This window comes from Streptomyces sp. NPDC006261, from assembly GCF_040613515.1.
In the GTDB taxonomy this organism is placed as follows: Bacteria; Actinomycetota; Actinomycetes; order Streptomycetales; family Streptomycetaceae; genus Streptomyces.
Genome location: NZ_JBEXSI010000055.1, coordinates 1 through 44,217, shown reverse-complemented (window position 1 = coordinate 44,217; position 44,217 = coordinate 1). Strand labels below are relative to the sequence as shown.

Annotated in this window: 41 protein-coding genes and 5 pseudogenes; 30 read left to right on the top strand and 16 right to left on the bottom strand. The window is 73.4% G+C overall.

Annotated elements, in window-relative coordinates:
- Window positions 1-181, top strand: a 181-nt coding sequence (locus ABZ154_RS28385; RefSeq protein ID WP_356837214.1) for a hypothetical protein, incomplete at its 5' end; no start/stop codon positions are given.
- A 47-nt stretch (window positions 182-228) separates the two neighbouring features.
- Here the strand turns inward: ABZ154_RS28385 and ABZ154_RS28380 are convergent.
- Complete coding sequence (locus tag ABZ154_RS28380; protein ID WP_356837212.1) at window positions 229-1,404, bottom strand: cation:proton antiporter; 1,176 nt, start codon at window positions 1,402-1,404, stop codon at window positions 229-231.
- Between the two features lie 4 nt (window positions 1,405-1,408).
- Window positions 1,409-1,888 (bottom strand): cation:proton antiporter regulatory subunit, encoded by a 480-nt coding sequence (locus ABZ154_RS28375; protein WP_356837210.1) that lies wholly within the window; start codon window positions 1,886-1,888, stop codon window positions 1,409-1,411.
- A gap of 359 nt (window positions 1,889-2,247) precedes the next feature.
- Between ABZ154_RS28375 and ABZ154_RS28370 the strand changes: the two genes are divergently transcribed.
- Both ABZ154_RS28370 and ABZ154_RS28365 read left to right on the top strand, forming a co-directional pair.
- Window positions 2,248-3,165 carry a universal stress protein gene (locus ABZ154_RS28370; protein ID WP_356837220.1) on the top strand — a complete coding sequence of 306 codons (918 nt, stop codon included), beginning with the start codon at window positions 2,248-2,250 and terminating at the stop codon, window positions 3,163-3,165.
- Window positions 3,166-3,419: 254 nt separating this feature from the next.
- Window positions 3,420-4,313 carry a universal stress protein gene (locus ABZ154_RS28365; protein ID WP_356837208.1) on the top strand — a complete coding sequence of 298 codons (894 nt, stop codon included), beginning with the start codon at window positions 3,420-3,422 and terminating at the stop codon, window positions 4,311-4,313.
- A 283-nt stretch (window positions 4,314-4,596) separates the two neighbouring features.
- Here the strand turns inward: ABZ154_RS28365 and ABZ154_RS28360 are convergent, their stop codons facing one another.
- Complete coding sequence (locus tag ABZ154_RS28360) at window positions 4,597-5,523, bottom strand: SDR family oxidoreductase (protein WP_356837206.1); 927 nt, start codon at window positions 5,521-5,523, stop codon at window positions 4,597-4,599.
- A gap of 229 nt (window positions 5,524-5,752) precedes the next feature.
- Between ABZ154_RS28360 and ABZ154_RS28355 the strand changes: the two genes are divergently transcribed.
- Window positions 5,753-7,141, top strand: coding sequence for a GAF domain-containing SpoIIE family protein phosphatase (locus tag ABZ154_RS28355; RefSeq protein ID WP_356837204.1), 1,389 nt, complete (start codon window positions 5,753-5,755; stop codon window positions 7,139-7,141).
- Window positions 7,142-7,390: 249 nt separating this feature from the next.
- On the opposite strand, the gene ddaH is transcribed toward ABZ154_RS28355, so the two are convergent.
- Window positions 7,391-8,203 (bottom strand): dimethylargininase, encoded by an 813-nt coding sequence (gene ddaH, locus ABZ154_RS28350; RefSeq protein ID WP_356837202.1) that lies wholly within the window; start codon window positions 8,201-8,203, stop codon window positions 7,391-7,393.
- Window positions 8,204-8,221: 18 nt separating this feature from the next.
- A complete protein-coding gene (locus tag ABZ154_RS28345; protein ID WP_356837200.1) occupies window positions 8,222-9,166 on the bottom strand; it encodes a methionyl-tRNA formyltransferase in 945 nt (314 codons plus the stop codon).
- 211 nt (window positions 9,167-9,377) lie between these two features.
- Between ABZ154_RS28345 and ABZ154_RS28340 the strand changes: the two are divergent.
- Together ABZ154_RS28340 and ABZ154_RS28335 are read left to right on the top strand one after the other, a co-directional pair.
- Window positions 9,378-10,612: pseudogene (locus ABZ154_RS28340) on the top strand (amidohydrolase family protein).
- Between the two features lie 242 nt (window positions 10,613-10,854).
- Window positions 10,855-12,021, top strand: coding sequence for an MraY family glycosyltransferase (locus ABZ154_RS28335; RefSeq protein ID WP_356837198.1), 1,167 nt, complete (start codon window positions 10,855-10,857; stop codon window positions 12,019-12,021).
- A gap of 24 nt (window positions 12,022-12,045) precedes the next feature.
- On the opposite strand, the gene ABZ154_RS28330 is transcribed toward ABZ154_RS28335, so the two are convergent.
- Window positions 12,046-12,933 (bottom strand): glycosyltransferase family 2 protein, encoded by an 888-nt coding sequence (locus ABZ154_RS28330; RefSeq protein ID WP_356837196.1) that lies wholly within the window; start codon window positions 12,931-12,933, stop codon window positions 12,046-12,048.
- A 118-nt stretch (window positions 12,934-13,051) separates the two neighbouring features.
- Between ABZ154_RS28330 and ABZ154_RS28325 the strand changes: the two genes are divergently transcribed.
- The 3 genes from ABZ154_RS28325 (at window position 13,052) to ABZ154_RS28315 (ending at window position 17,033) form a co-directional block, all read left to right on the top strand.
- On the top strand, window positions 13,052-15,220 hold the full coding sequence (locus ABZ154_RS28325) for a PI-PLC domain-containing protein (RefSeq protein ID WP_356837218.1): 2,169 nt from the start codon (window positions 13,052-13,054) through the stop codon (window positions 15,218-15,220).
- 152 nt (window positions 15,221-15,372) lie between these two features.
- A complete protein-coding gene (locus ABZ154_RS28320) occupies window positions 15,373-16,335 on the top strand; it encodes a metallophosphoesterase (RefSeq protein ID WP_356837194.1) in 963 nt (320 codons plus the stop codon).
- Window positions 16,332-17,033 (top strand): 4'-phosphopantetheinyl transferase superfamily protein, encoded by a 702-nt coding sequence (locus ABZ154_RS28315; protein WP_356837192.1) that lies wholly within the window; start codon window positions 16,332-16,334, stop codon window positions 17,031-17,033. Before ABZ154_RS28320 ends, ABZ154_RS28315 begins: the two co-directional genes overlap by 4 nt.
- Before the next feature lie 10 nt (window positions 17,034-17,043).
- Here the strand turns inward: ABZ154_RS28315 and ABZ154_RS28310 are convergent, their stop codons facing one another.
- Window positions 17,044-17,649, bottom strand: a complete 606-nt coding sequence (locus ABZ154_RS28310) for a histidine phosphatase family protein (protein ID WP_356837190.1) — start codon at window positions 17,647-17,649, stop codon at window positions 17,044-17,046.
- A 265-nt stretch (window positions 17,650-17,914) separates the two neighbouring features.
- On the opposite strand from ABZ154_RS28310, the gene ABZ154_RS28305 reads away from it, so the two are divergent.
- Window positions 17,915-18,130: a CbtB-domain containing protein gene (locus ABZ154_RS28305; protein ID WP_030565757.1), complete on the top strand. Its 216-nt coding sequence runs from the start codon at window positions 17,915-17,917 to the stop codon at window positions 18,128-18,130.
- A gap of 53 nt (window positions 18,131-18,183) precedes the next feature.
- Window positions 18,184-18,948 (top strand): CbtA family protein, encoded by a 765-nt coding sequence (locus ABZ154_RS28300; RefSeq protein ID WP_356837188.1) that lies wholly within the window; start codon window positions 18,184-18,186, stop codon window positions 18,946-18,948.
- Between the two features lie 130 nt (window positions 18,949-19,078).
- Here the strand turns inward: ABZ154_RS28300 and ABZ154_RS28295 are convergent, their stop codons facing one another.
- Together ABZ154_RS28295 and ABZ154_RS28290 are read right to left on the bottom strand one after the other, a co-directional pair.
- Window positions 19,079-19,747: a hypothetical protein gene (locus tag ABZ154_RS28295; RefSeq protein ID WP_356837186.1), complete on the bottom strand. Its 669-nt coding sequence runs from the start codon at window positions 19,745-19,747 to the stop codon at window positions 19,079-19,081.
- 121 nt (window positions 19,748-19,868) lie between these two features.
- Window positions 19,869-20,222 (bottom strand): tetratricopeptide repeat protein, encoded by a 354-nt coding sequence (locus tag ABZ154_RS28290; RefSeq protein ID WP_356837184.1) that lies wholly within the window; start codon window positions 20,220-20,222, stop codon window positions 19,869-19,871.
- A gap of 167 nt (window positions 20,223-20,389) precedes the next feature.
- On the opposite strand from ABZ154_RS28290, the gene ABZ154_RS28285 reads away from it, so the two are divergent.
- Both ABZ154_RS28285 and ABZ154_RS28280 read left to right on the top strand, forming a co-directional pair.
- Complete coding sequence (locus ABZ154_RS28285) at window positions 20,390-21,355, top strand: pirin family protein (protein ID WP_356837182.1); 966 nt, start codon at window positions 20,390-20,392, stop codon at window positions 21,353-21,355.
- Window positions 21,356-21,881: 526 nt separating this feature from the next.
- Window positions 21,882-23,497, top strand: a pseudogene (locus ABZ154_RS28280) (alpha/beta hydrolase).
- 126 nt (window positions 23,498-23,623) lie between these two features.
- On the opposite strand, the pseudogene ABZ154_RS28275 reads toward ABZ154_RS28280, so the two are convergent.
- Window positions 23,624-24,155, bottom strand: a pseudogene (locus ABZ154_RS28275) (helix-turn-helix domain-containing protein).
- Between the two features lie 58 nt (window positions 24,156-24,213).
- Between ABZ154_RS28275 and ABZ154_RS28270 the strand changes: the two are divergent.
- The 4 genes and pseudogenes from ABZ154_RS28270 to ABZ154_RS28255 form a co-directional block, all read left to right on the top strand.
- Window positions 24,214-24,399, top strand: a pseudogene (locus tag ABZ154_RS28270) (MFS transporter); the annotation flags it as partial.
- A gap of 368 nt (window positions 24,400-24,767) precedes the next feature.
- On the top strand, window positions 24,768-25,202 hold the full coding sequence (locus ABZ154_RS28265; RefSeq protein ID WP_356837180.1) for a nuclear transport factor 2 family protein: 435 nt from the start codon (window positions 24,768-24,770) through the stop codon (window positions 25,200-25,202).
- The gene (locus ABZ154_RS28260; RefSeq protein ID WP_356837178.1) at window positions 25,199-26,392 is read left to right on the top strand and encodes an MFS transporter; all 1,194 of its coding nucleotides are present in this window, start codon (window positions 25,199-25,201) and stop codon (window positions 26,390-26,392) included. Before ABZ154_RS28265 ends, ABZ154_RS28260 begins: the two co-directional genes overlap by 4 nt.
- 649 nt (window positions 26,393-27,041) lie before the next feature.
- Window positions 27,042-27,485, top strand: coding sequence for a subtilase-type protease inhibitor (locus ABZ154_RS28255; RefSeq protein ID WP_356837176.1), 444 nt, complete (start codon window positions 27,042-27,044; stop codon window positions 27,483-27,485).
- A gap of 139 nt (window positions 27,486-27,624) precedes the next feature.
- Here ABZ154_RS28255 and ABZ154_RS28250 read toward each other — a convergent pair.
- From ABZ154_RS28250 to rpmG, 5 genes and pseudogenes are all read right to left on the bottom strand, one after another.
- Window positions 27,625-27,813, bottom strand: a pseudogene (locus ABZ154_RS28250) (MFS transporter); the annotation flags it as partial.
- A 79-nt stretch (window positions 27,814-27,892) separates the two neighbouring features.
- The gene (rpsR, locus tag ABZ154_RS28245; protein ID WP_093692393.1) at window positions 27,893-28,135 is read right to left on the bottom strand and encodes a 30S ribosomal protein S18; all 243 of its coding nucleotides are present in this window, start codon (window positions 28,133-28,135) and stop codon (window positions 27,893-27,895) included.
- A gap of 46 nt (window positions 28,136-28,181) precedes the next feature.
- Window positions 28,182-29,339 carry a GTP-binding protein gene (locus ABZ154_RS28240; protein ID WP_356837174.1) on the bottom strand — a complete coding sequence of 386 codons (1,158 nt, stop codon included), beginning with the start codon at window positions 29,337-29,339 and terminating at the stop codon, window positions 28,182-28,184.
- Window positions 29,336-29,590, bottom strand: a complete 255-nt coding sequence (locus ABZ154_RS28235; protein ID WP_356837172.1) for a type B 50S ribosomal protein L31 — start codon at window positions 29,588-29,590, stop codon at window positions 29,336-29,338. The genes ABZ154_RS28240 and ABZ154_RS28235 overlap by 4 nt, the downstream gene beginning before the upstream one ends.
- Before the next feature lie 53 nt (window positions 29,591-29,643).
- Window positions 29,644-29,808: a 50S ribosomal protein L33 gene (rpmG, locus tag ABZ154_RS28230; protein ID WP_003964410.1), complete on the bottom strand. Its 165-nt coding sequence runs from the start codon at window positions 29,806-29,808 to the stop codon at window positions 29,644-29,646.
- Window positions 29,809-29,877: 69 nt separating this feature from the next.
- On the opposite strand from rpmG, the gene rpmB reads away from it, so the two are divergent.
- Together rpmB and rpsN are read left to right on the top strand one after the other, a co-directional pair.
- The gene (gene rpmB / locus ABZ154_RS28225) at window positions 29,878-30,114 is read left to right on the top strand and encodes a 50S ribosomal protein L28 (RefSeq protein ID WP_019762862.1); all 237 of its coding nucleotides are present in this window, start codon (window positions 29,878-29,880) and stop codon (window positions 30,112-30,114) included.
- Window positions 30,114-30,419 carry a 30S ribosomal protein S14 gene (gene rpsN, locus ABZ154_RS28220; protein ID WP_356837170.1) on the top strand — a complete coding sequence of 102 codons (306 nt, stop codon included), beginning with the start codon at window positions 30,114-30,116 and terminating at the stop codon, window positions 30,417-30,419. Before rpmB ends, rpsN begins: the two co-directional genes overlap by 1 nt.
- 189 nt (window positions 30,420-30,608) lie before the next feature.
- On the opposite strand, the gene ABZ154_RS28215 is transcribed toward rpsN, so the two are convergent.
- Window positions 30,609-31,874, bottom strand: coding sequence for a hypothetical protein (locus ABZ154_RS28215; RefSeq protein ID WP_356837168.1), 1,266 nt, complete (start codon window positions 31,872-31,874; stop codon window positions 30,609-30,611).
- 175 nt (window positions 31,875-32,049) lie between these two features.
- Between ABZ154_RS28215 and ABZ154_RS28210 the strand changes: the two genes are divergently transcribed.
- The 11 genes from ABZ154_RS28210 to ABZ154_RS28160 all read left to right on the top strand — a co-directional run.
- Window positions 32,050-33,030 carry an ABC transporter substrate-binding protein gene (locus ABZ154_RS28210; protein ID WP_356837166.1) on the top strand — a complete coding sequence of 327 codons (981 nt, stop codon included), beginning with the start codon at window positions 32,050-32,052 and terminating at the stop codon, window positions 33,028-33,030.
- A 23-nt stretch (window positions 33,031-33,053) separates the two neighbouring features.
- On the top strand, window positions 33,054-34,169 hold the full coding sequence (locus ABZ154_RS28205) for an iron ABC transporter permease (RefSeq protein WP_356837164.1): 1,116 nt from the start codon (window positions 33,054-33,056) through the stop codon (window positions 34,167-34,169).
- Window positions 34,166-35,224 carry an iron ABC transporter permease gene (locus tag ABZ154_RS28200; protein ID WP_356837162.1) on the top strand — a complete coding sequence of 353 codons (1,059 nt, stop codon included), beginning with the start codon at window positions 34,166-34,168 and terminating at the stop codon, window positions 35,222-35,224. The genes ABZ154_RS28205 and ABZ154_RS28200 overlap by 4 nt, the downstream gene beginning before the upstream one ends.
- A gap of 59 nt (window positions 35,225-35,283) precedes the next feature.
- The gene (locus tag ABZ154_RS28195; protein ID WP_356837216.1) at window positions 35,284-36,147 is read left to right on the top strand and encodes an ABC transporter ATP-binding protein; all 864 of its coding nucleotides are present in this window, start codon (window positions 35,284-35,286) and stop codon (window positions 36,145-36,147) included.
- Window positions 36,148-36,216: 69 nt separating this feature from the next.
- Window positions 36,217-36,351, top strand: coding sequence for a streptamidine family RiPP (amiA, locus tag ABZ154_RS28190; protein ID WP_015613003.1), 135 nt, complete (start codon window positions 36,217-36,219; stop codon window positions 36,349-36,351).
- A 126-nt stretch (window positions 36,352-36,477) separates the two neighbouring features.
- Window positions 36,478-37,317 carry a hypothetical protein gene (locus tag ABZ154_RS28185; protein ID WP_356837160.1) on the top strand — a complete coding sequence of 280 codons (840 nt, stop codon included), beginning with the start codon at window positions 36,478-36,480 and terminating at the stop codon, window positions 37,315-37,317.
- Window positions 37,314-38,867 carry a CocE/NonD family hydrolase gene (locus tag ABZ154_RS28180; RefSeq protein ID WP_356837158.1) on the top strand — a complete coding sequence of 518 codons (1,554 nt, stop codon included), beginning with the start codon at window positions 37,314-37,316 and terminating at the stop codon, window positions 38,865-38,867. Before ABZ154_RS28185 ends, ABZ154_RS28180 begins: the two co-directional genes overlap by 4 nt.
- Window positions 38,864-40,231, top strand: a complete 1,368-nt coding sequence (locus tag ABZ154_RS28175; protein WP_356837156.1) for a YcaO-like family protein — start codon at window positions 38,864-38,866, stop codon at window positions 40,229-40,231. The genes ABZ154_RS28180 and ABZ154_RS28175 overlap by 4 nt, the downstream gene beginning before the upstream one ends.
- Before the next feature lie 14 nt (window positions 40,232-40,245).
- The gene (locus tag ABZ154_RS28170; protein WP_356837154.1) at window positions 40,246-41,610 is read left to right on the top strand and encodes a nitroreductase; all 1,365 of its coding nucleotides are present in this window, start codon (window positions 40,246-40,248) and stop codon (window positions 41,608-41,610) included.
- Complete coding sequence (locus tag ABZ154_RS28165) at window positions 41,607-43,349, top strand: ATP-binding cassette domain-containing protein (protein ID WP_356837152.1); 1,743 nt, start codon at window positions 41,607-41,609, stop codon at window positions 43,347-43,349. The genes ABZ154_RS28170 and ABZ154_RS28165 overlap by 4 nt, the downstream gene beginning before the upstream one ends.
- A partial coding sequence (locus tag ABZ154_RS28160; RefSeq protein ID WP_356837150.1) for an ABC transporter transmembrane domain-containing protein occupies window positions 43,346-44,217 on the top strand: 872 nt, incomplete at its 3' end. The genes ABZ154_RS28165 and ABZ154_RS28160, both read left to right, overlap by 4 nt.

Sequence of the window (44,217 nt, the reverse complement as noted above, 5' to 3'; positions counted from 1 at the left end):
GGCGCGGGCCCGCTCCACGTTGGCGGTGATGCCGTCCACCGTGCGGTCGGCCAGCAGCCGGGATCAGCTGACGCATGGAGCGCGACACGGCCGACAGCGTGCGAAGGGCGTGCCCACGGCCGAATCCGCCGCGGCCCTGGCCCGCTCCGTCGCGGGCTCGTACGGTGTCCTCCTGGGCTGAACGCCGTCCCCGCGCGGGGGGCGTGGTGCCGTTTGGCCTCTGGCGGATCAGGACACGGGCGTGCTGCGGCGCGGTGAGCGCCTCGCACCGGACGGGCGCGGTCCGGCGAAGCGGGTGATGACGGGGCCGGCCACGGCGAGCAGGAGGACATAGGCGGCGACGAGGGCGCCGAGCCGGTCATGACCGGTGCCCATGAGGCCGATGATGACGATGGAGAACTCGCCCCGGGCGATGAGCGCGGTACCCGCCCGCAGCCGTCCTCGGCGTCCCACTCCTTCGCGGCGCGCCGCGTACCACCCGGATGCCACCTTCGTCGCGGCGGTGACCACGGCCAGGAGCAGGGCGGCCGGAAGCACCGGCAGCAGCGAGTCCGGTGGGATCGACAGGCCGATGGCGAGGAAGAACACCGCGGCGAACAGGTCTCGCAGCGGGCTCAGTACCTTCCGTGCCCGGTCGGCCGCTGAGCCCGTGAGGGAGAGCCCGATCAGGAAGGCGCCGACCGCCGCCGAGACGTGGACGGCCTCCGCGAGGGCCGCCACGACCAGCGTCACGCCGAGGACGCGCAACAGCAGCTGCTCCGCGTCGGGGTGCGACAGCAGTCGCCCCAGGTGATGCCCCCACCAGTAGGACATGGCGAGCGCCACCGCGACGGCGCCCAGGGCGAGCAGCACTCCCAGCAGGGCCTGCTGCCACGTCCCTCCGGCAGTCACCACGGCGAGCAGCGGGAGGTACGCGGCCATCGCGAAATCCTCCAGCACCAGCACGGACAGCACTGCGGGGGTCTCCCGGTTGCTCATCCTCCGCAGGTCACCCAGAAGCCGGGCGATGATTCCCGAGGAGGAGATGTAGGTCACCCCGGCGAGCGCCAGGATCCCTCCGGCGTCCAGCCCGAACAGCCATCCCGCCACCGCACCGGGGGTCGCGTTCAGTACGAGATCGACCCATGCCGAGGGCAGGTGGCGGCGCAGACTGACCGTGAACTCCGGCACGGTGAACTCGAGGCCGAGTACCAGCAGCAGAAGGACGACGCCGATGCCCGCGCCGGTCTCCACGAAGGCACCGGCTGCCGGGACCGGGGCGATTCCTCCCTCGCCCAGAGCCAGCCCGGCCAGGAGATACAGCGGGACCGGAGACAGCGCGAAGCGCCGCGCCAGCGTGCCGAGCACGCTCAGGCAGGTGAGGATGATGCCCAGCTCCAGCAGCAGGGCGACCGAGATGTGCATCCGCTCAGCCTCGGACGAGCTGGTCCACGGCGGCGATTCCCTCGCGGGTCCCGATCACCACCAGCACGTCCCCCGCTCTGAGGACCTCCTCCGGACCGGGGGACGGGATGACCTTCTCACCACGGACGATCGCGACGATCGACGCGCCGGTCCGTGTCCGTGCCCTGGATTCTCCCAGCGGGCGGCCGACGAGAGGGGTACCGGCGACCACCTCGACCTGCCCGGCGCTGAGCCCGGGCACTTCTCTGGTCAGATCCGCGAACCGCTCGGCGATACGCGGCGCGCCCAGGATCTCGGCGAGGACGTCGGCCTCCTCGCCGGTGAGCCGGAACACGGCCCGTGCCTGATCCGGGTCCTCTTCTCCGTAGACCGCCAGTTCGAAATCGCCCGAGCGCCGTGCGATCACACCGACCCTGTCGCCCTCCAGATTGACGAACTCGTAGAGCAGTCCCACACCCGGCAGTAACACTTCGTTGACGTCCACCTGCACTCATCCCGTCCGTCGTGCAATCGCTGTCGTACGGCTCGGTGCCCCGACCGCCGTGCCCTGGGTATTCGGCATCCGGGGGCGGCGGCTCAAGCTCCGGCCTCGGCCGCGGAGGCCCATGGCAACTCTCGCTCGTGTTGCGCTCGGGTCGGCAGGGCCAGGAGGGCCCGGCGTGAAGGGCCGGACGGCCTCCGCACGACCACTGGCTCTCGCCCGGGCGGCCGGCAGCGGCTGTGTCGAAGGCGGGTGTCAGGCCGGTCGGCCCTGGAAGTGGCCCATAGGCCCCATGGCAGGAGGAGCATGTGCGGGGTGGGCTTGGGACACGAGAGTCAGGCAGTCCGGACGTAGGAGGCATGATGAGTGGTCTGGTGGTCGTGGGTGTGGACGGGTCGGAGTCGAGTTACGCCGCAGTGGAGGCGGCGGCTCGGGAGGCGCGGGCGCGGGGGGCCAGGCTGCGGGTGGTGCACGCGCTGGTCTGGCCGGTCACGTACGTCCTTCCTCGCCCTTCCCCGGGGGGCACGTCGCCGTTGGGGCCGCCGCCGATGGACCCGTCCGAGGACGGGCTTCGGAAGATGGCCGGGGGGCTGGTGGCCGAGGCGGTCGGACGTGCGCGGACGGCGGCGCCGGATGTCGAGGTCAGCCAGGCCGTGGTGACCGGCGAGCCCTTGCCCGTTCTGGAGGCGGAGTCCCGTGCTGCCGAGCTGGTCGTGGTGGGGTCCCGGGGGCTGGGCGGGTTCGTCGGCCTGCTGACCGGGTCGACGGCGGTGCACCTGGTGGCACACGGGCGGTGCCCGGTGCTGGTGGTGCGCGAACAGCCCCTCGCGGACGGTCCGGTCGTGCTGGGTGTCGACGGCTCGGCCGCGGGCGAGCCGGCGGTCGACTTCGCCTTCGCCACGGCGGAGCGGCGGAAGGCCCCGCTGGTGGCGCTGCACGCCTGGACGACGTGGAACGCGCCACTGCCCGCTCCGCAGGACGCTTCCGCGCCGTACGCCAACCCGCCGGGCGCTCTCGCCGAGGAGGAGGACACGCTGCTGTCCGAGGCGCTCGCGGGCTGCCGGGCACGGTATCCGGACGTGGTGGTGGAGCGCCGGGTGGTGCACGGCCGAACGCGCGAGGCGCTGATCGACGCGAGCCGCTCCGCACAGCTGATGGTGGTCGGCGCTCGAGGGCGCGGAGGGTTCGCCGGGCTGCTGCTCGGCTCGGTCAGCCAGGCCCTGCTGCACCACGCACACTGCCCGGTCGCGGTGGTGCGGGTGGCGGGCACGCGGCACTGACCCCATCCCAGCGCGGGCTCGCCGGCGTGTGCCGGGTGCTGACGCGGACTGCCGAAGGGACGCGGTGGCGCCGCAGGGCGTGCACGGCACATGGCCGGCACGCAGCCCCGTTCAGTCGCGACGGCTTCAGGGCCACTCGGCCCCGCCGAGCGGCCCTGAAGCCGGCCCGTTGGTCCCTGGGCGCAACGGAGCGGCTGCGCCGAGGATGAGGGCAGGGAGCGGCGCATCGGCGGCGCGCAGGACGGGAGAGTGCAATGACTGATCCGGTGATCGTAGGGGTGGACGGGTCCGCCTCGAGTCTTGAGGCGGTCGACGCGGCGGCTCGTGAGGCGCGCCTGCGTGAGGCCCCGCTGCGGATCGTGCATGCTTTCGGCCACGCGCCCGGCCACACGCCCGGCCACCGGCCGGCCGGCGGGCCGCCGTGGAGCCCGGCCGCCCGCGGTCTTGAGCCGATGGTCGAGGGGGCGCTCGCCGTCGCCGAGGAACGGGCGCACGCGGCGGCACCGGGCGTGGCCGTCACTCGGTCGGTGGTGGCCGGGGAGGCGCTGGAGGTGATGGAGATCGAATCGCGGTCGGCGTCCTTGGCCGTCGTCGGCAGCCGGGGGCTGAGCGGGTTCTCGGGACTGCTGCTGGGCTCGACCGCGGTGCACCTGGCCGCGCACGGCCGGTGCCCGCTGATGGTGGTGCGAGGCCGACCCGATCCGGCCGGTGCGGTGCTGCTGGCCGTGGACGGCTCCGAGGCCGGTGGGGCTGCGGTGGAGTTCGCGTTCGCCGAGGCCGCTCTGCGCGGGGCGCCGCTGGTGGCCCTGCACGTCTGGAACACCTGGAGCGAGCGCGCCTACGAGGGCCCCGGCGACCCCATCAACGCCATGGTGGTGGATATCGAACGGCTTCGTGAGGCCGAGCAGCGCCTGCTGGACGAGACGGTGGCCGCCTGCGGGAAGAACTTTCCTCAGGTCAGGGTGGAGCGGCGACTGGAGCGCTCCCGGATCCGCCCGGCCCTGATCGAGGCCAGCCGCGACGCCCAGCTGTTGGTCGTCGGCGCACGGGGACACGGTGGCTTCACCGGCTTGCTGCTCGGGTCGGTCAGCCAGGCCCTGCTGCACCACGCCCACTGCCCCGTCGCCGTCGTCCGCGGCCAGGCATGACCGCGCCTCGCTGCGCACATGGGTCATGGACGCGGTGGTCCCGCAGCCCTCGCCCTGCTCGATCCCCCTGATCGGCCGCGCGGTTCGTACGGTTGCCCACTCGTGAAAGCACGACTTCCCCGGGTGGGTCGCGGTGCCGTCCCGGCAGGCCCGGTGGAAGCGGCTCCGCGCACTCGGTGCGACAGGCACCGCGTACGGCCGCCGTGACCGGAGCGGCGGGGCGGGGCGGACCGGCGCCACGCCTGCGGCCCGCTCCGCACCGGTTCAGCCGTCCATGGGCTGCCTAGCGGTCGTGTGGAGAGGTCCGGTGGGAGTCCCAGTCAGCGCGCCCTCCGGCGCCGAGGACTTCGACGGGGGAGGAGAGTTCGTCGCTGGGCCGCTCCCGCAGCTCGCGGCGGGTGATCCGGGCGACGAGCGCGGGGAACAGGGGACGCAACGGCTGGCACCAGCGGAGCCACGGTGGGCAGTAGATGTTCGGCGCACGGCGGGTGATGCCCCGGGTGAGCCATCGGGCGACCTCGTCGGTGGAGTGCACGCGGCGAGCGGGACGGGGCTGGTTGCGCCGCAGAGTCTCCAGGACGGGGTGGTCGTCGATGCCGGTGAGCATGTCCGTACCGGTCCAGTGCAGGTAGGCGATGCCGACCTGGACTCCGCCCGGTTCCAGCTCCCCGCGGAGGGCGAGGGCGAAGGACTCCGCCCCTGCTTTGGAGGCGCAGTAGGCGCTCATCATGGGCGCGGCCCCGAACGCGGCGGTGGAGGCGATCTGGAGGAAGTAGCCGCGGCTCGCGGTGAGCTGGGGCAGGAACGCGCGGGCGGTGCCGGCGGAACCGATGAGGTTGACGTCGATGACCCGTTGCCACAGCTCGGGAGCTGTGCGGTCGAACGGGCCGCTCACGGCGATGCCCGCGTTGGCGACGACCACGGAGGCGGCACCGAGTTCGGCTTCCACCCGACGGGCGGCGTCCGCGAGCGCCCTGCGGTCGGTGATGTCTGCCTCCACGCAGATGCTCCGGCCGGGCAGCGAGCCGGCGACCGCCATCAGCGTCTCCTCCTCCCGTCCGATCAGGGCGACGTGCATGCCGGCCTCGGAGAGGTGCCTGGAGAGCGCCTCGCCGATGCCGCGCGCTGCCCCGGTGACTACCGCGACCCGCCCGCGCAGGGGAGGGCCGGGGGCACGCCGGTTCAGGGGCCCGCCAGAGATGTCAGGCATCGTCTCTCCTCGCTTCGGGTCCGAACGTTCGCTCACGGTCCGGCTCCCCGATGTGCACGGGTGAGCCGGGTTCCCGGTACGTGCCTCGTGAAACATGCGGAGATGACCGCCTGCCGAAGCGCCGCCGGCCGCCGTCGCCCACGTGCCCGGCGCAGCGGCGTGCTGGAGACTGAAGGTGCCCGGCGGCCCAGGTCTCCGGTGGTCACGTGGGAGAGAGGCAGGACCCGGTATGTGCCCGACGCAGGATGACGCGGCCGGCCCGCCTCACCAGGGCTCCGGTCCGGAGCGGGGCACGGACGGCGCGGACCCCTTCGAGGTCGACGAGGAGGTCCAGCACGCCCTGGACCGGCTCACCCTGCTCATCAATGCGGCAGAGGCCCTTTCCAGCACGCTCGAGGTGGACCAGGGGCTCCGTCGGCTCTGCCGCACGCTCATTCCGGGCCTTGCCGACTGGTGCGCGGTCGACCTGCTCGACGAGCGGGGGCGGCTGCGCAGGCTCGTCGTCGAGCACCGGGACGCCGACGTGACCCCGCCGGGCCTGGACGAGGGGCTGCTGCCCCCGGCCGAGGGCTCCGCGGCCTCGGTCGCCCGCGCGCTGCTGGGTGTGGGGCCCGTCCTGCTCACCGACTTTCCCCCGCCGAAGGACGCGGACGACCCCCTGTGCTCCCGGGAGAAGGAACTCTTCGAGCGTCTGGCGGCCGATACGGCTGTCGTCGCCCCGCTGAGAGCCCGGCGTCAGGTGCTCGGTGTGCTGACCCTAGCCCGTACCCGCAGGGAGGCCCGGCTGACCGAGGACGCCCTCCCCCTCGTCGAGGATCTCGCCCACCGGGTGGCGCTGGCCGTCGACAACGCGCACCTGCACGCGGAGGCACAGCACACGGCAGAGCGGCTGCAGCGCTCCCTGCTGCCCGACCTGCCCACGGACGGGCCGCTCGACGTGGCGGCCCGCTACCAGCCGGCGAGTGCCACCGCCCGGGTGGGCGGCGACTGGTATGACGCCTTCGTGCTGCCGGACGGTGCCATGACACTGATCATCGGCGATATGGCGGGACATGATCTGCGGGCCGCGGTCATGATGAGCCAGACGCGCAACATGCTCCGAGGCATCGCCTGCGACCGCAAGGAACCGCCCGGCAAGATCCTCGCCCGGCTGGACGCGGCGCATCACATCCTCTACCCCCACCAGACGCTGACCTGCATCTACGCGCTGGTCGAACGGCTGGGCGCGGACGAGCCGTGGCTGTTGCACTACGCGGTCGCGGGCCACCCGGCGCCCCTGCTCGTGACGCACGACGGCGAGACCCGCTTCTTCACGGGCGGCCGCAGCCTCATGCTCGGGGTCGATGCCGAGGTCCATCGCCCCGACGCGACCGACATCCTGCCGCCCAGCTCGACCGTGCTGCTCTACACCGACGGCCTCGTCGAGCGCCGCGAGGAAGACCTGGACCGAGGCTTGGCGCGTCTGCGGCAGCACGCGGCGGCCCTGGCCCGTGAGCCGCTCACGACGTTCTGCGACGAGATCCTGGAAGGCATGGCCGCGGGCGGTTCGGACGACGTCGCTCTGATCGCGGTCCGAATGGCGCCCCCGCACGCCAGGAACGTCGTGGCCACCACTTGACAGAGGTTCCGATCACGCCTGTACCGCTCCTCCACGACGCCGACGCCCCGCGCCGGCGCAGCAGGACCAGGGAACCAGTCGATCGGCACGCACGCGAAAACCCTGGGGGAGTACACCACCCGAGCGGTCGTTACGCGCTGCGAGGCTCAAGGCGTTGAGTTTAGCACGTTCCGGAAGAGGTTCATGCGGGGGAACCGCCCGCCCCCGCCCAGGCCGTCGACCCGGACGGGGGAGTCAGGGAGCCGCCGGTCAGCGCGCCGGCCGGAGCTCCAGCGTGCAGCACTTCACGCTGCCGCCCGCCTTGAGGAGTTCGGACAGATCCACACCGACCGGGCGGAAGCCGCGGTCGCGGAGCTGATCGGCGAGAGCGGTGGCGTTCTGCGGCAGGACCACGTTCAGCCCGTCCGACGTGGCGTTGAGCCCGAACACCGCCGCGTCCTCCGCCGAGGCGAGCACGGCGTCCGGGAACAGGCGTTGCAGCACGGCCAGGCTGCCGGGGGAGAAGGCCCCCGGGTAGTAGGCGATCGTCTTCTCGTCGAGCACCGTGAGGGCGGTGTCCAGGTGGTAGTAGTCGGGGTCGACGAGCATCAGCCCGATCACCGGGCGGCCGAAGAACTCCTGGGCCTCGTCGTGGGAACGGGGATCGCTGCGGAACCCCGTACCGGCGAGCAGGAGCTCGCCCACGAGCAGGTAGTCGCCCTCCCCTTCGTTGACGACGCTCGCCGTGCGCAGGTCGGGGAAGCCGTTGTCGCGCAGCCAGCCGTGGTACGCCGGACCCTCGGCCATCCGCTCGGCGTCACGGAAGCGTGCCACGAGGGCGCGTCCGTCGACGACCGTGGCGCCGTTGGCGGCGAAGACCATGTCGGGGAGCCCGTGGACGGGTTCGATGGTGTCGACGGTGTGCCCGAGGCTCAGGTAGACCTCGCGCAGTCGCTCCCACTGGGCGATGGCCAGCGGAGTGTCGACAGGCTTCTTCGGGTCCATCCACGGGTTGATGGAGTAGACCACGTCGAAGTAGGTGGGCCGGCACATGAGGTAGTGCCGGGCACGTGCGGTACGCATGGGTGAGGGTCCCGATCGTCAGGGGCGGCCGGTGAGATAGCCGCCCATCGAGGTGAAGTACCCGGCCGCGGGTAGTTCGCGGCCGTCCCCGGTGCGTACGCGGGTGATGGCCAGACCGTGGTTGCGGCCGGTTCGGGCATCGGCTCCGGCGACGATCACGACGCCGTCGCCCTCGCGGTAGAAGATCCGGCCCGGGGTTCCGCCGTAACGGCCCTCGGACACGACAGCGGACACGACTTCGAGCCGCTGCCCCTTGTGGAAGGTGAAGGCGCTCGGGTACGGAGCGGACTGGGCGCGGATCAGGCGCTCCAGGTCCTGTGCCGGCCAGCTCCAGTCGATACGGATGTCCTCCTCGGCCCGCTTGTGGAAGAAGCTGGCCTTCGAGCGGTCCTGCCGGGTGAACTCGGTCTGCCCTGAGGCGATCAGGCCCAGCGCCTCGGTGGTGACCGGGGCTATGAGGTCGACCGTACGGTGGAAGAGGTCGGTGGCCGTGTCCGCCGGTCCGACGGCGACCGACCTCTGGACGACGATGTCGCCCGCGTCGAGCTCCTCGTCCATCAGGTGGGCCGTGACGCCGACTTCCCGCTCGCCGTTGATGAGCGCCCAGATCAGCGGCGAGAAGCCCGCGTAGGCGGGCAGCAGGGAGTCGTGGATGTTCAGCGTGCCGTGGACCGGCAGGTCGTAGATCTCCGGCGGCATCCACGTCCGCCAGTTGTTGGCCACGATGATGTCCGGGGCCACCTCCTTGAGGCGGTCCACCAGTTCGTCGTCCGGCCGGTTGCGGATGATCACGGGGATCCCGTGCTTCTCCGCCAGATCGGCCACGGAGTCGCTCCAGATCTTCTCGTAGGCGTGCTCGCTTCTCGGGTGCGTCACGACCGTCACCACGTCGTGCTCGGAGTCCAGCAGTGCTTGCAGGGTGCGGTGCCCCCAGGTCTGGTAACCGAACATGACGACCCGCATGGAGGTGCCTCCTTGGAAGAGCGATGACCGGCGCCCAGTAAAGCAAGGCTTACCTAAGAGCACAACGGCCCAAGATTCACAGCAGGGTTGAGGGCTCAGGTAGGCCGGAATCGCACCATGCCGTCGACAGGCGGGGGCCTGCGGGGTAGCTTGGCCCGGCCCGCTCTCCGGCCGTGCGCCGTGGGTCCGACCGCGACGGGGAGGGACCTCCATGCTCTGTACGAGGCTGACGAACGCCCGCATCCTCACGATGGACCCCCACCACCCCGTCGCCCGCGATCTGGGTATCTGGCGGGGCCGGATCGTCGGCGTGGACGAGGCGGTGACCGCCCTCCCGGTCCGCGAGGTGGTCGATCTCCATGGCGCCACCGTGCTGCCCGGCTTCATCGACAGCCATGTCCACCTGGCCTGGGCCGGGTTGAAGTCCCGTACGCCGAGCATCGCCCCGTGCACGCGGATCGAGGACATCCTCGCCGTCGTGGACGAGGCCGCCCGGCGCCCCGCGCCTCCCGGAGCCTGGCTGGATATCGCCCGTTACGACCAGCGGGCGCTGGGCCGCCACCTGTCCGCCGCCGAACTGGACCGGGTCAGCCACGGCCGCAGGATCCTCCTGATGCACGACTCCGGACACGCCTGCGTCGTCAACACCGCCGTGCTGGACCTGCTGCCGGCCGACGTGGAGCACGAGGAGGGCTTCCTCGCCGAGAGTGCCATGACCGCCGCCCGCCGGCTGCGGCTGCCGTACTCCCAGGAGGAGCTCGCCGACGCGATCGAGCACTCCAGGACGACCCCGGCCGGCTCACCCGCCTCATCGTCGACGGACACCTCGCCGGCTGGCAGCTCGCCGTCCACGCCATCGGGGACCGCGCCGCCGACCTCGCCCTGGACGCCCTGGAACGCGCCCAGAAGCTGAAGCCCCGGCCCGAGGCGCGCCACCGCATCGAACACGCCGGCCTCATCCGCCCCGACCAGCTGCCCCGCTTCGCCGAGCTCGGCGTGAGCGCGGTGGTCCAGCCCAACTTCCTGCGGTACTTCGGCGACGACCACGCGACGGTGATGGGGGAGCGGCGGGCCGGCTGGATGTACCGCGGCCGGGGGTTCCTGGACCACGGCGTCACCCTCGTCGGCTCCTCCGACCGGCCCGTCACCGACGGCTCCCCGCTGCGGGCGATCCAGTTCATGGTCGAACGGGCCTCCGCGTCGGGCCGGATCATCGGTGGCGACGAGGCGATCGATGTCGCGGAGGCCGTACGCGCGTACACGGTCGCCGGCGCCCACGTCTGCCGCTGGGACGACACGGCGGGCACCCTCTCCCCGGGCAGGCGCGCCGACTTGGTGGTCCTCGGCGACGACCCGCACCGCGTCGACCCCATGCGGATCGGTGACATCGAGATCGTGACGACGTACGTGGACGGCCGGGACACACGGGAGGTCCTGCGCGCCTGAGGCGCGGGGGTGAGGGTTTCGGCCCTCCGTGCTCCCGGTCACCAGATCAGGGAATCACCTCCTTTTTCGTGTTATTCAGGGCGAATAGGGACATCGGCCCCGTAGGTTGGGGGGAACCGCCACTCGACTGGCGTCCTACGTCACCCCGGCACCGAAGCCGGACGCGCGCCGGGTCGCCGTGGTCCACCGGTCGCCCGGCGCCCCCGCGCGCCGCTGTTCACGAACGAGGAAAGGCAGGGCAGGTGAACGTGCTTGGGATCATCGCCTCCGGTGTGGCCGCGCTGTTCATCACGGTCGTACTCGCCAAGGGCGTCCGCCGTACGGCGCTCCGCTCCGGCATCGGCCGTGAGCCGGGCGGGCGCCCCTCGCGTGCCGGGGTGGTGCGCAGAATGGGCGGCGCGACGGTCGTCATCGGCGTCGGTTCGGCTGCCGCCGCCGGCTCGGCACTCGGCGCGGCGGGCGGCGGGACACGGGCCGTCACCGGACTGCTGGCCGGGGCCGGGATCGTGGCCGCCCTGGGGCTCGTCCACGATGTGCGGCCGCTCGGCGTCCCCCTGCGGGCGGCGGTCCAGACGGCCGCCGCCACACTCGCCGTGTGCCTGGCCGGGCTGTCGCCGGTGGCGGGCGTCCTGGCCGTGATCTGGATCCTCCTCGTCACGCAGGCCTTCGCCCTGCTCGACACCTCCGACGGAGCCCTGGCGACCGTCGGCGCCGTCACCGCCGCCGGGCTGCTCGCCTGCGCGGCCGTCGACGGCCGGTCCGGGCTCGCCCTGCTGCCCGCCGCCCTGCTCGCCGGGCTCATCGGCTTCCTGCTGCACAACTGGCACCCCGCGCGCGTCCGCCCCGGCGCGTCCGCCTCCCTCTTCACCGGCTTCGTCCTCGCCTCCTCCGGCGCGCTGATCCACGCGGCGGCCCCGCCGGAACGCGCCGCCTGGGCCGCGCTGCCCGTCCTCGCGACCGTCGCCCTCGCCGACACCGCCCTCGTCCTGACCTCCCGCCGCCGCGCCTCGCGCCCCCTGCTCCAGGACAGCGGCGACCACATCACCCACCGCCTGCGCCGGATCCGCGTCACCGTGCCCGGGACGGCCGTCGTCCTCGGCGTGTGGGCGGCTGCGGCGGTGGCGACGGGCACGCTGGTGTACGCGGGGACGCTGCACGCCGCCTTCGCCCTCGTACCGCCGGCGGGCAGCGCCCTGGTCGTCCTCGCCCTGCTGAGGATCCCGGCGTACGTAGCTCCGCCCCGGACCGCCGCCCGCCGTCCGGCCACCGGCACGGCTGCGCCGACCGCACCGCCCACGCCCCCCGCACCGGCAGCCGCCGGGCCGGCGAGGACCCCCGCCGGCCGCCCCACCGTGCCCCCGCCGCCCACCGGCCGTTCCGCCGTCGGCCTCACCGCCGACAGGAGCTGACGCGAAGGCCCCAGCCGGCGCTCATCACGCCCGCCATCGCCCGAGCGTGGCCCGGGCCACCGTCCGCGCGTACGGGGACACCATCAGGAACGGCGCCCAGGGCCAGGTGTGGCGCAGGCAGTACACCCACCACTGGCGCGGCGGCAGCTCCCGTACGGAGGTCACCCGGCGCAGCGCCTCGCGCACCCCGATCCCCGGCTCCCTGGAGCCGGGGACGTCCGGCCCCTGCGCGCACACGCCGACGGGCCACGGGGCGACGAACGCGGGCACCCCGGCCCGCCGGGCGCGGAACCCGTGGTCGTAGTCGCCCATCCGGTGGCGGAAGACCTTGTCGAGGTCCCCGACCAGGTCGTACGCGGCCCGCGAGAGCAGCACCACCCGGCCGTCGTACGTGTCGCACGGCTCGGGGTGCTCCCCGCCGGGCTCCACGAGCGCGAGGAACCTGCCGCGCCGCCCGGAGTACACCGTGGCCCCGTCCGCTCCACGGACCGCCCCGACGACGACCGCCCCGGCCCCGACGGCGTCCGCGGCGCCCATGAGCCGCGCGAGGGCGTCCGGGTACAGGTCGACCCCGTCGTCGAGCCACAGCTGGTGCGTCCACCGGTGGCTCGGGCCGCCCGGTCTGCCGCGGTGCGAGCCGCCGCCTCCCCCGCCGCTGCGGCTGTTGCGGCTGGCGATGCGCATCGCCTGGTTACGGGGGACGTCCGCGCCCACCGACATGACCTCGACGGACGGATGGAGGAGGCGGACGGCCTCCGGAGTACCGTCGGTGGAGCCCGCGTCCACCAGGTGCACGCCCAGCGTGGCGTGGGCCGGCAGGCCCTGCTGGCTCTGCAGGGCGCTCAGCGCCGACAGGGTCCTCGCGCGCCGGTTGTGACTCGTCATCAGCACGGCCAGATGGAGGGAGTGCACGGCGGAGCTCCTCACTGAACGAATCTCATCATTCATGCATAAAAGCTGACAATCCGCATAGGCTGAGTGAGTGATCGCCGCACCGATGGAGTACCCGTTTCCCCCGGAGCCCGGCCCCATGTCCCCGGGCCGGGCCCGCCGGGCGGTGCGCGTGGTGGCGTTCGTGCTGGCGGCGGTCAGCGTGCTGACGGTGGCGATCACCTCGACGGTCCGCGCCACCGTCCTGTCGCCGGGCTACTACCGATCGGTCCTGGACGAGGAGTCGGCGTACGACCGCCTCTACAGCGAGGTGCTCGTCGACCCGTCGATCGCCCCGGTCACCCGTGACCTCCTCGCCCATCTGCCCGTGCCCGAGGCGCTCGTGACCTCCAACATCAAGGTCGTCCTGCCCCCTGCGACGGTCCGCTCCTTGACCGACCAGCAGATCCACGCACTCACCGACTACCTGCGTGGCGACACCGACGAACTCCGGCTGGACGTGGACATCGACCCGGTGCTGCGGAACCTGGCCGACCTCGCCCGTATCTACTTCGGTGACCTGGTGGCCAGCCTCCAGGATCAGGAGGAACCGGACTTCGCCCGGTTCACCGACGACCTCACCGCGGCGCTCGAAGCCCTCAAGGAGGGCCGCGCGCCCACCCTGCCCGCCCTGCCGCTCACCGACGACCAGGCGGCCCGCGCCACCGACGCCCTGCTGAGGCTGGTGCCCGAGCGGGACCGGACGGAGCTGCGCCCCGATGTGGAGGTGGCGCTGGGCAGGGGTGACGTCTCGACCGCGCTGGCGACCACGGCGGCCGCCGCGCTCGCCGACGGTTCAGGGACCGCCGCCGCCGATCTGCGCACCACGCTCCAGGGAGGTACGTGGGATCTCACCGCGACCCTGACGGCGGCGGGCAACGACCTCGGCGCCCTGGAACAGGCGCGCGAGCGCGTCCAGCGGCTGACCCAGCTCCAGGTCCTCGCGACCGTCCTGGCCCTGACCTCCCTCGCCGTGCTCTGGGCCACCGGGCCCGGGGCCTCCGCCCGGCGGCTGATGGTGCTGGGGCAGGCGGTCGCCTGCGGCGGGATCCTCGCGGCGGCGGCCGTCCTGCTGACCCGGCCGGTCACCGGTGGCCGGTTCCTCACCATCCCGGCCTCCTGGCCGCCGAGCGTCACCGCCCTCGTCGAGGACCTCCAGCGCAACGCCCTGGATCAGGCGGTGGACACCGGACTGACCGCCGCCCTCACGGCCCTCGTCGGCGGAGCCCTCCTCACGGCCACCGGCTGGGCCTTCCTGGTGCGCCCGCGCACACCGCCCACCCCCACCGCCGTACGGACAGTGGCCGCAGGCGTGACCTGCGCCGCGCTGGCGGGCGCCCTGCTCGTCCCGCCCGTACTCGCCCCGTCCGCGCCCCGCCGCTGCCAGGGCAGTACCGAACTCTGCGGGCTGCGGTACGACGAGGTCGCCCACCTCACGGCCCACAACGCCATGTCCACCACCGCCGACCGGTTCATCGGCCCCCTCCAGGACCCCGACATCACCACCCAGCTCAACACCGGTGTCCGGGCCCTGATGCTGGACACGTACCACTGGGAGAGCCCGCAGGACATCGCCGCACGACTCGGCAACCCGGAGTTCACCCCCGAGCAGCGCCGGCTCATCTCCGCCGCGATCGACAAGGCCAACCCGCCGCGCGAGGGCCTCTGGCTCTGCCACAGCGTCTGCCGGGCCGGCGCGATCGAACTGCGCCCGGCCCTGGAGGACATCGGCTCCTGGCTGCGCGCCCACCCCGCCGAGATCGTGACGCTGATCGTCCAGGACGACATCGGCGCCGAGGAGACCGCCGAGGCGTTCCGCCGGGCGGGGCTCGGTGGACTGCTCCACACTCCGTCCGAGGACCCCGACGAGCCGTGGCCCACGCTGGAGGAGATGATCGACGGCGGCCGGCGGCTGGTGGTGTTCGCCGAGAAGGCGGACGGCCCGGCGCCCTGGTACCGCAACTTCTACCGGTACGGGATGGAGACCCCGTTCGCCTTCCGCGACCCCGACCAGATGAGCTGCCGACCGAACCGCGGCGGCACCGGCAAGCGTCTCTTCCTGCTCAACCACTTCGTCACGAACGGGGGCGGCAGCCGCCTGGACGCGGGCCGGATCAACTCCCGTGACTGGCTGCTGGAGCGGGCCCGGGCCTGCGAGGCCGAGCGTGGCAGCCCGGTGAACTTCGTCGCGGTCGACTACACGACCGTCGGCGACGCGCCAGGGGCAGTGGAGGAACTGAACAACCGCCGCGCACAGAAGCGTCGCTGACGCCGCGACAGCCCCGGGCGAACGGGCCCGCGGGCTCACGGGCGAACCCCGGGGCGGGTGCCGGAGGCCCATGAGAGGCTACGTTCCCAGCGGCTTCGCCACCCCTGCGGACGGAGCCGCACGACGGCCGACAGAACGGGGAACCAGCGCACATGACAGCTCCGAGCGATCCCGCACCGCCCAGTGCCCCTTCAGCCGTTCCGTCGCCCGACGGCGCTCCCGCGCCGCGCGGGGCCGGACGCCTGCTGGCCGTGAGCGACCTCCATGCGGCGGTCACCGACAACCGGCCCATCGTGGAGTCCCTCCACCCCAGCTCCGACGCGGACTGGCTCATCGTCGCGGGCGACGTGGCGGAGCGCCCCGACGACATCCGGTGGGCGCTCGGTCTCCTCGTGGAACGTTTCGCCCAGGTGATATGGACACCCGGCAACCACGAACTGTGGACCCTGGACAAGGACCCGGTCCGACTGCGCGGCCAGGCCCGGTACGAACACCTCGTCGAGCTCTGCCGCGAGCTCGGCGTCATCACCCCCGAGGACCCGTTCCCGCTGTGGCAGGGTCCCGAAGGACCGGTGGCGATCGCGCCGCTGTTCCTCCTGTACGACTACACCTTCCGCGCCCCGGGGACGCACACGAAGGAGGAGTCGCTGGCCGTCGCCCACGAGTCCGGCATCGTCTGCAACGACGAGTACCTGCTCCATCCCGACCCGTACCCGACTCGCGACGACTGGTGCCGGGCCCGGGTCGCGGAGACGGAGCGCAGGCTCGCCGCGCACGACCCGGAGATCCCGTTGGTCCTCGCCGGGCACTGGCCGTTGGTCCGCGAGCCCACGTCGGTGATGTGGTACCCGGAGTTCGCCCAGTGGTGCGGCACCGAACTGACCGCCGACTGGCACCGCCGCTTCAACGTCACGGCCGTCGTCTACGGGCACCTCCACATCCCCCGTACGACCTGGTACGACGACGTGCGCTTCGAGGAGGTCTCGATCGGCTACCCGAGGGAGTGGCGCGAACGGGGTCACCCGCGCGGCCTCCTGCGCCAGATCCTCCCGTACGAGCCGGAGTCCGCACCCCCCACCCGTACCGGAACCGCCACCTCCGGAGGCTCCCGGTGATCGAGAGTCTGCTGCCCGCATACGTCTCCTGCGCCGCGACGCGCGAGGAGAGCGTGCCGGACGGAACCCTGTTCCCCGAGGAGGAGGCGGTGATCGCCCGGAGCGTGCCCAAACGCCGGAACGACTTCGCGACCGCGCGGGCCTGCGCGCGGCGGGCCATGGGCCGGCTCGGCCTCGAACCCGTCGCCGTACTCCACGGCAAGCGCGGAATGCCCCTGTGGCCCGACGGGATCGTCGGCAGCCTCACGCACTGCGACGGGTACCGGGCCGCGGCGCTGGCGCGCGAAGCGGACGTGCTCTCGCTCGGTGTCGACGCCGAACCGCACGCCCCGCTGCCGGAAGGCGTGGGGGAGCTGGTGGTGCGCCCCTCGGAGCGCGAACGGTTCGCCGGGCCGCGAGCCGGGACGGCGGGCGGGATCCACTGGGACCGGCTGCTGTTCAGTGCCAAGGAGAGCGTCTTCAAGACCTGGTACCCGCTCACCCTGACCGAACTGGACTTCGACGAGGCGGACCTGACCTTCCACCGGGAGGACGACGACCGTGCGGCGAGCGGCACCTTCACCGCCCGGCTGCTGCGCGCCGACCCGGCCCTGCCGCCGGTGCTGGACGGGAAGTGGCGCGTGGAGGACGGCATCGTCGCCACGGCCGTGCTGCTGCGGCCCGACTGGCGGGCGGCGGGCGGCTCCCAGTCCTCCTGAGGGGCGCCTCTCAGGAGGACTGAGGGACGGCGTGCGATTGCGGAGGGGCGGTGAGCGGCCGCCCCAGCCGCACGTTCCACCGGCCCGACCGGCCGCTGAGCTCCGTGAGTACCAGGGGCGCGACGTCCAGTCGCCAGAACGCCTCCAGCGGCAGTGCCAGAGCGTGCACGACGGCGGCCCGGACGACCGCGGGCTCGGCGACCGCGAGGACGCTTTCCCCCTCGCCGCCTGTGGTCCCCTCCAGCCAGCCGCCCACCCGCTCCACCAGCGCCCGCAGCGACTCGCCCCCGTGCGGAGCCGCCGACGGGTCGCCGATCCAGCCGGCCACCGCGGCGGGTTCGGCGGCGCTCACCTCGTCGAGGCGGCGGCCGCTCCAGCGTCCGAGGTCCCAGCCGGTGAGCGCCGGTTCGGCGCGGGCGGCGAGACCGAGGGCGGCGGCGGTCCCGAGGCACCGCTCGGAAGGGCCGCTCAGCACCGCGCCGGACCTCGGCACGGAGGCGGCCGCCGCCCGCGCGCTCCGCTCCCCGGAACGGTCCAGCGGGGCATCGCCGTCGAACCGGGCCTCCCGGAGCGCCGCGTTCACCGCCGGTGAGACCAACATCACCCGTGCTGTCATGTTCCTGCCTCAAATCGTTCCGTGAAGGCCCCAACGCCCCTGACCGGCAGGCGGTTCGCGGCCCGAAGCTCCGCAGATTGCACCATGGCGGTGCCTGCGTGCAGGCGGTATGGTCACGTCGACCATGACGACGGTGTGACGGAAGCCCGGTGAGAATCCGGCACGGTCGCGCCACTGTGTACCCGCACCTGTGCGGGAAGTCAGACCCAGCACCTTCGTCGGATGTACCACGACAGGGACGCGTGTTCCCTCAGGAGGTTCCGCCATGGCGCAGTCCGCCGCTCCCGCAACGGGGGCGCCCGCCATCACCCCGATCTCGGCCAAGGCCCTTGCCCCCTGGGCGGTCTTCGTCGGCATCCTGGCGCTCGTACTGCTGTACTTCGTCGGCGCCGAACAGGGCGCCACCGCGCTCATCTCGGGCGAAGGCGTCCACGAATGGGTCCACGACGGCCGTCACCTGCTCGGCTTCCCCTGCCACTGAGCCACCTGCGGTATCCGGGCAAGCAAGGGAACAAGGGAAACAGGGAAATTCTCGTGAACTCCATATCTGTCAGAGCTCTGCTCGTGCGCGGCATGATCGCGGGCGTGATCGCGGGTGCGCTGGCCCTCGCCGTGGCGTACTTCCTCGGCGAGTCCCAGGTGGACGCCGCCATCGCGCTCGAAGAGGCGCACAGCCATGCCGCCCACGGCGGCGGCGAGGAAGAGGAACTCGTCAGCCGCACCATGCAGGCCACCGGCGGTCTCGCCACCGCACTCCTGGTCTTCGGCGTCGCGGTCGGCGGGATCGCCGCCCTCGTGTTCGCGTACGCGCTGGGCCGTATCGGCGACTTCGGCCCGCGGGCCACGGCCGCACTGATCGCGGGAGCGGCCCTGCTCACCGTCTATGTGGTGCCGTTCCTGAAGTACCCGGCGAACCCGCCGGCCGTCGGTGACCCCGACACCATCGGGAAGCGCACCACCCTGTTCTTCCTGATGGTCGCGCTCAGCCTGCTGCTTGCTGTCGTCGCCGTGGTCATCGGCAAGCGGCTCGCACCGGGTCTGGGCAACTGGAACGCGACCATCGTGGCAGCCGCAGGCTTCGTGCTGGCGATCGGCCTCGCCTACGCGTTGCTGCCCTCGTTCGACGAGGTCGGCGCGGACTTCCCGGCCGGCCTGCTGTGGAGGTTCCGGCTGTCCACGCTCGCCGTCCAGACCACGTTCTGGGCCGGGTTCGGCCTGATCTTCGGCTACCTCACCGAGCGGCTGCCGGCCTCCGGGAACGGTGCCGACGCGCGCCGCGTGGCGACGCCGGTGGGCTGACCGCCAGCGCTCCCTACAGAACCCGCCGGGGTGTGTCCGCTGGCCGAGCTCGACCTCGACGTGGCGCTGATGAAGGAGTGGCTCGACCGGGTGGTGAGCACCGGCCAGGAGGACGGAGTTCGCACGGCCCTCAGGATGCCGTGGGGGAGGGGGCGTCGCTCTCGCGCAGCCGGTCCTCCATGAGGCGGGCGGTGTTCTCGACGATGCTCCCGAGGGCGTCGCGCACTTCGTGTTCCTTGCTCCCGTACGGGCCGTACGCGGTCACCGAGAGGAGGAGGTCGCCGTTCCACAGGAGGAGCGTGCGGCCGGGACGGCCCTGGTCGTCGGCCGGTTTCGCGTACGCGGCGTCGTGCACCCGTCGTGCCCCGCGTCCGTGAGCCCGGTCGAGGTCTTCTCCGACGCGGTACGCGCGATGGGCGGGCTCGACGTCCTCGTACACGGCGGCGGTCGTGCTGAGCTTCCACAACGCCCCGTCCGGGCCCGTGAGACCGGCCAGGCAGCCCGTCTGCCGGTAGCGGGGCCGGGCGCCGTTCTCGCCGATGTCCTCCCTGGCGCCGGGGTCTGCGGTATCGGTGGTCGAGCCGACGGTGAACCCCTTGGCGAGCGGCGCGCCCGCGAGCAGCTCGCACGGGCCGCTGGTCCAGCTGTGCACCCCCGGCGCGCGGGCGGCGGGCTTCCCCGAGGCCCCGGCTCCCTCCTCCTGACCTCCCCCGGAGCAGCCGGACACGGCCACCACCGCCGATGCGACGAGCGCGGCCACCCGCGCCCGGCCTAACTCCGCACCCCTGGATCTGCGCATCCCCCGCCCCTTCGTCCCGGAAAGCTCATTATCGGGTGCTCGTACCGGCTGGTAAAGGAGGACAGGGCTGCACCGGTCCGGGGCGGCCCCGTCCTCCGTGCGGGTCGACGGCGGGCCGGAGTCAGCTCTCCCGCGGCCCGAAGTCGCCTTCGAGCGCGGCGGCCATCCGCAGTTGCGTCGCCGCCTCGGCCTGCCGCCCCTGGCGCTCCAGTGTCCGGCCCAGCATGAGGCGCGCGTAGCTCTCCACCGGGTCGAGCTCCAGGACCGCCCGCAGCTCCTCCTGGGCCCGGCCGAGCCGGGCGGAGTGGTAGAAGGAGCGAGCCAGCAGCAGCCGCGGCGCGACCTGCTCCGGCGCCTCCTCGACGAGCCCGCCCAGGATCCGGGCGGCCGTGACGTACTCCTTGGCCTCGAAGAACATCTGCGCCCGGTCCCACCGGTCGGCGGCCGTGCCGAACTCGTAGTAGGTCTCGTTCACGCGTCCTCCTCGTCATCGTGTCGGGCCACCCGCTCCGCGCCCCCGCGCCGAGCGCACGTCCCGCCGTGCGTCCAGCCATGACAACACCGCATAATGATTGAACATTCCACTAAATCTTTGGCGTGGATGCCGACGCTCCATGCCCCGACGGGAATAGGTTGAGCGCCATGAGCAATCTCGATCGCCAGGCCACTCCCTCCGTCTGCGGAGGGCGCGGCTTCGTCGTCGCCGAGCCGGTCCGTGAACTCCTCAGCCCCCGCCGCGTACCGCTCGGTGAGTCCACCGAGGTGCGCCGCCTGCTGCCCAACCTGGGCCGCCGCATGGTCGGCGCTTGGGCGTTCGTCGACCACTACGGGCCGGACGACATCGCGGACGAGCCCGGTATGCAGGTGCCGCCCCACCCGCACATGGGCCTCCAGACCGTCAGCTGGCTCCACGACGGCGAGGTCCTGCACCGCGACAGCCTGGGCAGTGTGCAGACCGTACGCCCCCGCGAACTGGGCCTCATGACGTCGGGCCGGGCCATCAGCCACTCGGAGGAGAGCCCCAAGCCGCACGCCAGGCTTCTGCACGGCGCGCAGCTCTGGGTGGCCCTCCCCGACGCCCACCGCAACGTGGAGCCGCACTTCCAGCACCACACGGACCTCCCTGCCGTGACCGCCCCCGGCCTCACCGCCACCGTGATCCTCGGCGAACTGGACGGCGCGGCCTCTCCCGGCACCGCCTACACCCCGATCGTCGGCGCCGACCTCACCCTGGCCGAGGGCGCCGAGGTCCGCCTCCCGCTGGAGCCGGACTTCGAGTACGCGGTCCTGTCGATGTCGGGAGAAACCGAGGTCGACGGCGTACCCGTGCTGCCCGGCTCCATGCTCTACCTCGGCTGCGGCCGCACGGAACTGCCTCTGCGCGCCCTCTCCGACGCCGGGCTGATGCTCCTGGGCGGCGAGCCGTTCGAGGAGGAGATCGTGATGTTCTGGAACTGGATCGGACGGTCCCAGGAGGACATCGCGCAGGCCCGCGACGACTGGATGAACGGCACCCGTTTCGGTGAGGTGAAGGGCTACGACGGCCCTCCGATTCCGGCCCCGGAGCTGCCTTCGGTGCCGCTGAAGGCGCGGGGAAGAGTGCGCTGAGCGGGGGTTATTGCCCGAACTGGCCTCTGGGTTGCTGGCTTCGGGCGGGTTCCATCTCTGGGCGGCTCGCAGTTGCTGGCTTTGCTGACGACCAGTCAGCCACCTGGTGATGGTCCGCGCCGTGCCGTCGCGCCCGGAGTGAGTCGGCAGTCGACAGAGAGGGCCTTTTCAGCTCCGAGTTCGCGATGGGGCTACGTATGGGTGCAGGACCGTGGCGCGAGTCGGAGCGCAGTGCAGGGCGGAGTAGGCGGCCCAGGTCGCGATCCGCTTTGATGATGTGCGGCGGAGGCGGGGTGCCCGGGCGGCCGGATGCCCCGTGCGGCCCCGCTCGACCCGTGCACGCGCGAGCGGCGGGATCACGGCCTACAACTCGGGTACCACGCATAGCCGTTGCGTCATACGCAGGGTGGAGACAAGTGCGTCCCGCGGAGGGATCCGCCGACGAGGCCTGTTCCTGAAGGGTCTTTCCTGTCCGACACACGCGACCGGAAGGATCGATATCGTGCGCAGACGACGTCTCGTGCCACTGCTGGCCGTGAGTCTCACGGCCACGCCGGCTCCCGCGCTCGCCACCTCCACGGCCAACGCCGCCCCATCGGTCGCCTCCTCGTCCGCCGCCCCTTCGTCCGTCGCCGAGGGCGGCGCGCTGGACCGGTACACGAAGCAGAAGCCGCGGTGGAAGCGGTGCGGATCCGCCACTCGGGCGGAGTTCCAGTGCGCCACGATCAAGGTCCCGCTGGACTACCGGGTCCCCGGCGGCAAGCGGATCGACCTGGCGATATCCCGGATCAGGAGTACCGCGCCCGGCAAGCGCCACGGTGTCCTGCTCTCCAACCCCGGCGGCCCCGGGGGCCAGGGCGTCTACATGCCGCTGGCGTTGCAGGAGGAGTTGCCGAAGTCAGCGCGGCAGAAGTACGACCTCGTCGGCTTCGACCCGCGCGGGGTGGGGCTGAGCAGCCCGGTCACCTGCAACCTGACGCCGGACGAGGAGGACTGGCTGCGGCCGTACAAGAAGGAGACGTTCGCCAAGGACGTCGCCTGGGCGCGCAAGGTCGCGGACAAGTGCCGGGCGAAGGCGGGCGCCATGCTCCCGCACATCACCACGCGCAACACCGCCCGCGACCTGGACCTGCTCCGGGCGGTCCTCGGCGAGCGGAGGATCTCGTACCTCGGGTACTCGTACGGCACCTATCTGGGCGCCGTCTACACCCAGCTCTTTCCGGGCCGCGCCGACCGGTTCGTGCTGGACAGCGCGGTCGACCCGGCGCGCGCCTGGCGGGGCATGGTCCAGTGGTGGGCGGAGGGCGCCGAGCCCGCGTTCGACCGGTGGACCGGGTGGGCCGCCGCACGCTCGGAGACGTACGGCCTCGGCGACACGCCGAAGAAGGTCGACCGGACCTTCTGGGAACTGGTCGCACGGGCCGACGAGAAGCCCATCGACTGGGACGGGCTGCAGGTCACCGGCGACGACATCCGCAATGGTATGCGGGGAGCGGTCTTCAGCCCGCTGACCGCGACCGAGGCGTTCGTGGAGCTGAAGAAGGCCGCGGCCGGCCGGCCGCCGCACAGAAGCTCACGGCGTTGCTCGGGAACGCCGGGGCCGGAGCGGCGCGCAAGGCCGCCGAGGTGCCGGCGGACAACATGACGGCGAGCTTCTGGGCCGTCGTGTGCGGCGACAACTCGGCCGCCTGGCCGCGAAACCCCGAGCGCTACCGGCAGGACGCAATCGCCGACAAGGGCCGCTACCCGCTCTTCGGCGACTTCGCGTCCAGCATCAAGCCCTGTGCGTTCTGGAACACCTCCGTGGAACCGGCGACCGAGGTGAACAACAAGGCCGGCTCCCTGATCGTCCAGAACGAGTGGGACTCGCAGACCCCGCTGCCCAGCGCCCAAGCCCTGCACGAGGACCTGAAGCGCTCCAGGATGGTCACCGTCCTCGGCGGCGAGGGCCACGGCGTCTACCCGAGCGGCAACGCGTGCACGGACGGTACGGTCACGGGCTACCTGCTCACCGGAAAGCTGCCGGCGAAGGACGTGACCTGCCGGGCGACCGCCGAATCGAACGCGGAAGCGCGGCAGAACCGGGAGCGGGAGGAGCTCCCCGGGTCTCCGCTCCCGGAGCGCGCCCCGGACCGTTTCTGAGTCCGGTCCTGCGGCTCGGAGCCGTATGACGCGTTGGAGGAGGGGCGGGACCTCCGAGCGGGGGTCCCGCCCCGTCGTGTGCCATCGGGCCGGGCCCGGCCAGGTGCGCCGCGGACACGACGCCCGTCAACGCCCCCGAGGCAGGTGCCGGCCCGGGGTGTGGCCGTAGGCCCGGCGGAAGACGTCGATGCACGCACTGGCGGACGCCCAGCCGCACCGGTGGGCCACCGTGGTCACCGGAGTGTCCTCGGCCAGCAGGACCAGGGCCTGGTAGAGAGTACGGCCCGCAGCCGGCGGCGCTCCGGGCTGTCAGCATCGCCGGGGGCACCGGTGTGGGCGAGGATCAGCTCCCGCAGCAGAGGCTCCCCGGTCAGTACGGCCGGGGCGTTCAGCCCGAGAGGGTTCTCCGTCGCGGGCAGACCGGCCAGGCACAGGTCGAGCGCCCCATGGCGCGGTGGGCGTGCACGGTGCCCGCCGGCACCCAGACGGCCCGGTTCGCCGGCGCGATCCACGTACCGGCTCCGGTGGTGACGGCCAGGACACCGCGTGCGGCGTAGACGATCTGGTGGTCGTCGTGGCGGTGTGCGTCGATGTCCGATCCGGGCGCCAGCCACTGCGTGCGGGTCGGGGCGACCGGCTGATGGCGGATCTCAGTCATGGGTCGTCGTTATATCGGAAGTCCGACAGCCGTTGCGTGGCGACGATGGCGAAGTGGCGACTCCTACGCGCTGACCTTGCTGTTCGTGGGCATCGGCGGGGTCGGCGTGGCCGCGTGCCACCCGGAGTCCGCCCGTGCGGCACGCGTCGCCAGTGGGGGCAGCCACACGGCGATGGGCTGGTTCTCCCTGGGCGGCAACCTCGGCTTCGCCCTCGCACCCGTCCTCGTGGCCGTGGCCGTGGCCGTGGTCGTCGGCGCCGGCGCGGACGGCTCACCGTCCCAAGTCGCTGGTCCCGGCCGGGATCGGCGCCCCCGCGTACGCGTTCCTGGACGGTGACGGCCTGTGCGCCACCGGGACCACCCGCGACGGCTGTCGCCCGGTGGGCGCCCGTGCCGGATCCCGGCCGGGAATCGTCCCGCCCGCCCCGGGTTGTGCAAGCCACCTGGACGCCAACCCGAAGGCCGCGACCCAGTGGCGTCAGGAAGCGGCGTTCGCCGGATTCGAAGGACGGTACGGCGGATCGCGCTGACGCGGCGCCGCCGCTGAGGTCCGGAGGCGCGGGGCGCAGGTCATGGACTGCGCCCCGCGCCCCCCACGGCTACGCTCGGAAAATGGCAGACAGCGGAGACCGGCCCGAGCCGCCCCCGGGCACCCCCGAAGACGTGACGCACGCGCTGCTCGCCTCCGCCGTGGACGAATGGGCCGCCGCGATCGTCGCGAACGACGCCGAGCGGATCGCCGCCTTCATGGCCGACGAATGGGTCATCGTCTCCGAGTCCGGCATCACGGACCGCGAGACCTTCCTGGCCTTCGTCGCGTCCGGCGACCTGACCCACTCGGCGATGCAGGCCATCACCCCGCCGAGGATCCGCGTCCACGGGGGCACCGCCGTGGTCACCGTACGGATCACGAACACCGCCCACTACGGCGGCGACCGCTTCGACGCCGACGAATGGACCACGGACGTCTTCGTACGGCGCGACGGCCACTGGCGGTGCGTGCTGAGCCACATCACCCCTGCCGCCGCCCCTCCCTCGGATTCATGAGCCCCTCGCCACGGCACGGGAGCCGCCTGGGCTACCCGGCGGCCGCCGCCGTCTTCGCCGTCGGCATGGCGGGCACCACCCTGCCCACTCCGCTCTACGGGCTCTACCGGGAGGAGCTCGGCTTCTCCGAGCTGATGGTGACGGTCGTCTTCGCCGTCTACGCCCTCGGCGTCATCGCCGCCCTGCTCCTCGCAGGGAACGTCTCCGACGAGACGGGACGGCGGCCCGTCCTCCTGGCCGCCCTGGGCTTCTCGGCGGCCAGCGCGCTCAGCTTCCTCTTCGAAGGCGGACTCCCCGCCCTCTTCGCGGGCCGCCTGCTGTCGGGGTTCGCCGCCGGACTGCTGAGCGGCGCCGCGACCGTCACGGTGATGGAACTGGCGCCACCGGGGCGAGAGGCCGGAGCGGGCCTCGCCGCGACCGCCGCCAACATGGGCGGCCTCGGGTGCGGCCCGCTCCTGGCAGGACTGCTCGCCGAGTACGCCCCCTCGCCCCTGAAGCTCCCCTTCGTGGTGCACCTGGCGCTGCTCGCCGTGGCCGCCGTGCTGACGTGGCTCCTGCCCGAGACCGTCACCTCCCGCGTACGGCGTCTGCGGCTGCACCCGCGCGGGCTCGCGGTCCCGCCCCAGGTACGAGGCGTGTTCGCCCCGTCCGCGCTGGCCGCCTTCGCCGGGTTCTCCCTGCTGGGCCTCTTCACGGCGGTCGCCCCGGCGTTCGTGGCCGAGACGCTCGACGTGCACAACCTCGCCCTCGCAGGACTCGTCGTCTTCTCCGTCTTCCTCGCCTCGACGGCCGGGCAGGCGCTCATGGGACGCGTGGGGGAGCAGCGGGCCCTGCCGGGCGGGTGCTTCGTCCTGGTCGCCGGACTCGTGCTGGTGGCCGCCTCGTTGCTGCTCGCCTCGCTGCCCCTGCTCGTCGCCGGGGCGCTCTGCGGCGGCCTGGGGCAGGGGCTCGCGTTCAGGGGCGCGGTGACGGCGATCGGCGGAGCGGCACCACCCGAGCACCGGGCCGCGACGGTGTCCGCGTTCTTCGTCGTGGCCTACCTGGGCATCTCGCTGCCGGTGGTGGGCGTGGGCGCCCTGACCCTCTGGATCGGGCTCAGGAACGCGGGGCTGGCCTTCGCCGGGTGCGTGCTCGTCCTGGCCCTGGGCGTCGGCCTGTATCTGGCCCGGAGGCCTTCCGCCCGCACCTGACGGGCGCGGAAGCCGACACCGTAGCGCCTCCTCCACCGCGCGGCCCGCGACGAGCGCCTCGGCTGGACCGGCGCATGGCGGGCCGGTCCGGGGTGTCCGAGGACGGTCCCGCGGGCCGGCGGCCCGAAGACGATGCCCGGCCCGTCACCGCTGCGCCGGTTGAGCGGTACGAGCTTCGCCGCGGGGTCACCGGCGGAGGTACCGTCCGTCGTCCGCTCGTCGAGTGCCTTCGCCAGGCTGCGGACGTCCGGGGAGAGGAACACCTGCGCGGGACCGACCCGTACGCCTTCGCCGTGGAGCACCGAGACCAGCTTGATGATCAGCGGCGAGTCGCCCTCCGATGGTTGCCTCCGGGTGGGGCCGCTGGGGCGCGGATAGGCCCGCATGGCGTTGCTTTCCAGTCGAAGCGGCTCGTGGAGGTTTCCGGCCGCTCCGGAATCACCGCAGGTCAGACGGTCGTTTTCCATTGAACCGTCGCAGGATGTCCATATGCTGGACGGCCTCCGCGACCCGTTTGAGCTGCCCGAACGACCATCCGGTCGGTTCGAACGAACGTCTGCGGCCAGAAGCGGGCTGTCGGTGTGCGCCTACGTTCCGCATGCGTAAGACTCCTGACCGCAATCAACGCCCGACCGAGGAGTTTTCACTCATGCGACCCAACCGTCACGCAATCTTCGCAACCATCGCCGCGAGCACCCTGGTCTTCGGCGGCCTCGCCGCCACCTCCGCCCACGCGGTACCGGCAAAGGCGGAGAGCCTCTACGCGCCCTCCGCCCTCGTCCTCACCGTGGCCCAGGGCGAGGACCCGCTCACCGCGACGGTCCAGCGGGCGGTCACGCTCACCTGTGCCCCGAGCGCCGAGGGCACCCACCCCGACCCCGTAGCCGCCTGCAACGAACTCGAGGCCGTCGGCGGCCAGTTCACCCAGCTGGCCCGGACCTCGCCCGACCGCATGTGTACCCGGCAGTGGAACCCGGTGGTGATCACCGCCCACGGCGTCTGGCACGGCAAGCGCGTCACGTTCTCGACCACGTACGGCAACGCCTGCGAGCTGGCCGGCAGCATGAACGACAGCGCCGTCTACTCCTTCTGAGCCTGTTCACAACCCTCGGGGTCATCCTGCGTCACCCGGGTCCCGGGTGACGCAGCGCGAACGGGAAGGCCGATGGCCAGGGCGATCGCCGTCCCGTGGAACACCCACTGGTTGTCCTGGGCGAAGTCCATCCGGATCGCCCCAGTTGGTGGATGATGTCCGGTGCGGCGATGGCGACGATCGTCTGGTCGATGAACGTCATCGACACGGCGAGCAGCATGGCGGCGAGAGCGAGGCTCCGGTTCGGGGATCCGGCCCGGCGGCCGGTGGTCGCCGGGCCCGACGACGCCGGCTCCGGGCCGTCCCCTCCGGAGGTGTCTGTGCCCATACGCCCACGGCTGCTCGGCCTGCCCCGGTGCTGCACCCCGAGCAGCCCCCGCTCTTGTCCCGACAGGGGCGACGGCGGGCTACTTGCCGGAACCGGAGTACGGCAGCAGCGCCATCTCGCGGGCGTTCTTGATGGCCGCGGCGAGCTGCCGCTGCTGCTGGGCGCTCACCCGGCTCACCCTGCGGCTGCGGATCTTGCCGCGGTCGGAGATGAACTTGCGCAGCAGATCGGTGTCCTTGTAGTCGATGTACGTGATCCTCGCCGCGTCCAGCGGGTTCGGGCGGTCCTTGACCGGCTTACGGGGGTCCTGCTTGCGAGCCATCGGCGTTCCTTGTGCGGGTGGTTGGGATACGGGGTGGCGTGCCGGTTCACACCGGGTCGAGAAGTGCGTCGAACGCGGCGGGCAGGCTCTTCCACGCCTCCCGGCCCGCCCGGTACTCCTCGTCGGTGAGCAGGCACGAATCGAGCAGCCCGGTCAGCCCGTCGCGGTCGAGGCCGGGGGAGACGAAGACCAGGTGCTGGCAGCGGTCGCCGTGCTCGGGGTGCCAGTCCAGCGCGGCGGCGGCCCGCCGGTAGGGCGGAACCAGCGCCCAGGCGGCGTCCGGGAGGGAGGCGAGATAAGGGCCCGAGTTCTCCACGCAGAGGGCGCCGCCCGCCGCATCCCAGGAGAGCAGGGTGTCCGGCCGGTCCGCGAGCCAGAACCGGCCCCGGCTGCGGGCCGCCGCGCAGCACAGGTCCTCCAGCGCGTGGTAGAGGCGCTCGGGGTGAAAGGGGCGGTGGCGCCGCCAGACGAGCGTGGAGACCCCGGCCTCGTCCGCCTCCTGGGGCAGCAGCGCACAGGCCGGATGCTGGCCCGCGGCGGCCGCTTCCACGTCGAATCCGGCAACCGCGATCCGCGCCAACTCAGGCGAGCCCGCAGCGATCTGATGTGCCGTCGGATTCAACTGGAAGATCAGCGCTCGGTCCTCGTCGTCAGCCGCGGGGCTTTCGGCCACGGCCAGGACGGCGGCGTACTCCAGCTGCCGGGCCCAGGTGTCCCCGACGGTCCGCTGGTCGGCGGGTGCCGCCGCTAGACCGGCCTCCGCCAGGTCGTCGCCGTTGGTGAGGCACGGCAGGACGAGGGTCGGATCGATCGCGGTGATCACATTGGTCACCTCGAAGCTGTCGGCCCCGTGCACCGCGATGACCTCGGCCATGGACTTCGGCTCGACGGAGTCCCAGAGCTCCAGGACGGCCAGTCGGGTGAGTCCGCTGTCCGCGAGCCGTTGCAGCTCGGGGACCAGGTCCTCCCGCAGCGCGCAACACGCGCAGTCGTTGACCAGCGGCGTCTTGCCGGCGGACAGCTCACCGGTGGCGTCCCGCAGGGTGCGGCGTACGGTCCCGGCGGTCGCCGTGGACAGGTCGTGGTGGAGCGCGACGCTGAGCGGGACCTGGGAGAGCAGCGCCTCCACCACCTCGCGCCGGGCCTCCGCGTGCAGCCCGCAGACGATGACGACGGGCAGCTTCCCCGGCTGTTCCTCCGTCACCGGGCCTCACCGCGCCCGTACCGGCGCTCGAAGCGCTCGACGCGGCCCGCGGTGTCCAGGACGCGGGCGGTGCCGGTGTAGAAGGGGTGGCTCGCGGAGGAGATCTCCACATCGACGACCGGGTAGGTGCGGCCGTCCTCCCACTCGACGGTCTTGTCGCTGGTGCGGGTGGAGCGGGTGAGGAAGGCGAAGTCGGCGGCCTTGTCGCGGAAGACGACGGGGCCGTAGGCGGGGTGAATTCCGGGCTTCATGAAGGGGTCCTAGCGGTCGGGGGTTGCTGCGGGGCGGGGCGGGCCGGAGGGCCTCAGCGCTCCTCGCGGAAGTCCACATGGCGGCGGGCGACCGGGTCGTACTTGCGCAGCACCATGCGGTCCGGGTCGTTCCGGCGGTTCTTGCGGGTGACGTAGGTGTAGCCGGTCCCCGCGGTGGAGCGGAGCTTGATGACCGGGCGTACTTCGTTGCGAGCCATGGGCGCTACTATATGGCAATGGTTTCCATTTTCAATAATGGATGCATCGATGAGAGGCAGGTAACGTCCGTGTCCGCCCACTGCCAACTGACCGGCTCGCAGCCGGGATTCGGCAACTCCATCTCCCACTCGCACCGCCGTACGTCACGCCGGTTCGACCCGAATGTCCAGCGCAAGCGGTACTGGCTCCCCAGTGAGGGGCGTCATGTGCGGCTGACCCTCAGCGCCCGCGCGATCAAGACCATCGACGTGATCGGTATCGAAGCCGCGGTCGCGCGCATCCGCGCGCGGGGAGGGAAGGTCTGATGGCGAAGAAGAGCAAGATCGCGCAGAACGAGAAGCGCAAGGCGATCGTCGAGCGGTATGCGGCCCGGCGGGCCGAACTGAAGGAGATCGTCCGTCGCCCCGGCACCCCGGCAGCCGAACGTGCCGCAGCCCTGGCGGAGCTGAGGCGTCAGCCGCGCGACGCCAGCGCGACGCGGGTGCGCAACCGGGACAGTGTCGACGGCAGGCCCCGGGGGTATCTGCGTACCTTCGGCCTCTCCCGGGTCCGGATGCGCGAACAGGCGCACGCCGGATTCCTGCCCGGGGTGACCAAGTCCTCCTGGTGATGCCGGCCTGAGCGTACGAGGGGCGGGTGGAGACGCGGCGGTCATGCCGTGTCGCCACCCGCCCCTGCGCCGTGCGGGGTTCAGCCCTCCGGCCGGATCAGGCCGCGCTCGTACGCGCGGGTGGGGTCATGGTGCCGACCGCACAGGGGAGGGTAAGTCGTTTCCACGTCGTGATCCGTGCGGTGGCGGTCACCGCCCCACGAGGTCCGCGTGCGCTCCGTCGCCGGGGGTGACCAGGGCGAGGTGGCCGCCGTCGTCGAGAGGTGTGGGGAGGGTGAGGGTGGTGACCGGCTCCGCCCGGTCGGCGTCGAAGACGTGCACCTCGCCGTGGCCGCCCCGGCTGACCGCGACCATGCCGGCGCCGGGGGAGGCGGCGATCGCCCGCCGCTGCACACCGTCCCACGGGGTGCCGCCACGCCGGGGCGCACCGGACATCGCGGGCAGCGGGAGGCGGGCTGCGATGTACGGCCGGGCCCCGGGGCTGGCGGGTGCGGCCAGCAGGATCAGCTCGTCGCCGTCCGGGTGGACGCGGGAGTACGCGATGTGGCGGGCGGTCACCGCGAGTCTGAAGACCAGTCCGGGGCCCAGCGGCAGCCTCCCCGTGGTGCCGGTGTCGAGCTGGTGCCACCAGGCGTCGTTGCTCCACTCCGGCCACTGCCCCGGCGCGGTGGGCCCGCCGCGTACGCAGGACCACAGGGTCCGCCGTACGGGGTCGAGCCGCAGGTAGAAGCCCCGGCCTCCCGTATGTCCGTCGGCGGCCCACGGGAGGGGCGGCTCCTGCGTGAGCCCCCCGCCGTCGTGCCGGACCCGGTGTACGCCCGAGCCTGCCGCGGCGAACACCCGCCCGGTGACCGGGTCGTAGGCGTCTCCGTGCCCGTCGGCGTCCGGCAGTCCGATGCGCTGGACGGGCTCCACCGGCGGGCACGAAGGTGGTGCGGCCATCAGGTCGCGGTGCCGGTGGACCAGGAGTTCGCCGGGCTCCCGGTGGCGCAGCACCACGAGCGGTGACGGCCCGCCGAGGACCGTGACCCCCGGCTCACCGATCCGCCCCCGTACGCGTACGGCGACGGCGCCGTCCGGTGCGTCGAGGCCGACAGCCGTCAGGAGCCCGGTCCAGGCCTCCTCGTTACGCCCGAGGCCGGTGGTCACCGCGAGGTGCCGGCCGCCCGGCGCGGCCGCCAGGTGTTCGGCGGGCACGGCCACCGGTACCCGGCGCCGGACCAGGGGCCGACCCGTGTCGGGGCCGTACGGATCGAGGACCAGCAGCTCACCCGCCCGGTCGTCCACGCAGGCGACCAGGTCGTCCGGCAGGGCGAGGAACCCGGCGTGCTCGGCGAGATGGCGGTGGTTCAGCGCCGCCCGCTCGTCGCCACCCGGGAGGTCCAACAGGCTGATGCGCCCGGCGACTTGGTCGGCGACCAGGAGACGGGGCGGCAGATGGGGAGGGTGGGGCATGGGGAGCTCCTGGAGGCGGTCGATGGGATCCGACGGTGCTGCGGGAGGTCTTGGCCCGCTCTAGTGGAAATGATAATCATGTGTAAGGTTCCGCTCTGTGGTGGGGATGGCTCCCGGGGCCCCGCCGTCGCACCTGCCTCCTCCCCGGGGCCGTACAGAATCTGAGAGACAGCCGATGCCACGCACCGCACTGAGAGTCCGCCGCTGGGCCGCGATCGCCGTACTGGGAGGGCTGCTGGTCGGCTGCGGCACCACCGGCGACGCGTCCGGCACCGCCGAACCCGCGGCCGGGGCCGGGCCCCGTACGAGCACCGAGGTGCAGCCCATCAAGGCGGCCACCGAGATCACCGACGCCAAGGGCGTCACGGTCTCCCTGGACAAGGCGCCGCAGAAGATCGTCTGCCTGGTCGCCCTCTGCGACGACATCCTCGTCGAGCTGGGCATGACCCCCACCGCCACCAACTCCGCGCTGCTCGCACACCCCGGATTCCTGGGCAAGGAGAAGGCGGCGAAGGTCCCCGTCGTGCCCGGTGGATTCCTCAGCCCCGAGGTCGAGGCGATCCTCTCCCACCGGCCCGACCTGGTGATCGGCCTGGAGGACACCCACGGCAAGCTCGCCCCCGCACTGAAGGGCGCCACCACCTTCTGGCCGGTACAGCCCGGCTCCTGGAAGGACAGCGTCGGCTACCTGCGGGACCTGGCCGCGCTCACCGGCCGCACGGAGGAGGGGGAGAAGGCCGAGAAGGCGTTCCGCGCCCGCCTGGCGAAGGCCGAGGAGTCCAGGAGTGACAAGACGGCGCTGATCATCTTCGGCAGTGACGAGAACTTCGGCGTGGCCACCCCGGAGACCGACGTGGCCGCCGGACTCTTCCCGAAGATCTCCCACTACCCCTGGAAGAGCCGGGGGGTCGACGGCTCCTACAGCCTCGAGGAGATTCTCGCCCGGGACGTCGACGTCCTGTTCGTGGAGACGCTCTCCTTCGGCGCCCCGGACGGCAAGCTCTCCGACAAGCTCGCCAAGAACCCGCTCTGGTCGCGGATCCCGGCGGTGAAGAACGGCAAGGTCATCGAGGTCGACTCCGAGGTCTGGGCCAAGGGGCGCGGCACCCGGTCCCTGGGCGTCGTCCTCGACGAGGCGACGGCCGCACTGCGGTGAGGGGCGGCGCGGAGAAGGGCGTCATGGGCGGCCGCCGCACCACGCCCGGCCGGCTGCCCGTGGCCCCGGTCTGTCTGACGGTGGCGGCGGTGGCGGGCGCGGTGTGCGCCCTCAGCCTCGGCACGCCGTACGTCCCGCCCGGCCGGCTCCTCGCCACCCTGGGGTCCGACGGCCTCGCGGGCCTCGTCGTCACCGAACTCCGGCTGCCCCGCATGGTGTTGGCACTGGTCGCCGGTGCCTGCCTCGGCGCCGCGGGTCTCGTCCTCCAGGAGGCGCTACGTAATCCGCTCGCCGTCCCGGAGATGCTCGGCGTCTCCTCCGGAGCCGCGCTCGGGGTGGCGGCACCGCTGGTGCTCGCCCTCTCCGTACCGCTCGGGCTCCAGCCCTTCCTGGCTCTGGCCGGTGCCGCGTTCGGCGGGCTGCTCACCCTGGTCGCCGCCGGGTTCGGGCGCAGCCCGTCGTCCGTCCTGCTGACCGGGGCCGCCGTCGCGGCAGCGCTCCAGGCCGGACTGCTGGTGCTCATGGTGATGGCCGACCAGCTCGACCTCCAGCTCATCTACCGCTATCTGCTGGGCAGTCTGTCCGCCCGCACCTGGGACGACGTCACCGGCCTGCTGCCCTGGCTGGCCGTCGCCGTACCGGCGCTCGTGCTCTGTGTGCCGGTGCTCGGCGTGCTGCGGCTCGGCGACGACGACGCCCGCGCGCTCGGCGTACGCGTCGAGCGCGCGCGGGTCGCCGCGCTGGGCATCGCCGTCGTCCTGATCGCCCCCGTCGTGGCGGTCTGCGGGCCGGTCGCCTGGGTCGGCTTCCTCGCGCCCCACCTCGCCCGACGGCTGCGGCCGGACGGCGGGGCCGCGGGCTGGCTCGTCCGGTCCGCGCTGTGCGGGGCGGTCGTGGTGCTCTGCGCCGACCAGCCCGCACGGCTGGCGCTCGCACCGGTCGAGACGCCGGTCGGGGCGTGGACGGCCCTGGTCGGCGTGCCGGTCGGGGTGGTGCTGCTGAAGCGGGGGCGGCGGGCGGCGAAGAGCCGGGGACCGATCAGGCCCGACCTGCCGGGGCAAGGAGGCCCCGTCGACGGGCCTCTCGGAGGCCGCCCGGTCGACGGCCCCGTACCTCTCCTGCGGAAGGCGGAACGATGAGCGTCCTGGAAGCGGCGCCCGCACCACCCCGGCCGGCGTGGCGCTCAGCCCGCGTCCGGATGGGCGCCCTCGCCGTGCTTGTCTGCGCCGTCGCCTGCGCGGACCTGTTCGCGGGGCGGGGAGTCACGGGCGAGGGGGTGCGGGCCGTCCTCCTCGGAGGGAGCAGCGATCCGATGGCCGAGCACATCGTCCTCCAACTCCGGGTGCCCCGGCTGCTGGTGGCGCTCGTCGCGGGCGCGAGCCTGGGAGTCGCCGGTCTCGTCCTGCAGTCTGCCCTGCGCAATCCGCTGGCCGGGCCCGAGGTCACCGGCGTGACCCCCGGAGCGGTCCTCGGCGCGGTCACCGCCACGGGCCTCGGCCTGGCCGGCTGGGAGTCCCCGACGGCGGTCGTCGTGGCGGCCTGCCTGGGAGGGTTCGCGGGCGCGGGACTGCTCTGGCTGCTCGCGGGACGGGAGAAGGGCGACCCCGAACAGACCGCCGTCTACGGGGTGCTCGTGTCGGCGGTCCTCGCCGGACTCACCGCCGTCGTCCTCCTGGTGGCCCCCGGCGAACTCGGCAGCGTCGTCCAGTGGTTGATCGGCTCCACCGAGGGCCGGGTCTGGCAGCACTGGCACCTGCTGTGGCCGTGGGCCGCGGTGTGGGGAGCTGCCGCGTGGCTGCTCTCCGCGCCGCTGACCCTGCTGCGCTGCGGCGATGAACAGGCCTCGGCGGCCGGGCTGGACGCCGGGCGGGGCCGCGCCGCCGCGCTCGTGTGTGCGGTGGCCCTGACGGCCGGCGCCGTCTCGGCGGTGGGGGCGCTCGGATTCGTGGGTCTGCTGGTGCCGCATCTGGCGCTGGCCGTCTTCGGAGCCGACCTGCGCATCACCCTGCCCGGCGCCGCGCTGCTCGGTGCGGTGGTGGTGTGCGGGGCGGATGCGGCGGCCCAACTGCTCTCCCGGCTGCTGGTGGTGGCGCTCGACGCGGACCGGCTGACCCTGCCGGTCGGTGCGCTGACCACCTTCGTCGGGGCGGGGCTGCTCCTGGTCGTGGCGCGGCGACGGACGGATGAACGGTGACGGAGAGAAGGCCGGACATGGCACGTACGAGAGATGTCACGACGGACGGGAAGCAACACATGGCGAAGGCGCCGGTCGGGAGGGCCCGCGTCGCGGGGGCACCGGACGTGGTCCGGGCAGAGCGGCTCAGCTTCGGCTATCCGGGGCGCGAGGTGCTGCGGGGGATCGACCTGAGCATCGAAGCGGGGGAACTCGTCGCCCTCATCGGCCTGAACGGCTGCGGCAAGAGCACCTTCCTCAAGCTCGCCGCCGGACTGCTCACCCCCAGAGCCGGCCGCGTCCTGCTGGAGGGGGATGATGCGGCACGCCTGCCCAGACGTGCCGCCGCACGCCGCGTGGCCCTGCTCCACCAGTCGGCCCCCGCCGTACCGGCCCTGACCGTACGGCAATTGGTCCGCCAGGGCCGTTACGCGGCCCGGGGGCCGCTGGGAATGCTGCGGGACGGCGACGACGAGGTGACGAGCCGGGCCCTCGCGGACGTCGGCGTCACCGGCTGGGCGGACCGGCCGGTGGACGCGCTGTCCGGCGGTGAGCGGCAACGGGTCCGGCTGGCCATGGCGCTGGCGCAGGACGCCCCGGTCCTCTTCCTGGACGAGCCCACCACCTATCTCGACCTGCGGCACCAACTGGAGGTGCTCCAGACGGTCGTACGGCTGCGCGCCGAGCGACGGCTGACGGTCGTGATGGTGCTGCACGACCTCAACCACGCGGCGCGGTTCGCCGACCGGATCGTCGCGCTGCGCGAGGGCCGCATCGCCGCCGACGGCCCGCCCGGAGAGGTGGTCACGGAGCGGCTGCTGGCCGAAGTCCTGGGCGTCCAGGGGCGGGTGGGGGCCGATTCCGAGGGCGGCTGGCCCGTCTGTTACCCAGATCACCCTCTCGATCCGCTCCAGCTATTGCGCAATGAAAATCATATTCATTAGTGTCTGTGGTGCGGCACCGAACGACGTCGCAACCACCACCCGACCGATCCTGAATGGAGGCTTCAACTCATGGAGCACAACAAGGTGTTCAGTCCGATCGCCGACCAGGGCCAGCTCGCCCACCTCTCCGCCACCCACTCGAACGCCCTCGTCGAGAACCCCTTCGACGACGCCGTCGAGGCCGACACCGCGGACGAGAAGTAGGCGGCACCTGCCGCTGAGGCAGGCTCCCGCTCCTCGCGTGGCGGGCCCGTCCGGGCTGACCCCCGGACGGGCCCGTCCCGTTCGCACCACCTGATCACTCCCGTACCGCGCCCCTCGGAGGCTTCCGTGAACCGCAGTCGACTCGCTCCCGGAGCCGGGATCGTCACCGCCCCCGGTGGCCGGCCCGTACTCCGCACCTCCGAAGGGGAGTTCCTGCGCATCGATACCGGCCACGTCGACACGGGAGAGCTGATCGACCGGTTGACGGACGGGGAGGGGCGGGCGCCCTCGGGTGAACTCAGCCTTCTGATCACGGCGTTCGAGGAGGCCGGGCACGCGGTGACCGAACCCCGCCGCCCACCGCTCACCGGGCGGACCGTCCACATCCTGGGAGACCCCGTACTCACCGGCCCGCTCGCCCGGTTCGCCGCGGCCAAAGGGGCCGAGGTCCACCCCGCCACCGCCGGCGACGTGGCCGGACTCGCGGGGGAGCGGGACACTGCCGTGGTCTGGTGTCTCGACTCACCCGTCCCCGAAGGGCTCTGGGACGAAGCGGACCGGCTGCCCGCCCGGCACACCGCCTGGCTGCGCTGCCACCGCGAAGGCGCTCACACCTGGACCGAACCCCTCGCCTCGGCGCCGGGCGACGTCACCGCCGCCCATGTCCGCCTGCGCAGGCTCGCGGCCACCGCCGCCCACCGCGAACTTGCCGCCTACTGGGCCGGCCACCGCACCCCCGACACCGGACCGCACCCCACCGAGCCGGCCGCCGCCCTGATCGCCGCACTGCTCACCGCCGACCTGATCGCCTGGGCGAGCGGCGAGCCGCACCGGGGAGCCGGCCTCCCCGCCCGCCGCAGGCTGCGCCGGATCGACGTGCGCGACCTGACCGTCACCGAACACCCCGTGCTCCCCGTACCGGAGGTCGCCCCGCTGCCCGCCCCCACCGCGCGGACGGCCCCGTGAACACCACGGCGAACACCGCGACCGTGTACGTCCCCGCCCTCGACGGCACCCCGCTCGCCACCGACCTCTGCCTGCCGGACACACCGGGCCCCCACCCCGCCGTCGTCATCCGCACCCCTTACGGCCGCACCGCCCACCGCGCCGAGCTGTGCGGCTGGGCGGCCCACGGGTTCGCCGCGCTCGCGCAGGACGTCCGCGGCCGGCACTGCTCGCCGGGGCCGTGGCACCCCTACCGGGACCACGAGGCGAGCGACGGCGCCGCGACCGTGGCCTGGGTGCGCGGCCAGGCGTGGAGCGGCGGCGGCCCGGTCGTCGCCGTCGGCTCCTCCTACGCCGCCCACTGCGCCCTCGTCACCGCGCTCGGCCCGCCCGGCGACGGCCGGCCTGACGCCGTCATCGCCGCCGTCCCCGCCCTCGGCCTCGCCGACACCGCTCGCGAGCCCGCGGGCCCCGAACGGCTCTGGGCGCGCGCCGGCTGGTGGGCCGCGCACGGCGACCGCCCCGACTCCGCCCCCGATGCGCTGGCCCGGGCCCTCGCGGAGGACCCCCGACTCCTGGAACACCTCCCCCTCACCCGGCTGGCCGACCGCCTGGGCCGCGCCCTGCCCTCCTGGCCCGAGCTCTGGGACGCCTGTCCGCGCGGCCGGATCGTCCGGCGCGGCTCCGCCTCCCGACTTCCGCTCCTCGCCGTAGGCGGCACCCGCGATCCCTTCGCCGAGGACACCGTGGCGCTGTGGCGCGGCTGGGGCGGCCCCGCACGTCTGCTGCTCGGCCCGTGGGGCCACCGACTCACCGCGGACCGGCCCGCGATCGCGGCCGACCGCGTCAACCTCGGTGCGCTGTACGTACGGTGGGCCCGCTCCGCCCTCGCCGGACAGCTGAAGCCCGAGCGGCGCGGGGTCATCACCCTTGACGGCAGCGGTCGTTGGCACGGCGTACGGCCAGGCGACGCCACGCATGGGCCGGCGGATTCCTCGACACGCACCACCACCTGGCCTTTCGGCGCTCCCACCGGTCTGCAGCTGCTGCACGGAGCCGATTTCACCGCTGACCCCGCCCACCCCGTCCGCTCCGACGACCTCGCCGTCCCGGCCGACGGCGCCCCCGCCGACCGATGCCTCCTCCTCTCCCCGCCCCTGCCCCGCCCGCTCGACCTGGCCGGACCCGCCACCGCCCGGCTCCACGCCGCCGCCGACACCCCCGCCGCCGACTGGGCCGTACGCGTCACCGCCCTCGACCCGGCCGGCCGCGCGGAGCCGCTGGCGTTCGGCATCGTCCGGCGCACCGACCCGCCCGGGGAGGCCGTGGAGATCACCGTGCCGCTCGGCACACTGGGCCGCCGGCTGCCCGCCGGGACGAGGCTCCGCGCGGAGATCGCCGGACACCACTTCCCCGCCCACGCCCGCAACCCGCACACCGGCGAGAACCCGGTGACCGCCACCCGCCTCGCCCCGTCCCGCAGGGCCGTGTCGGCCCGGGGCAGTGCCCTGCACCTGACCGTCGTCGCCCGGCGTCGTTACGTCGAGCCCGTACCGGAGATATGCCGTTGACCAGCACCTTGCCCATAGAAGCCCTGGTCGACCCCGTCTGCGGGCTGATCCGCGGTGTCGAGCCGGTCGAGCACCCGGAAGGGGCGCCGCCCCGCTACACCGCGATGACCGCCGAGGTCGCCGACGCCCGACGCCTCGGCGCCTGGCCCGCCGACCGGGTCTCGCTCGGCACCACCTTCGGGGACCCCGAGGGGGCCAGGATCGCCGCCGTCGCCGAGGCCGTGGAACGCTACTGCGGCAACCGCGTCCCGCCGCCCGGCCACCCCGGCGCACCCCGCAAAGCCACGGCCGCCGAGCTGGAGGCGGAGGGGCTGCGGCTGTACGGGCCCGGGGCGGTGCCCTCCTACGCCTCCTGGCAGCACGAGCGCCCACGCTTCCCCTACGCCGCACTCACTCCCGATACCCCGGCGCTGTGGACCCTGGGCGCCGAGGACGGGCAGCCCTGCTGGGCTCCCGTAGCCCTCACCCACCTCAACTGGCGCCAGGGCGAGCTGCGTTCACTGCCCCGCACGCACCATCTCAACTACGCGGGCATAGCCACCGGCCAGGGCTTCGACGACGCCGTCGAGCGAGGGCTGCTCGAAGTCGTCGAACGCGACGCCCTGGAGCTGTGGTGGCACCTGGACGGGCCCACCCGGGGTATCGACCCGGCGAGCGTTCCCGGCCTCACCGAGGATCTGGCAGGCGCCGAACTGGACGTCCACATCGTGGAGATGCCCTCCGAGTTCGCCCCCTGCATGGCCGCCCTCGTGCACGACCCCCGGCGGGGCATCCACGCCGCCGGGTTCGCCTGCCGGTACGCCCCGGCGGAGGCGGCCCGCAAGGCAGTCCTGGAGGCCGTGCACACCTGGGTGTTCACCCAGGGCGCTGTGGACGCCGACGGCTGGGTCCACCGCTCCGTGGAGGCCGGTCTCTTCGCGCGGGGCCTCTATCTGGACCACCGGGCCGACCGGCGCTATCTCGACGACTGCGGGCCGCAGTTCGCCGCCGTTCGGGACCTCGGCGCCCACGTACAGGTCTGGCTCGACGACCGGATGACCCCGCTGGCCCGACGCTTCACGAAACCCGCCGGGGGCGTCGTCCCCGTCACCGAGGTCGCCCCCGGTAGCCGCTCCGCACTGGACGCGGCGCTCGGCGCAGGCGGCCACCGCGTGATCACCGTGGATCTCACGACCGAAGACATCGCCGAGACCTCCCTGCGCGTCGCCCGCGTACTGGTCTCCGGTCTGATCCCCAACGCCCCCGCCGCATTCGGCTACTTCGGCTGCCCACGTTTCGCCGAGGCCGCTCTCGGCCGGGGCTGGCGCGCCGAACCCCCCGCCGGACCCGCGGACTTCACCCTCGCACCGCCGCCGCACATGTGAAGGAGCACGTCCCCATGACCCAGGCTCCCGCGGCCGCTTCCGAGCTCCTGAGCCGCGCCCTGGCCGACGCCAGGTCCTCCCGGGTGCCGCGCACCGTCCCGTATGTGCCGGAGCGCGCCTTCCCGTGGGGCGGCCCGGGGCTCTCCCCGGCCGGTACCGGTGGAGCGGTGAACCTGGACCGCGGCCTGCGGCTGTCGCTCGCCGCCCCGCACAGGGCGGGCCGGCTGCGGCCCGTCGCCTCGGCGGGCGCTCTCCATCCCGTACAGGCTCACCTGCTCGTCGGCCCCGGCTGTTCCCTGCCGCCCGGGCGGTACGCCTACGACCCGCGCACCCACCGTGCCCACCCGCGTGGCCGGGCACCCGCCGACGCGCCCTCGGGAGCCTTCGTCATCCTCACCGTCACGGCCGCCCGTACGGTCGCGCACTACGGACACCGCGCCTGGCCCCTGCTCCTGCTGGACGCGGGTCACGCGGCGGCTGCCCTGGCGCTCGCCGCTGCCCCGGAGGGCGTACTGGTCTGCCTCGACGCGGACGGCGCCGGGCTTTCTGCGGCTGCCGGGCTGCCCCGAGCGGCCGAGCGGCAGGCCCGGTGGCCTGGCGTCGACCCCGAACTCCCCCTTGTGGCAATCTGGTTGCCGTCCGCGCGCGGGTCCGTACACCCCACCGCCTCGCTGACCGCCTGGGCCGCCCTGCCCTGTGCCCTCACCTCGGCATCGCGTCCGGATACCGAGAACGCCCTGCCCCCTGAACTCGCCGCTGCCCGCCAGCTGTTGGCGAACGTAGCCGCAGGATCGGACTCCACCTGGCACCCGGCCCCCCGCCCCGCACCGGTGACGGACGAGACGCTCCGTAGGCGAAGGAGTGCGGCCCCCTCCGACCTGTCACACCCGCCGGCCCCGGATCTGGTCGCCCGGGTCCTGGCCACCGCCGAGGGTGCCCGGCCGGACGGCCCCGCCTGGGCCGCGGCGGTCGGCGGCGACGCTCCGGGGCTCCTCACGACCGACGGCCCCCTCGCCTCCGGTGATGCCCGCCCCACCCTCGCCCGCTGGGCGGCGGGCCAGCAATGGATCGGCACAGCAGGCGCGGTGCTGGTCGCCCACGGCTGCCCCGCCGACGCCCCGCCGGCCCTGATCCGCAGCAGCCACCTCGCCGCCGGTTACGCCGCCGGCGTCGCCCAGGCCCACGCCACCGCACTCGGGCTCCGCTCGCGCCCCATCGGTTCCTGGCAGCAGGCCGACCTCGGCGCCGCACTGGGCGACGACCCCGGACACGACTGGATCGTCCACGGCCTCGCCCTCGCCGGAACCCCGAAACCCCGGCACCAGGACGAGCCACTCCCAGCCCCACCGCCCCCGTCGGGCAAGGAAGAACGCCCATGATGCTCCACCCCGAACTCCTGCGCGCCGCCCGCGCCGCCCGCCGTCCCCTCGGCGGCGCGACCGCGCTGCTCGCCGCGGTCACCCTCACCCACCTCGCCCAGGCCGTCCTGCTCGCCGTCGTCCTCTCCCGGATCGCCCACGGCGACACATCCGGCCTGGCGCCGCTCCTCCTGTCGGTCCTCGCCGTCGTCCTCGTCCGCGCCGCGCTCGGCCGGGCCCAGCGGCTGACCGCCGTGACGGCGGGAGCCGCCGTCCGGATCCGGCTCCGCGACACCCTGATGGCCCGCCTCGGTGAACTCGGGCCCACCGCGATCACCGGTGCGCGGGCCGGAGCCGTACGCGCCACGCTCGTGGACGGCGTCGAAGGCGTGGACGCGTACGTCTCCCGCTACCTCCCCCAGGCGCTCATCACCTCCACCGTCCCGCCCCTCCTGCTCATCGCCGTCGCGCTCATCGAGCCGTACGCCGCCCTCGCCCTGGGCCTGGCCCTGCTGCTCGCACTCTTCGGTCCGCGCTGGTGGGACCGGCTGCTCGCCCGGCGGGGCAAGGAGCACTGGGACTCCTACGAAGCCCTCGCCGCCGACTACCTGGAGGCCCTGCAGGGCATGGCCACCCTGCGCGCGGCCGGTGCGGTGGGCCGCATACGGGACCGGCTGGAGAAGCGGTCGGCGGCGCTCCACCGTGCGACCGTCGCCAAACTGCGGGTGTCGCTGGTCGACACCGGCCTCACCGACCTCGCCGTCCAGGGCGGCACCGCGGCCGCCGTCCTCGTGGCGTGCTCCTCGGCGGCCACCGGACGCACCGCCACCACCGGGACCTACCTCCTGCTCATGCTCGCCTCCGAGTGCTTCCGCCCCATCCGGGACCTCTCCCGCGAGTGGCACGCCGGCTACCTGGGGGTCTCCGCCGCCGACGGGATCGCCGCCCTGCGCACCGCCGAACCCGCCGTCGCGGACCGGGGAACGGCGGAGGCCCGTTGGGACACCGCCCCCGAGATCCGATTCGCGGACGTCCACTTCACCCACCCGTCGAGCGAGCGCCCCGCCCTGGACGGCGTCACCTTCACCGCACCCGCCGGGCGTACGACGGCGATCGTCGGGCCCTCCGGTGCCGGGAAGTCGACCCTGCTGAGCCTGCTGCTGCGCCAGCGCGACCCCGACGGCGGCCGGGTCACGATCGCCGGGACCGAGACCGCCGCGTACACCCTCGCCTCGCTGCGCCGGCGGATCGCCGTCGTCTCCCAGGAGACCTATCTCTTCCACGCCACGATCGCCGAGAACCTGCGCATCGCCCGTCCCGCCGCCACCGACGCACACCTGCGCGCCGCCGCCCGCGCGGCGGGCATCCACCAGGAGATCACCGCCTTCCCCCAGGGGTACGACACCCTCGTCGGCGAACGCGGCGCCACGCTCTCCGGCGGCCAGCGCCAACGGCTCGCCCTCGCCCGCGCCCTCCTCGCCGACGCCCCGGTCCTGATCCTGGACGAGGCCACCAGCGCTGTGGACGAGCGGGGCGAGGCCCGGATCGTGCGGGAGCTGCCGGTGGCGAGCCGGGGCCGTACCTGCCTCGTCGTCGCCCACCGGCTCGACGCCGTACGCCACGCCGACCACATCGTCGTTCTCGACGGCGGCCGGGTCGAGGCGTCCGGCGACCACAGCGGACTGCTGGCGGGCGGCGGCGTGTACGCCGCGCTCGTCGCGGCGGGCCGCAGCACCCCCCAGGAGGAACACGCCGCATGACACCGCCCGAGCCCGCACCCGTGAGGGCCGCGGCCCTCCACGACACCGGCGCCCTCCGCTCCCTCCTCCCCGTCCTCGGCGCCCACCGCGCCACCGTCCTGCGCACCTGCCTGGCCGCCCTCGTCGACCAGGCGGCCCTGGTCGCCCTGGTCACCCTCGCCGCGCACACCGTCGGCACAGCGGTGATCGACCACCGGGCCCCGTCCTCCGCGACCGTGGCCGTCCTCATCGGGCTCGTCCTGCTCAGGGCGCTCGCCACCTGGCGGGAGATGGACCTCTCGCACGACCTCGCCTACCGCGTCCTGGCGGAACTGCGGGTCCGGGTCTTCGACGGGCTCGCCCGCTCAGCCCCCGCGCGGATCGCCGGGCGCCGCAGCGGCGACCTCGCCTCGACCGCGCTCGGCGATGTGGAGGCGCTGGAGTTCTTCTACGCCCACGCCATCGCCCAACTCCTCGCATCGGGGCTCGTCTTCGCGGCGGCCGCCACTCTGCTGGGTGTCCTCGGGCCCTGGCTGCTCCTCGCCGTCGTGCCCGCCGCCCTGCTCCTCCTCTGGTCGCCGCTGCTGGAGGCGCGCGGGCGGGCCGTGCGCGGGGCCCGGACCCGGGCCGCGCTCGCCGACCTCTCCGCGGAGAGCGTGGAGAGTGTCGACGGCCTCCGCGAGCTGCTGATGGCGGGCGCCCTCGACCGGACGCGGGCCCGGCTGCGGTCCGGCGGCCGGCGCCTCTCCCGTGCCCAGCGCGCCGAGCAGTCCTGGGAGACGGGGGCCGGCGCGGCCCGCGACCTGCTCGTCGTCGGCGCCGTCATCGGGGTGGTCGCAGATCCGCGAGGCCCGCCGCGAAGGGCTCGCCGTCCTGCTGATCTCGGCGG

Excerpts from the sequence above, each read along its gene's own strand:
- ABZ154_RS28200 (WP_356837162.1), top strand. The coding sequence starts at position 34,166 with ATGAGCGTCCTGGAAGCGGCGCCCGCACCACCCCGGCCGGCGTGGCGC.
- ABZ154_RS28265 (WP_356837180.1), top strand. The coding sequence starts at position 24,768 with ATGGCAGACAGCGGAGACCGGCCCGAGCCGCCCCCGGGCACCCCCGAA.
- ABZ154_RS28285 (WP_356837182.1), top strand. The coding sequence starts at position 20,390 with ATGAGCAATCTCGATCGCCAGGCCACTCCCTCCGTCTGCGGAGGGCGC.
- ddaH (WP_356837202.1), bottom strand. The coding sequence starts at position 8,203 with ATGCGTACCGCACGTGCCCGGCACTACCTCATGTGCCGGCCCACCTAC.
- ABZ154_RS28370 (WP_356837220.1), top strand. The coding sequence starts at position 2,248 with ATGAGTGGTCTGGTGGTCGTGGGTGTGGACGGGTCGGAGTCGAGTTAC.
- ABZ154_RS28380 (WP_356837212.1), bottom strand. The coding sequence starts at position 1,404 with ATGCACATCTCGGTCGCCCTGCTGCTGGAGCTGGGCATCATCCTCACC.
- ABZ154_RS28365 (WP_356837208.1), top strand. The coding sequence starts at position 3,420 with ATGACTGATCCGGTGATCGTAGGGGTGGACGGGTCCGCCTCGAGTCTT.
- ABZ154_RS28295 (WP_356837186.1), bottom strand. The coding sequence starts at position 19,747 with ATGCGCAGATCCAGGGGTGCGGAGTTAGGCCGGGCGCGGGTGGCCGCG.
- rpsR (WP_093692393.1), bottom strand. The coding sequence starts at position 28,135 with ATGGCTCGCAAGCAGGACCCCCGTAAGCCGGTCAAGGACCGCCCGAAC.
- ABZ154_RS28205 (WP_356837164.1), top strand. The coding sequence starts at position 33,054 with ATGGGCGGCCGCCGCACCACGCCCGGCCGGCTGCCCGTGGCCCCGGTC.
- ABZ154_RS28210 (WP_356837166.1), top strand. The coding sequence starts at position 32,050 with ATGCCACGCACCGCACTGAGAGTCCGCCGCTGGGCCGCGATCGCCGTA.
- ABZ154_RS28255 (WP_356837176.1), top strand. The coding sequence starts at position 27,042 with ATGCGACCCAACCGTCACGCAATCTTCGCAACCATCGCCGCGAGCACC.
- ABZ154_RS28320 (WP_356837194.1), top strand. The coding sequence starts at position 15,373 with ATGACAGCTCCGAGCGATCCCGCACCGCCCAGTGCCCCTTCAGCCGTT.
- ABZ154_RS28345 (WP_356837200.1), bottom strand. The coding sequence starts at position 9,166 with ATGCGGGTCGTCATGTTCGGTTACCAGACCTGGGGGCACCGCACCCTG.
- amiA (WP_015613003.1), top strand. The coding sequence starts at position 36,217 with ATGGAGCACAACAAGGTGTTCAGTCCGATCGCCGACCAGGGCCAGCTC.
- ABZ154_RS28305 (WP_030565757.1), top strand. The coding sequence starts at position 17,915 with ATGGCGCAGTCCGCCGCTCCCGCAACGGGGGCGCCCGCCATCACCCCG.
- ABZ154_RS28215 (WP_356837168.1), bottom strand. The coding sequence starts at position 31,874 with ATGCCCCACCCTCCCCATCTGCCGCCCCGTCTCCTGGTCGCCGACCAA.
- ABZ154_RS28355 (WP_356837204.1), top strand. The coding sequence starts at position 5,753 with ATGTGCCCGACGCAGGATGACGCGGCCGGCCCGCCTCACCAGGGCTCC.
- ABZ154_RS28310 (WP_356837190.1), bottom strand. The coding sequence starts at position 17,649 with ATGACAGCACGGGTGATGTTGGTCTCACCGGCGGTGAACGCGGCGCTC.
- ABZ154_RS28165 (WP_356837152.1), top strand. The coding sequence starts at position 41,607 with ATGATGCTCCACCCCGAACTCCTGCGCGCCGCCCGCGCCGCCCGCCGT.
- ABZ154_RS28260 (WP_356837178.1), top strand. The coding sequence starts at position 25,199 with ATGAGCCCCTCGCCACGGCACGGGAGCCGCCTGGGCTACCCGGCGGCC.
- ABZ154_RS28235 (WP_356837172.1), bottom strand. The coding sequence starts at position 29,590 with ATGAAGCCCGGAATTCACCCCGCCTACGGCCCCGTCGTCTTCCGCGAC.
- ABZ154_RS28360 (WP_356837206.1), bottom strand. The coding sequence starts at position 5,523 with ATGCCTGACATCTCTGGCGGGCCCCTGAACCGGCGTGCCCCCGGCCCT.
- ABZ154_RS28170 (WP_356837154.1), top strand. The coding sequence starts at position 40,246 with ATGACCCAGGCTCCCGCGGCCGCTTCCGAGCTCCTGAGCCGCGCCCTG.
- ABZ154_RS28325 (WP_356837218.1), top strand. The coding sequence starts at position 13,052 with ATGTCCCCGGGCCGGGCCCGCCGGGCGGTGCGCGTGGTGGCGTTCGTG.
- rpmG (WP_003964410.1), bottom strand. The coding sequence starts at position 29,808 with ATGGCTCGCAACGAAGTACGCCCGGTCATCAAGCTCCGCTCCACCGCG.
- ABZ154_RS28195 (WP_356837216.1), top strand. The coding sequence starts at position 35,284 with ATGGCGAAGGCGCCGGTCGGGAGGGCCCGCGTCGCGGGGGCACCGGAC.
- rpsN (WP_356837170.1), top strand. The coding sequence starts at position 30,114 with ATGGCGAAGAAGAGCAAGATCGCGCAGAACGAGAAGCGCAAGGCGATC.